This window comes from Micromonospora humi, assembly GCF_900090105.1.
GTDB lineage: Bacteria > Actinomycetota > Actinomycetes > Mycobacteriales > Micromonosporaceae > Micromonospora > Micromonospora humi.
The window spans coordinates 1-55,514 of the sequence record NZ_FMDM01000023.1; the positions used below are offsets into that span (position 1 = coordinate 1).

A 55,514-nucleotide genomic window follows, 5' to 3' on the forward strand; every position below is an offset into this window, starting at 1 on the left:
CGCTGTCGGACAACCGGGCCGGGAAGAACGGCGGCGGCCTGTTCAGCAGCGGCGGCTACGTCACCGTCTCCTTCACCCACATCACCGGCAACACCGCCTGCGAGAACGGCGGCGGCATCTACGCCGAGAACACCGACCTCGACCTCGACAAGGTCGTCGTCGCCGGCAACCACGCCGACGGCGACGGCGGCGGCGTCGTCACCACCGGCGGCAAGCACTGGGGCTACCCCAACACCAAGGACGACGCCAGCGCCACCATCTCCGACAGCGTCATCGTCGACAACACCGCCAACCGCTTCGGCGGCGGCATCTACAACGGCGAGTGGCTCGTCAAGATCGAAGACGGCTTCCTCACCCGCGACCACGACGAGGACGACAACGCCGCCCTCACCCTGCGCGACACCCTGATCAAGGGCAACACCGCCCTCAACGGCGGCGGCATCTTCAACAACAAGGCAAAGATCACCCTGACCAAGACCCACGTCACCAAGAACACCGCCACCGACGCCGCCAAACTCCACCGCGTCGCCGGCGGCGTCCTCAACAACGAGGGCCACGTCAAACTCGACGACGACTCCCTCATCAGCGACAACGACCCCACCAACTGCGCCAACACCGTCGAGGACTGCTTCAACTGACCTGACGGACCCGGGGTACGCACCGGCCCCCCTGCCAGCTGTGGCAGGGGGGCCGGTCGTCGTTCGTGGCGCGGTCAGCTCTGGACGAAGACCGCCACACTGCGCGCCGGGACGGTGAACGTGCCGCCCGCCCGGTCGAACGAGGCGGCCCGCACCGCCGGGTCGGCCGAGTTCCGCAGCACCGGGTGCAGCGCCACGTTCGCCCCGCGCAGGCCGGCGACCGTCTGCTTCGCCGTCTCCGGGGTGGCGTTGAAGACGACAGTCACCGACTTCCACTTCCCGTCCAGCCCGCGGGCGTCCAGGGTCATGGTGAGCACGCCCGGCGTCTCCTTCTCCCCGGACAGCGGGAACGCGACCCGCTTCTGCACCTGCTCGGCGGTGGGCAGCCCGAACACCGGCGAGGACCGCCGGATGCGCAGCAGCTCCGCGTAGCGGGCGTCGGTCAGGTCGATCGCCGTGCAGCCCGGAACCAGCTTCGGATCGGCCAGCAGCGGCTTCGCGTACGGCCACTTGTCCTTGTTGTCCTGCTCCGGCGGCAGGCCGGCGCCGAAGCCGTTGCCCTGGGCGCAGTCCCAGCGGATCTGGTTGAACCAGTCACCGGAGTTGAACGAGTTGCGGTCCAGCGACTTGGAGCGCAGCCGCTCCGAGCCGGCCGTCACGAACCCGGTGCCCTGCCCGAACGCGGTGGTCGCCAACGCGAGGACCTGCATCCGGGCCCGGTCCTGCGCCGAGGTGCCCTGCGGCAGCTTGTACGCCAGCGCGTCGTACAGGATCTCGTTGTCGTGCGCGTCGACGTAGGTGACCGCCTCGCCCGGCGCGGCGGTGTAGCCGGCCGGTGCGCCGTTGTAGTCGACCTGGCCGCCGGTGACCCGCTTGCCGGAGGTGTCGGTGAACCGGTAGTCGCGCAGGTTGCCGGTCAGCCCCACCTTGATCAGGTCGTGGGCGTGCAGCAGCCGGGCCTTCTGCTCGGCCGCCGAGCCGTTGACCTCGTCGCCGTTCGGGTCGGTGAACAGGCCGGAGGCGAAGCCCTGCACCCGCGGGTTGGCGTCGAACGGGCCGCCGCCACGCACCGCGTCGCGGAGCCGGTCGTTGAACGTGCCGATCCCGGTGCCGGCCATGTTGGCCTGGGTGGCCTGGACGAACCGGGCGTTGTCGGCGACCTCGCCGAAGTTCCAGCCCTCGCCGTACAGCATGATCTTCTTGCCGTCGACGCCGTCGCGGGCGGGCGTGAGCCTGTCCAGCGCGGCCCGCACGGCCAGGATGTTCGCCTTCGGGTGGTGGCCCATCAGGTCGAACCGGAAGCCGTCCACCTTGTACGCCTTGGCCCAGGTGACCAGCGAGTCCACCACGAGCTTGCCCATCATGGCGTGCTCCGGGGCGGTGTTGGCGCAGCAGGTCGAGTTGGCGACCGTGCCGTCCTCCAGCAGCCGGTGGTAGTAGCCGGGCACCACCTGGTCGAGCACCGACTTTCCGTCGGTGCCGGCGGCCGAGGTGTGGTTGTAGACCACGTCCATGACCACCCGCAGGCCGGCCTGGTTCACCCCGGCGACCATCTGCCGGAACTCGGTGGTGCGCTTCGCGCCGTTCGGGTCGACCGCGTAGCCGCCCTCCGGCACGGTGTAGTGCAGCGGGTCGTACCCCCAGTTGTAGCCGTCCTTCTCGGCCACCGCGGCGACGCACTTCTGCTGCTGGTCCGAGTCCGGCGGCAGCGCGGCCAGGTCGCAGGCCGGCTGGGCCTGGTCGGCCCGCTTCTCCGGAATGGTGGCGAAGTCGAACGCCGGCAGCAGGTGCAGGTAGTTGACCCCGGCGTCGCCGAGCGCCCGCAGGTGCTTCATCCCGGCGGTGTTCGGGTCGGTGAACGCGAGGTAGGTGCCCCGCCGCTCGGCCGGGACCGTGCTGTCGGCGATGGAGAAGTCGCGCACCGACAGCTCGGAGATCTGCGCCTTGGCCGCCGGCACGGGTGCCGGCTTGCGCAGCTTCGCCCAGCCGGCCGGCGCCAGGGCCGGGTCGGTCAGGTCGACGATCTGGCTGTGCGTGGAGTTCGGCGCGAGCGCCACCGAGTAGGGGTCGGTCACCGACGCGGTGACCACCTTCTGCGCCGCCGGCTGCCAGGCCTCGACCTGGTAGCGGTAGTAGCGCCCGGTCCACGCCTTCGTGCCGCGCACCGACCAGACGCCGGTGCGGTCGTTGCGGCTCATCGCCACCGTGCTCGGCTGCGCCGTGGGCGAGTCGAACAGCTGCAGCGACACCTTCCGCGCGGTCGGCGCCCACACGGCGAGGGTGGGCACCCGGCCGGCGAACGTCGGGCCGAGCTTCGCCGAGGTGGCGGCCGGGTAGACGTCGTCGAGCACGCCGGGGATCTGCACCCCGGTGGCACCGAGCAGCGCGCCCTCGGCGTCCCGCTCGGTCACCACGAGCTGCCCGCGCAGCGCCGCCGGCACCTTGGCCAGGTCGGCGCGGTCCAGCGAGAAGGCGTGATAGGCCCAGAGCTGGGGGTACGCCTGCCGTTGCGCCTCGGTCAGCCCGTTGCGCTGCGCCCGCAGCGGCAGCGTGGTGTACGTGCCGGTCAGCTCGCCGTCGGCGACGCCGATCCCGCCGGCCGGCGCGGCGACGAGCGCGTACTTCTTGCCGTCGGTCGGTCCGGTGGCCCAGGCGACGGTGGACCTGTCGATCCACTGCGCCTTCTGCTTGGCGAGGTCGACGTCCTTGGCGGTGCCGGTGGTGGCCGCCGGCAGCAGCCGACCCTTGACGCCGGCGAGCAGCCACACCTCGTGCCCGACGCCGGTCAGGTCGAGGCGCTGGTCGTCCGGCTGGTCCTTCTCATCCCCCTTGTGCAGGATGTAGCTCAGCCCGGTCGCGCCGGCGGCCAGGGGCACCCGGAACACCGCGCCGTAGGCGTCGATCTTCTCCGGCTTGAGCGGGGCGGCCCAGTCGGTCGGGTTGGCCGCGCCGTCCCACAGGTGCAGGCCCCAGCCGTCGTAGTTGCCGTCGGCCTTGCGCCAGTGGATGACCGCGGTGCCCTGGTCGACCGCCGGGTCGGGCTCGCCGGTGGCGGCCTGCCGGGTCGGGTAGAGCGTCGGGTCGCCCTGCTTCACCCAGACCTCGCCGGTCTGCGTGACGTCGATGGTGCGGTCGTTCGCCACGTCCTTGTTGCCGTCTTTGTCGACCACCAGGAACCCGACCGACTTCGCGCCGGGCTTGAGCTTCACCCAGGCGAAGCGACCGAACGAGTCCTCACCGGCGAACGGCTGCCCCTTGGGCCACTCGGTGACGTACGCCGGGTCGATGTCGCCCCAGGCGTAGAGCCCCCAGTCGTCGTACCCGCCGGCCGGGCGTTGGTAGTGCACGACCGCCCAGTCCCGCGACGCGCCCTGCGCCGGGGTGCCGACCGTGCCGGTGGTGCGGGCGGTGGCGGTCCGCCCCTTGCCGTCGCGGACCACCGCCTTGTACTCGACAGTCGTGCCACCGGCCAGGCCGGTCAGGTCGTGGTGGACCGTGTACGGCGCGCGGTCGGCGCTGCCCAGCAGCGTCCACTTCCCGCCGGGCACCTTCGCGGCGAACGTGACGGTGGCGAGCGGGTCGCCGGTGACCTGGGCGGTGATCGCGGTGGTGGTGGCGACCGGGGCGGCGCCCGGCTCGGTGAGCGTGACGGTCGGGGCGGCACCGGGCTGCGGGATCGCCCGGTCGGCCTTGAGCACCACCGCCGACATGGCCGGCACGGTGACGCTCAGCTTGCCGTCGGCGCCGGCCGTCGCGGTCGCCGAGCCGCCGTAGATGCCGGTGAAACGGGTGCCGGCCGACCAGGTGTCCACGGTGACAGTCTGCGGGGTGGCGGCGTTGTTCACCGCCGCGACGTGTTCCACCCGCTCGGTCTTCAGGATCCGGGAGAACGCGAACACGCCGGGCCCGTCCGCCGCGTACCGGGTGACCTGGACGCCGTCACGCAGCGCGGGGTGCGCCGCCCGGAGCTTGCCCAGCTCGGCGATGGTCCGGTAGAGCGGGTGCCGGGTGTCGTACTGGTCGGTGGCGTGGGTGCGGGTGGTGCCGATCAGGTCGTCGTCGAGGTAGTCGGCGGTGCGCGAGGCGAACATGTCCTGGCGGGCGTCCTTGTCCCCGCCCGGCCCGGTGAACCCCTGCTCGTCGCCGGAGTAGACCACCGGCTGGCCGCGGGTGAGGAACATCAGCTGGTGGGCGAGCTGGTCGCGGCGCAGCTGGGCGGCGTCGTCGCCGCCGGCCGCGGCGATGAACGAGCCGATCCGGCCCATGTCGTGGTTGCCGAGGAACGTGGTGAGCCGGTTCGCGTCGGTGTCCCGGGCGGAGTACAGGTCGTCCTTGGCGTACACGTCGGCGAGCGCCTTGGCCGAGCCGTCGGCGGCGGTGTAGCCGCGCGCCGCCTCCTGGAACGAGAAGTCGAGCGTGGCGGGCAGGCCGCCCTGTCGCACGTACGTCGACTCGATGGCCTGGTCGGCGCTGTAGACCTCGCCGAACATGAAGAAGTCCTTCTTGCCGGCCTTGGCCGCGTAGGCGTCGATGCCCCGGGTGAACTGCGGCCAGAAGTCGAGGTTGGCGTGCTTGACCGTGTCGAGGCGGAAGCCGTCGACGCCGGCCTTGCCGATCCACTGGCCGTAGATGTCGGTCATGCCCCGGACCACCTCGGGACGCTCGGTCCACAGATCGTCGAGGCCGTAGAAGTCCCCGTACTCGCTGTTCTCCCCGGCGAACGTGGAGTCACCGCGGTTGTGGTACATGGTCGGGTCGTTGAGCCACGCCGGGACCTTGGCCTTCGCGTCGGCCGGGCTGGCGAACGTCGGGGTGTACGGGAACGACGTCGCGTTCACCGCGGGGAACTTCCGGGTGCCGTCGGCGTAGTTGCGGTCCTCGAACGCCCGGCCCTGCGCGTCCTTGTACGGCGCGGTCTTCTTGTCCACGTAGCCGTACTTGTCCTCCGCGTAGCGGATGATGTCGGCGGTGTGGTTGACGATGATGTCCAGATAGACCTTGATCCCGCGCCGGTGCGCGAGGTCGACCAGCTTCTTCAGCTCGGCGTTGGTGCCGAAGTGCGGGTCGACCTGGGTGAAGTCGGTGATCCAGTAGCCGTGGTAACCGGCCGAGACGTCCGCCCCGGTGCCCTGCACGGGCCGGTTCTTGAAGATCGGGGCCAGCCAGATGGCGGTGGTGCCCATCCCCTGGATGTAGTCCATCTTGTCGATGACGCCCTTGAGGTCGCCGCCGTGGTAGAAGCCCTTGTCCTTGGGGTCGAGGCCGGTGGTGAGCCGGTCCCCGGTCAGCCCGCCGGTGTCGTTGCGCTTGTCGCCGTTGGCGAAGCGGTCCGGCAGCACGAAGTAGAACTGCTCCGCCTTCGCGGTGTTGGTCCCGGCCTTGAGCAGCGCCTCGGCGGACGGCTCCCGGTTCCACTGGGGGGCGTTGCCGGCGGCCAGGACGTCGGGGGTGACGGCGCGCTGGGCGCCTTCGGCGCCGAGTTGGTGGAGGGCCACCGGCACGCCGACGAGGGTGAGTACGAGGGAGGAGACCAGGGCGAGCAACGCCTTGGGGGATATCGGCGTCGGTTTCATCGACGGCCTTTCTCTGGTCGCTGATTCGCCCGCACGCTAGCTCTTGCCGAAACATTCTGCAATACCTTGCAAACGAAGTCGCAACACGGCAGTCATCTTGCAAAACGCGATGTCGTCGCCCTCGTCGTCGGGCGCGGTTACTCAGAGACCGGCGCAGGTCGCGCCGTCGACCGTGCAGGTGTCCGGCCGGGTGGTGCCGGTCCGCTCGAAGTGGAAGCGCACCGGCACCGACGCGCCGGCGGCCAGGTCGACTCCGCTGCGGTAGGTGAAGACCCGGCCGTCGAAGCCGAACGGGCCCTGCTCGGCGCCCTCCACCCAGGCGGTGACCAGTCGGCCCCGCGGGAACGTCAGTCGCACCGTCCAGCCCTGCGCCGACCGGCCGGTATTGACCAGCAGCACCTCGCCGATGAAGCCGCCGTCGAAGGTGTCGACCACCCCGTACCGCCCGGCCACCGCGGACGGCGGGGCCGGCGGCGGAGGCGGTGGCGGCGCGGGCGGAGCGGGTCGGACGTCGCCGCGTGGGCTGCCGGTCGGCGCGGCCGGCGTCGGCCGGGCGGGCAGCACGGTCGACCGGGGCGACAGCCCGGGCGCCACCGGGCGCGCCGCCGTGCCCGACGCCCCACCGGGCGCGGCGGGCGTGCTCGCCGGCGTGACCGGGAGGCCCGGCAACGACATGGCCGGATCCGTCGGCCCCTGCGCCGGGAACGTCCGCCGCCCCCGCACCGCACCGAGCGCCACCACCAGCAGTACCACCATCACGACCACCCCGGCGGCGACCAGGATCCAGGGGGACGAGGTGATGGCGGACCCGGGGGACGGGGCGGCACGACGCGTGCGGAACATGTTCCTCCTGTCGGCGGGCACGGATCGCCCGGCTGCCCTCCCCCGTTGGCGGACTGCGCCAGCCTAGCCAGCAACACCGCGTGCGGCGAGCGGTCCGTGCGGACCTGACCGGCGGCTCAGTGACCTGATACGTTGCACGCCGATCGATGACCACAATGGCTCGTGCAGCGGCAGGACGGTTGGCCAATGGCTCAGTGGCAGGGCAACATCCGGCGTGCGTCCACAGCGGACCACGCCGTCGTGACCGGAATTCTCGCCGAGGCGTTCATGCGGGACCCGGTGAGCGGCTGGATCTTCCCGGAGGACGACCATCGGGCGCAGGTCCACCCCGCGTTCTTCGGGCCGTTCGTCGCGTTGGCGCTGCGGACCGGCGAGGTCCACGTGGCCGGCGACGGGCTGGGCGCCACGCTCTGGCTCCCGGTCGGCGGTGACCACGACTCCGACGACGGCGAGGAGCTCGCCGAACTGGAGGCCGCGATCGGCCCGGAGGCGATGAAGCGGTTCGCCGTGCTCGACGAGATGATGGCCGCGAACCACCCCGGCGAGCCGCACTGGTACCTGCCGTTCATCGGGGTGCACCCCGACCACCACGGCAGCGGCGTCGGCTCGGCGCTGCTGCGCGACAAGCTGACCGAGTTGGATCAGTCAGGCACGGCCGGCTACCTGGAGGCCAGTACGCCCCGCAACGCGGCGCTCTACGAGCGGCTCGGCTTCCGACGCCGCCCGGTCACGCTGGACCTGCCGGGTGGGCCCAGCCTCTACCCGATGTGGCGCGACCCCGCCTGAGAGGGCGTTTCGTCCCGCCCCGGGTCCGCCGGGGCGGGACGCGGCCCGGCGGGCGTGCCGCGGCCGCCCGCGGCGGGCGCGTGGCGGGGCGTCAGCGGCGGACCGTGGTGGTGCTGACGTCGAGCGCGCCCACCACCGCGGCGAGCAACCCGTCGAGCTGCGCCGGAAGGAAGCGGCGGCAGTCCCGCATCCGGCCGCCGACCTGCGGGTCGAAGATGTGCGCGGCCAGCCCGACCGCCTCGCCGAGGCTCGCCAGCAGCAGCGTCCCCGGGTCCAGCTCGGCCGGGGACGAGTGCATCAGCATCGCGGTCAGCCGGACCCGCGGCGAGGCCGCCTGGTTCGGGTCGATCGCCGGCCAGCGCACCTGGCGGCCGATCAGCTTGCCCTGCTCCCGGCGGAGCACGCCGGCGGTGACCAGCCGGGTGCCGACCCGCTCGTTGATGTTCAACTGGGTCCGCAGGTAACGGATCCACAGCCGGGCGGGATGCGCGCCCTCGCGACGCAGGATCTCGGTGATCAGCAGGTCGGTCAGCGGCTCCTGCCAGAGCCGCGGGTCGACCGCGGCGATGCCGCCACCGTCGAGGGCGATCCGGCCCTCGAACATCAGCTCGGCGAGCGCGGCGCCGGCCAGCCCGCACTCCAGCCGGTCGACCGCGACATGCGGCTTACCGGTGAACTCGTCATGTCCGATGAGGAACAGCGCATCGGCGAGCCGGTACGTGGCTTGTGCCCCGGGGTAGGTCATGGTCCATCCTCGAACGGTGGCCGTGATCGTCGACACGGGACGGTACGGCATGACCACGCACAGCTCAATTCCGGTCGATCATGCGCGCCCTAATCGATATCGAAGTGGGCTTGTGACGATCCGTGATCACCAATACCCTGCTTCAGGCTGTTCCGAAGTAGACAACCCCCAACCCCTTCCCCTCCCCTGGAGAACCCTTGTCCTCCGATCCGTTCTTCTCCGACGGTGGGCTGCGCCGCGGCCGTCTCGGCACCGCCCACCTCGTCTTCTTCACCGTCGCCGCGTCGGCCCCGCTGACCGTTCTCGGCGGCGGCGTCACCACCATGTACGCCGTCAGCGGCAACATGGGCGCCGCACTGGGCTACGTGCTGCTCGCGGCCGTGCTCGCCGTCTTCGCCACCGGCTACGCCGCGATGAGCCGGTACGTCGCGAACGCGGGCGCGTTCTACGCGTACATCGCCAACGGCCTCGGCCGGGCCGGCGGGGTGGCCGGCTCGGCGGTCGCGCTGGCCGCGTACAACGCGATCCAGATCGGCCTCTACGGGCTGTTCGGCGCGATCATGAAGGACTTCATGACGGCGAAGGCCGGGCTCACCCTCGACTGGTGGGTGTGGGCGCTGCTGGCCTGGGTCTTCATCGCCGTGCTCGGCGTGCTGCGCATCGACCTGAACGCCAGCGTGCTCGCGGTGCTGCTCGTCCTCGAGTGCGTGGCGGTGCTGATCTTCGACCTGGTCGCGTTCGCCCACCCGGCCGGCGGCAGCGTCACCACCGGCGGCATCAGCCCCGGTCACCTGTTCGGGGCCGGGTTCGGCGCCGTGCTCGCGTTCACCATCGCCTCGTTCACCGGCTTCGAGAGCGGCGCGATCTACAGCGAGGAGGTCAAGGACCCGCGGCGCACCGTGGCCCGGGCCACCTACATCGCGGTCGCGTTCACCGGCCTGTTCTACGCCTTCTCCGCCTGGGCGCTCACCGTGCTGACCGGGCCGGAGAACGCGCAGCAGGCCAGCATCGACGCCGGTCCGGGCGTGATCTTCGGCGCGCTCGAGCAGTACTCCGGCGTGGTCGTCGCGGACATCGCGAACGTCCTGTTCATCACCAGCGTGCTGGCCGCCCTGCTGTCGTTCCACAACGGCGTGGCCCGCTACCTGTTCGCGCTCGGCCGGGAGAACGTGCTGCCCCGCTTCCTCGGTTCGACGTCCAGCCGTAGCGGCGCCCCGATCGCCGGCTCGCTGATCCAGAGCGTCCTGGCCGTGGTGGTCTTCCTGGCGTTCGCGATGACCGGCCGCGACCCGGTCATCGACCTGTTCACCTGGCTGTCCGGCTCGGCCGCGGTCGGCGTGGTGCTGCTCATGACGCTCACCTCGGCGGCCGTCGTCGGCTTCTTCCGGGGCCGCGGCGGCCCGGAGTCGGCCTGGCAGCGGGCCATCGCCCCGGCGCTCGGCACCGTGCTGCTCACCGCGGTGCTGCTGGTGCTGCTGTTCAACTTCGACGCGCTGCTCGCGCCGGACACCGCGGGCTACCTGAAGTGGCTGCTCCCGGCGATCCCGGTGGTGGCCGGCGTGCTGGGCCTGATCTGGGGCGGGGTGCTGCGGAGCAGCCGGCCGGACACCTACCGCCGGATCGGCCAGCTCGACGAGGAGGGTCTGCACGAGCCCGGCCTGCACTCGGCCCCCGAGGCCGACCGCTGGGCCGCCAGCCACCGCTGAGCAGGTGAGGCGGGGCCCCTTCTCAACCTTTTCGGTAGAGGAGGGGCCCCGCTCGACACCCGGGCAGCGGGTCAGGCGGTGCGGATGACGGTGCAGATGGCCGGGCCCTCGTCGGTGGTCCGCAGCAGATAGCGGTAACGCTCGCCGGGCACGGCGTGGCCCCGGCTGTCCAGGAACTCCCACCGCACCGCGACCTCGGTGAGCAGCGCCGAGACCTGCTGCACGTCCTCGATCTGCGCGTTCGCGGCGATCAGCTCCCGCTCCTGGTAATCCGGTGCGGCGCCGACGAAGCTCAGCGCCACCGCCGCCGGCGAGGTGAACGAGAAGCTGTAGGTGTCGGCGACCACCAGGCCCGGCAGGGCGTAGCAGGCCGCGATGGCCGCCACGTCGGCGCTGGTCAGCGCCACGCCGTAGCGGTCGAAGAAGTCGGAGAGCGTGTCGAGGTCGGTGGAAGCCGTCACGGGGCATCCTTTACCGGCCCACCACCTCGGCAAACCTGGTCAGCGGGGCGGGATGCGGACCTCGATCTCCGCGCCGAGCTGGGCGCCGCCGGTCAGCGCCAGGTCGTCGCCGCTCCAGAATCGCCCGGGGTCGTACCAGTTGGGTCGCCGGCCGGCCGGCAGCAGCCCCATCGCCTCGTAGGTCACCGCCACCACCTCGGCGCAGTACGCCGTCTCCAGCGCCCGGTCGCTCATCTGGCTCCCGCCGTCCCGGCCACGGCCGGCGTCCGGGGTGGGCCCGGCGTCCGAGATGGACCGGCGCCGACGCGGGTGCGGCACCCGGCCGCGCGCCCAGCGCCAGGCGAGCTGCGCGGTGGACGGGAACGGCGTGCCGTCCAGACGCGCCACGGTACGCAGCACCGCCTCCTCCATGGCGGCGTCGGCGGACGGCTCGAGCTGGCGCAGCCAACCACGCTGGCCGTACCGGTTGGCCCACACGCAGACCGCGTCGCGCAGGTCGTGCAACTGCACGCCACGCTGGCGGGTGCCGGTCCACATGTCCGTCAGCGAGCGACCCAGCTCGGCGTGCCACATCAGCGGCGGCATGTCGTCCAGCACCACCGCCATGCCCACGTGGTTGACCGGACTGTTGGTGGTGAACTGGATGGCGCGGTCGGGCACGCTGCGCCCGCGGAACACCCACAGGTCGCCGGTGCGGGTCAGCTCCACGGCCTCGTCCAGGCTGATGCTCATGGAGGACTACCCTAAGCCGATGCGGCAACGGATGCGGTGGTGGAAACTGCTCGGTCTGGCCGGTCTCGCCGGTGTGGCGGCGACGGGCGTGGTCGTGGCGCGGGCGGAACGGCAGCGCCGGGCGTACACCCCGGAGGAGATCCGGGACCGACTGCGGGAGCGGCACGCCAAGGCATCGTCCTCCTGATCGGCGACTTTCCGGGGCGGCGCACTGCGGCGAGCTGCCCTATCATCGTCCCGATGGGAAACAGTTTCTGGGAGACACAGTTTGTTCTCGATCCCCCGCCGGTGCCGGTGGAGCGGCACGGCGACGTCGACCTGCACCTGCCGCCCGGCGACGGCCAGCACCCGGCGGTCGTGGTGGTGCACGGCGTACCCGGGCCGCCGGAGGCACCCGACGCGCGGGACTGGCCGCTCTACCGCGGCTACGGCGCCCTGCTCGCCGAACGCGGCGTGGTGGCCGCGATCCCCCGACTCACCGTGACGCACCCCGACGACCTGACCACTGTCGCGGACCGCATCGCCGGCACGGCCGACCTGCTCCGCGCCGACCCGCGCGTCGACAGAGACCGACTGGCGCTCTGGTTCTTCTCCGGCGCCGGCCTGCTGCTCGGCGACTGGCTGCGCGACCCACCCCGCTGGCTGCGCGGGCTCGCCGCGACCTATCCACTGCTGGCGCCCCTGCCCGAGTGGCCACCTGTCGATCCGCGCTTCCACCCGATCGACGCCCTCGGCCCCACCGAAGCGCGAGCCACCAGTCCCCACCCGCTCGACTCCGCCAGCTCCCACCCGCTCGACTCCACGAGCCCTCACCCACTCGATTCCGCCAGCTCCCACCCGCTCGGCTCCACGGGTGACCAGCCCGGAGCCGGCCCCGACCCGATCGCTCGGGTCGACGCCGGACCCGGCGGCAGCGCGGCACCGCGGCCGGTCGACCCGAACCAGCCCCCGGCGGGCCATGGCGGCGGCGGTGTTGGCGAGCAGGGCATCACCCGAGGTGTGCCGGCCGGCGCGGCCCGGTCGGTGCCGCTCGTGCTGACCAGGGTCGGGCGGGACCGGCCCGCTGTCGCGTCCTCCATCGACACGTTCCTGGCCGCCGCCGCCCGGCACGGCACGCCCGTCCGGGTCGTCGACGTGCCGCACGGGCAGCACGGGTTCGACGCCCTGGACCACACGGATGAGTCGCGCGCCGCCGTGCGTACCGCCCGCGACGCGCTGCTCGACCTGCTCACCCACCCCTGATCCGACTCCGGTCCGCCAAGGGTGGCGGCAGGCGCCCCCTCCGGAAACAGCCGCGCCTGCCGCGACCCGTGGGCTCGACCGCTGCCACGGATGCCCGCACAGCCGTTGAGACACCCATGGCGTTCCCGTGACGCTCACCCCAGCAGGTGGGTGGAACGCCATGGGTGTCTGCGCGACCCCGAGACACCCATGGCCGTTCCAGTGACGCTCACTCCGGCGGGTGGGTGGAACAACATGGGTGTCTGACGGGTCGGCGGGCACCTGGCGGCATGTTCGCGGGCGGGTGGGCGGCTGCGGGCTGAGTGTCGTTTTTGTGGGGGTTTGGGGTGGTGGGGGTCACCGGCTCGGCGGAATCGTGGCCGGGAGCCGGGCGTTATAGCTGGCAGACCGCGCCCACCCCGGCTTCGCCGCCCGGCCACCCCGGCCGGAGCCGACCGGGAATGACCCCGGGCCGCCGGTCGTTACATCCCCGAGCCGCCGAGCAGGCCACCCCCGGCCGCACCGCGCAGGCTCCTGGCACCCCGAGCAGGCCACCCGCCGCCGGGCCCACCCCCAGACTTCCCCCGCACGCGGCACCCCCTTCGCCGCGTGTCCCCCAGCCCAGGGAGGCAACCATCATGGCTACCACTCTGCTGCGTAAGACCGTGCTGACCGCTGCCGGTATCGCCGCCACCGCCGGTGGCATCGCCGGCCCCGCCATCGCCGCCCAGGCCACCCCGGCCGAGCGCGCCGCCCAAGTCGTCGTGGACCGCAAGGGCCACGGCGAGCGGGAGCTCGACGTGCGCTACGAGGCGCAGCCCAACTTCTACTACTGCGGCCCCGCCGCGGCCCGCAACGCCCTGTCCGTACAGGGCAAGAACATCGACGTGGACACCATGGCCAAGGAGATGGGCACCACTGAGGACGGCACCAACAGCATCAACGACATCACCCCGGTGCTGAACAAGGAGACCGGCGCCAAGGACGCCTACCGCTCGGTCGAGATCCGCAGCCCGAAGGCCGACGACAAGCAGACCGACACGCTGCGCGCCGACATCGTCAAGACCGTCGACAACGGCCGCGCGGTCGTGGCCAACATCGCCGGCACCACCACCGACACCGACGGCACCACCCACTCCTTCGAAGGCGGCCACTACATCAGCGTCATCGGCTACCGCGACGACGGCCACACCGTCACCATCGCCGACAGCGCCAACCCGAACACCGCCTCCTACCGCATCACCGTCGACAACCTCGCCGACTGGATCGCCACCCGCGGCTACAGCACCAGCTGACACCCACACCCGAGAAGGGCCCGACCCCACCACCGGGGTCGGGCCCTTGTCAGCGTTCCGTCGCGCCGACCGGCTCGGCCCGGTCGGGCGCCTCGACCGGGGCCAGCCGCTTCGCGCGGCGGCGCAGCCACCAGGTGCTGACCAGGCCGGCGAGCACGGCGAGCACCAGCCCGGCCCAGGAGATGTCCTTGAGCCAGTGCTCGGCGGCGCGCCCGAGGTAGAACAGCAGGTAGGTGGTGCCGAACGCCCAGACCAGACCGCCGGCCGCGTTCGCCACCAGGAACCGGCGGTACGGCACGTGCAGCGCCCCGGCCAGCGGGCCGGCGAGGATGCGCAGCAGCGCGACGAACCGCCCGAAGAAGACCGCCCACACGCCGTGGCGGGCGAAGCTCTGCTCGGCGCGGGCCAGATGCGCCGGGCCGAGGTGCTTGGGGAAGCGCCGGCCCAGCCGTTCCAGCAACGGCCGGCCACCACGGCGACCCACCGCGTACCCGATGGAGTCGCCGACGATCGCGCCGGTCGCGGCGGCGGCGGCCACCCACTCGGGCTGGACCACCCCGGTGGCGGCGAGCAGGGCGGAGCTGACCAGCACGATCTCGCCGGGCAGCGGGACGCCCATGCTCTCGACGCCGATCACCCCGGCGACGATCAGGTAGATCACGCCCGGGGGTAGCGCGGAGAGCCAGTGCTGCACGTCGACCACGCCCCGACATTACCCGCGCCAGCCTCAACGCGCGGGCGCCAGGAACTCCAGCCGGTTGCCGTGCGGGTCGTACGTGTGGAACCGCCGCATGCCGGGAATCTCGTCGTCGCCCCAGGTCACCGCGTGTCCGGCGGCGTCGAGGCGGGCGGCGAGGTCGTCCAGGTCGGTGCGGACCAGCGCCGGGTGGGCCTTGCGGGCCGGGCGGAAGTCGTCCTCGACGCCGAGGTGCAGCTCGGCGTCGTACCCGGTGAACCAGCAACCACCGCGGGCGGCGAGGGCCGGGGGTTTGGGCTTCTCGGTGAGGCCGAGCAGGCCGACGTAGAAGGAGCGGGAGAGGTCCTCGGAGCCGCGCGGACAGGCCAGCAGGACGTGGTGGATCATGGTGGCACCTCCTCGTCCCGCAGCGTGGCACGAGGTTGCGCGAATAGCAAGACGGACGTACGGTTTTGTAGAGACCGACGCAGGTAAGTGTCGCCTAAGCACGGCGGCGCACCGGTCGGTGCGACAAACTGCTCAGGACTACTCACGGTCGCTGGTGTGAAGGAGTACGACGTGGCGAGCCTCGACACCTTCGGTGCGAAGACCCAGCTACGCGTCGGAGACGCGAGCTACGAGATTTTCAGGATCGGCCAGGTGGAGGGGCACGACCGACTGCCCTACAGCCTGAAGATCCTGCTGGAGAACCTGCTGCGGACCGAGGACGGCGCGAACATCACCGCCGACCACATCCGGCAGCTCGGCGCGTGGGACCCCACCGCCGACCCGAGCGTGGAGATCCAGTTCACCCCGGCCCGGGTGCTGATGCAGGACTTCACCGGCGTGCCCTGCGTCGTCGACCTGGCCACCATGCGCGAGGCCGTCCGCGACCTCGGCGGCGACGCCACCAAGGTGAACCCGCTCGCCCCGGCCGAGCTGGTCATCGACCACTCGGTCATCGCCGACCTGTTCGGCCGCGAGGACGCGTTCGAGCGCAACGTCGAGCTGGAGTACGAGCGCAACAAGGAGCGCTACCAGTTCCTGCGCTGGGGCCAGAGCGCCTTCAACGAGTTCAAGGTCGTCCCGCCGGGCACCGGCATCGTGCACCAGGTCAACATCGAGTACCTGGCCCGCACCATCATGGAGCGCAACGGCCAGGCCTACCCGGACACCGTCGTCGGCACCGACTCGCACACCACCATGGTCAACGGCCTGGGCGTGCTCGGCTGGGGCGTCGGCGGCATCGAGGCCGAGGCTGCGATGCTCGGCCAGCCGGTCAGCATGCTGATCCCCCGCGTCGTCGGCTTCAAGCTGTCCGGTGAGATGCCGGCCGGCACCACCGCCACCGACCTGGTGCTGACCATCACCGAGATGCTGCGCAAGCACGGGGTGGTCGGCAAGTTCGTCGAGTTCTACGGCCCGGGCGTGAGCGCGGTGCCGCTGGCGAACCGCGCCACCATCGGCAACATGTCCCCGGAGTACGGCTCCACCGTGGCGATCTTCCCGATCGACGGCGAGACCGTGCGCTACCTGGAGCTGACCGGGCGCGACCCGCAGCAGGTCGCGCTGGTCGAGGCGTACGCCAAGGAGCAGGGCCTCTGGCACGACCCGAACCACGAGCCGCAGTACTCGGAGCGCCTGGAGCTGGACCTCGGCACCATCGAGCCGTCGCTGGCCGGCCCGAAGCGCCCGCAGGACCGGGTGCCGCTGGGCAGCGCCAAGACGCTGTTCCGCTCGGCGCTGACCGACTACGTCGCGGCCGACGAGACCGGCGGCGACCCGGGCCGCAAGCCGGGCGTGCCGCAGCAGCAGAAGCCGTTCGGCACCGACGGCCCGGCCGACGAGGCCAGCGCCGAGTCCTTCCCGGCCAGCGACGCGCCGGCCAACGGGGTGAACGACCCGGCGGACGCGCCGCGCGACCTGGAGACCGCGGCCGTGGGCGCGGGCGGCCGGGCCACCAACCCGGTCCGGGTGACCGGCGCCGACGGCGTCGAGTACGAGCTGGACCACGGTGCCGTGGTGATCGCCGCGATCACCTCCTGCACCAACACCTCCAACCCGCAGGTGATGATCGGCGCGGCGCTGCTGGCCCGCAACGCGGTGGAGAAGGGCCTGGCCCGCAAGCCGTGGGTGAAGACCACCCTCGCCCCGGGCTCGAAGGTCGTCATGGACTACTACGACCGGTCCGGCCTCACGCCCTACCTGGAGAAGCTCGGCTTCAACCTGGTCGGCTACGGCTGCACCACCTGCATCGGCAACTCCGGCCCGCTGCCGGAGGAGGTCTCCGCCGCCGTCAACGAGGGCGACCTGGCCGTCGTCTCGGTGCTGTCGGGCAACCGCAACTTCGAGGGCCGGATCAACCCGGACGTCAAGATGAACTACCTGGCGTCCCCGCCGCTGGTGGTCGCGTACGCGCTCGCCGGCACCATGGACATCGACCTGGCGAACGAGCCGATCGGCGAGGACGCCCAGGGCAACCCGGTGTTCCTGCGGGAGATCTGGCCGAACACCGCGGAGATCCAGGACGTCATCGCCTCGGCGATCGGCGCCACCGGCTTCAGCGCCGCGTACGCCGACGTGTTCGCCGGCGACGAGCGTTGGCAGTCGCTGCCGACCCCGACCGGTGACACGTTCTCCTGGGCCGGCGACTCCACCTACGTGCGCAAGCCCCCGTACTTCGAGGGCATGCAGCAGGAGCCGACCCCGGTGCAGGACATCGCCGGCGCGCGGGTGCTGGCGAAGCTGGGCGACTCGGTGACCACCGACCACATCTCGCCGGCCGGTTCGATCAAGGCGGACTCCCCCGCCGGCACCTACCTGGCCGAGCACGGCGTGGCCCGGCACGAGTTCAACTCGTACGGCTCCCGCCGGGGCAACCACGAGGTGATGATCCGGGGCACGTTCGCCAACATCCGGCTGCGCAACCAGCTCGTCCCGGGTGTCGAGGGCGGCTTTACGGTCAACCACCTGACCGGCGAGCAGTCCTCGATCTACGACGCCTCGATGGCCTACCAGGAGGCGGGCGTCCCGCTGGTCATCCTGGCCGGCAAGGAGTACGGCTCGGGCTCGTCGCGCGACTGGGCGGCCAAGGGCACCATGCTGCTGGGCGTGAAGGCGGTCGTCGCCGAGTCGTACGAGCGGATCCACCGGTCGAACCTGATCGGCATGGGCGTCCTGCCGCTGCAGTTCCCGGTGGACACCACCGCGGAGTCGCTGGGGCTGACCGGCACGGAGACGTTCTCGATCAGCGGGGTGACCGCGCTGAACGACGGCGACACCCCGCGCACGGTGAAGGTCACCACCGACACCGGAGTGGAGTTCGACGCGGTGGTCCGCATCGACACCCCCGGTGAGGCGGACTACTACCGGCACGGCGGCATCCTCCAGTACGTGCTGCGCCGGATGATCGCCAGCTGAGGTTTTTGTTAGGCGGGGGCCCTTATTAACACACGTGTGTTAATAAGGGCCCCCGCCTTGCATCTCAGCGGAGGCGGAGGGCGACGGCGCGCGCCTCGGCGTCGGTGAGCGGCAGGAACCACAGGAACCGCCGCACGATCTCGACCGGGTCCGGGCCGTCGGGCCGCCCGCGCAGGTCGCGGTTGGCCTGCCGGGTGATCCGGGAGAACTCGGGGATCAGCGTGGCGCGGCGGGCCGCGTCGGTGGGCGTGGCCCGCAGCGTCGCCGCCGCGAGCCGGTCTGGTTCCGCCCGTGGGTCGACATCGAGCGCGAGGCGGTCGCGCTGCGCACGTTCGAGCTGGCCTGGGTGCCGGGCCTGTTGCAGACCGAGGCGTACGCCCGGGCCACGTTCCTCGGCCAGCCGCTCACCGACGAGGAGGTCACCGACCTGGTCACCGCCCGGCTGGACCGGCAGGGCATCCTGGACCGCCGCCGCGGGCCGCTGTTCGTCGCGGTGCTCGACGAGCAGGTGCTGCGCCGCGCCGCCGCCGGCGACCGGGCGCTGATGGCCGCGCAGGTGGCTCACCTCGTGGCCTCCGCCGAGCTGCCGAACGTGCAGCTCCACGTCGTCCCCGCCGACACGCCCACCTATCCAGGGCTGGACGGCGCGTTCGTCATCGCCGAGCTGCGCGACGGCACCCGGGGGGGCACATGTGGACAGTCAGGCGCAGGCGCAGATCATCGAGCAGCCCTCGGAAATTGCTACCTGGAGCGTCGGTGGGAACGCATCCGGGGCGAGGCACTGCCCCGCGCGCGAACCCTGGAACTGTTGAGGGAAGTTGCGGCGGCATGGACCTGAGCGGCGCCCGGTGGCACAAGAGCACCCGCAGCGGCGGCAACGGCGGCGACCGCGTCGAGGTCGCCGGCAACCGGCTCGGCGTGGCCGGCGTCCGCGACTCGAAGGACCCGGCCGGCCCGATGCTGACCTTCACGCCGGCCGCGTGGACCCGGTTCGTGGCGTCGACCCGACGCTGAACCGACGACGGCCGATCGCCCATCCGACATGGCATTTTGTCGACGCACATGATTCGTTGACTGCCCTCTTCACCGTCGATACGTTTCCGATATCGCGACGAGCAACGGGGCGCTCCAGTTTTCGATCCGGAAATCGAACGCTGGGAAGGAATTCATGAAAACGTCGATGAGACTTCTGGCTCTGCCGGCCCTGATCCTGCCGGTGATTCTCGCCGGCACTCCGGCGCAGGCCACAGACGGCACCACCACCGGCACGGCCGCACCGACCACGGTCACCTCGATCGAACGTCAAGCGGGGTCGTCCTCGCAGGCCAAGGCCTACTGGACGGCCGCCCGGATGGCGGCGGCGACGCCGGCCGACGAGGTGGAGAAGTCCGCCGGCCCGGTCACCCAGACGCCGGCGCCGGAGCGGGTGCGGCGCTTCGCGGAGGCGGTGGCGCCGAAGGACGGCAGCGGTTTCGGTGCGCAACTGAACGAGTCGATCACGGTGGGGAAGATCTTCTACACCAGTTCCACCGACGGCCTCGGTCACTACTGCTCCGCGAGCGTGGTGAACAGCCCGGCGCGCAACATGGTCTTCACGGCCGCGCACTGCGTGCACGACGGGCCGGGCCGGACGTGGCACACCGCGAACTGGATGTTCGTCCCGTCGTACCGCAACGGCGCCCAGCCGTACGGCACCTGGGACTGGTCCACGCTCGCGGTCCCGACCGGCTGGATCAACACCCGCGAGCGGCAGTACGACGTCGCTGTCGCGCTGGTCTACGGAAGCCGGTCGGTCGTGGACGCGGTGGGTGCCAACGGGCTGCTCACCGGCGGTGGCCGCGCGTACCACTACGACATCTTCGGCTACCCGAGCAACAAGGACAGCGGCGAGGTCCAGTGGGTCTGCTCGGGCACGTCGCGGGACGCGGGCAGCAACCGGATCGAGATGGACTGCGGCTTCGGCGGCGGGTCGAGCGGTGGTCCGTGGTATTACAGCTACGACAACACCAACAGGCGTGGTGACGTGCACGGGGTGATGAGCTACTCCAGCGGCTCGAACACGAACGGGTCTCCGTACTTCTCCGCCGCGGTGGTGGGGACGCTCTACAACACGTACGCGAACCAGACCTGGTGAACGACGGTCTGCCTGGTGTGCCCGTCGGCGCACCAGGCGGACCGGCACGCTACCCACCCGCTTCCGGGAGGCGACATGTCACACCCCGTACTGCTCGGCGCGGCGGCCGGCGCTGCGGTGCTGGCCGTGGCCGCGGCCGCGGCCGTCGTGATCATCGCGACGCGCGACACCGAATCGGCGCGTTCCGTGCCCGGCCCGGTGGTCGCGACGCACAATCCGAGCCCCGGCGCCACCGACCCGTCCGCCTACTGGACGAGGGAACGAATGCGGGACGCGATCGGCGACTGACCGGCCGTCGCGCCGGCGGGAGAGTCAGTCCGGGTAGGAGTCGTCGATGACCATCTCCCGGATCTCGATGATGCCGGGCCAGTACCGGGAGACCGGGTCGTCGCCGCGACGCAGCCACAGCGTCGTGCCGTCGGCGGCCGTCGCGGTCTCGATCACGTGGTCGGCGTCCGCCTCGATCCGGCCGGTCTCGACCGGGCCCAGGCCGAGCCTCTCCGCCTCCGCCCGCAGGTCGCCGCGGGCGAGGTACGACAGCGCGGCCCGGCCCGGATCCACGCCCACCGCCGCGGGCTCGACGCGGGCCAGCCACGGCGTCAACGCCTCCGCCGTCCCCACGATCGTGGCCGCCGGGACGACGACGAAGAGCCGGGCCACGACGTCGGCATCGGCCGGCGCGATCTCCAGGGCACGGTCGGGGGTGAGGCCGGTGCCGTGGGTCGCGCCCTCCCAGCCCATCTCCTGGTCCGCCCGGTCGACCACCAGGCGGGTGGCCGGCGGGTCGGACGGGGGGCCCAGGGTCTCCGCGTAGCGGACGTTCGGCGAGTAGCCAAGGTCCTGCTCCTGCCAGCCGAAGCGCCGCAGCAGCGGCTGCGCCAGGTCGCGCATGGCGCGTTCCTCGTTCACCGCGACCCGCCAGCCCGACAGCAGCAGATCGGCGCGTTCGACGTCGACGTCCATCCCGTCGGCGCCGACCTCGTCGGCGAGCGGAGCGTACCGGCGCAGCGTCTCGGCGGCGCTCGCGTCGCCACGCTCCAGCCTGAGCATCGACTGCATCAGGAACGGCTGCCTGTTCTTCCTTCCCACCGCCCTAGTCCGTCGACTCCAGCACGGCCTTCAGCCGGGCGAGGTCGCTCTCGACCAGCGCGGTGTCCCGTTCGAACTCCGCGTCGCTCATGCCGCGGGCCCGACGCAGGCTGAACACCACCTCGGTGCCGTCGCCGTCGGCGATGGCGCGCAGTGGCACGTACACCGTCTCGCCGGACGGTGTGCGCACCTCGTGGTCGAGCACGCCGTAGTCGTTGGGCGGCGCGAACGTCAGCCCGGCCCGACCCGCGGGCGTGTCCACGAACCAGGCGCCGCCCTCGCGCGTCACCGAGCCACCGAGGCCGGGCGCCCAGCGGGGCAGGTTGGCCGGGTCGGACGCGAACGCGTAGACCGCCGCGACCGGGCGGTCGATGTGCACGCTCAGATGCCGCGTCTCCGTACCCATGCCGCCGATGATCGCACGCCCGTCGGACCGCCGCGCCCGCGTGCCCGCGGCGTTCCGGCCGGTACCCGCCGGTAGCGTGAACCGGTGTGGGACTGGACGCGTACGTGTCCTGCCGGTGCTGGCAGGACGGCCTCGCCACGCCGTGCCCGGTCGGCCCGGTCGGCCACGACGAGGACGGCCACCTGACCCTGGTCCAGCCCGGCGAGTACGACGCGACGGCCGAGAACGCCTTCTACGCCTGGCTCGCCGGAGACGCCTGCCCGCACCCGCACATGGAGCTGGTGAGCGAGGGCGTGGCCAACTGGACCGGCGTACGGCTGTTCCAGCAGGCGCTGCGCGCGGCCGGCGAGGAACGGTTCCCGACGCTGGCCGCCGCCCTGCCGGACCGCAACGACGGCGGCTTCCCGGCCGAGCAGGCGGCGGCGGTGCTGGCCGAGCTGGACGCGTTCCGGGCGAGCGCGGTCGCGGACGAGGTGGCGCTCGTCGACGAGGCGACCGGGCAGGTGGTGATGCAGTACGTCGAGGCCTGCCGCGGGGTGTTCATGTACGGTCCGGGCTGGCACGCCGGCGTGGACCCGGACGGATTCTTCGTCGCCGGCGACGCCGACCCACCGGTGACGCTGTTCCGCGCCGCCCGGTTCACCCAGCGGACGCTGCCCGACGGCCGGGTCGAACTCGCCGCCGGCGGGACCCGGACCGTCGTGGCGATGAGACCGGTGGGCCAGCATCGGTCGCCGCCGCCCGAGCGGCTCGCGGTGCGTACCCGGAGCCGGTCGGCCGACGACTACGCCTACCTCGTCGAGCCGCTGCGCCGGCTCTGCGCCGCGTCGCTGGCCACCGGGAATCCGGTCGTGTGGTGCTGACCGGAAGCGGTCACCACGGCACCACGCCGGCGTCCTCGAAGAACCCGCCGGTCGGCCCGTCGTCGGGCAGCGTCGCCAGCCGGATCGCGATCGCCGCACCCTGCTGCGGCGTCCGCACCCCACGGAAGCCGTTCAGGTCGGTCGCGGTGAAGCCGGGGCAGCCGGCGTTGACCAGGATGTTCGTGTCGCCCAACGCCCGGGCGTACTGGATGGTCACCGCGTTGAGCATCGACTTCGACGGGGCGTAGGCCACCGACAGCGGCCCGGTCTGACCCTCGCCGGCGGAGGCGCTCTGCCGGGTGAGGGAGCCGACCCCGCTGGACATGTTGACGATCCGGGGCGCCGTCGAGCGGCGCAGCAGCGGCAGCATCGCCTCGATGAGGCGGACGACGCCGATCACGTTGACCTCGACCGCCGCCCGCACGGTCGCCACGTCGGCGCCGCCGGGCTGCTGCGGCATCCCGCCGGTGACGCCCGCGTTGTTCACCAGCACGTCGAGGCCGCCGGCCTGGTCGGCGAGCAGGCGGGCGGCGGCGGTCACGCTCGCGTCGTCGGTCACGTCCAGGGGTACGCCGAACGCGTCCACGCCGTCCGCGCGCAGCTTCGCCACGGCCGCCTCCCGGCGTTGCTCGTCCCGCGCGCCGACGCCCACCCGCCAGCCGAGCGCGCCGAGGCCGGCCGCGATCTCGTACCCGATTCCCTTGTTCGCGCCGGTCACCAGCGCGGTTCTGCGTTCGCTCATGCGGTCGATCGTGTCCGCGCCACCGGCGGCCGGCCAACACCGTCTCGGTAGCGGCCGATACCCGCCGGGTATCACCCGGGGTACGGTGGCCGGATGGAGACGCGGGAGCTGCGCTACTTCGTCGCGGTCGCCGAGGAGCTGCACTTCGGGCGCGCCGCGCGCCGCCTCGGCATCGCCCAGCCACCGCTGTCGCGGGCGATCCGGCAACTCGAACGGCGGCTGGGGGCGACGCTGCTGGACCGCGACAGCCGGTCCGTGACGTTGACCGCGGCGGGCGCGGTGCTGCTGCGGGAGGGTCGGGCCGCGCTGGACGCGGTGGCCGCCGCCGAGCGTCGCACCCGCCGCGCCGCGTCCGCCGGGAGCGGCGAGCCGGGCCTGGTGCTGGCCACCAAGGCCGGCGCGTCCAGCGAGCTGTTGCCGAAGCTGCTCGACGCGTACGCGGCCGAACCCGACGCGGTCGCCGTGGAGGTGCTGCTGTGCGGCATCGGGGAGCAGGAACGGCTGCTGCGCGACGGGCGGGCCGACGTGGCGCTGCTGCACCTGCCGTTCGACTCGACGGCCGGGCTCGACACCGAGGAACTGGTGACGGAGCAGCAGGTGGTGGTGCTGCCGGCAGGGCATCCGTTGGCCGCCCGGACGCACCTGAGCACGGCCGACGTCGAGTCGTTGCCCGATCTGCCGCTGCCGCGCTGGCCGCGCCCGGACGGCACGTACGCCGACGGGTCGGGCCCGGAGGTCCGCCAGCACGCCCAACTGTTCCAGCTCATCGCGCTCGGCCGGGCGGCGGCGGTGCTGCCCGAGTCGTGCCGGACGCTCCTGAGCCCAGGCCTGGTCGCGGTGCCGGTGCCGGACGCGCCGGCGGTGACCACGGTGATCGCGTGGCCGCCGCACAGCCGCTCCCGGGCCCTGGCCGGCTTGGTCCGCACCGCCACCCGCCTCTGACGACGCCGCCCGCCGCCCGGGTCGATGTGCTGGGCGAGCAGCCACGCCGGGCGACTCGGGCGTGTCGAGGCCGGAAGCATTCGTCCGTCTGGAGAGGTATGACTCAGAGGCACAAATATGTCTCTGAGTCATACCGCAGAAAGGTGGGTTACTTCCTGGCGCGGTAGCGCTCGGTCACCGCTCCTCGGCACCGCAGAACAACCTAGGGCAGCAGGTCCTTACGCATCTGCTGGGTGACCACCCGGTAGCCGGACGTGCGGTAGAGCGTCGCGGCCGCCTCGTTGGCACCGAACACGTTGAGTTCCAGCGCCCGGGCGCCCCGCTCCCTGGCCACCCGCTCCCCCGCCGCCAGCAGCGCCCGCCCCAGGCCCTGACCACGCCGGTCGGCGAGCACCTCGATGTCCTGGATGAAGGCACAGTCGGGCAGGCCGCGGGGATGGGTCAGGCTGATCCAGATCCGGCCGACCGGGGTGCCGTCGGGAAGCACGCCGACGAGGATGAGTTGACCGGGAGTGGCCATACCGTCGGGCAGCTGGGCGGCGATGGCCGCCCGCGCCCGTTCGACACCCTCCTCGGCGGTCCAGTTGCCCGCCGCGACATGTTCCCGCGCGTACTCGACGGCCAGCTCGTGCTGCCAACTGTCGAACTCCGCCGCGGACATCGCCCGGACCGTCAGGTCAGTCACCGGCGGCCCGTCGTCGCGCCTCACGCAGCTTCATGGCGTGCTCCAGCAGCGTGATCAGCACCTCCTTGGCGGACTCGCGCTGGCGCGCGTCGCAGAGCACCACCGGCACGCCCGGGTCCAGGTCGAGCGCCGCCTGCACCTCGTCGAGCCGGAACGTCCGGGCGCCCTCGAAGCAGTTCACCGCCACCACGAACGGCGTGCCCCGCCCCTCGAAGTAGTCGATCGACGGGAAGCAGTCGGCCAACCGGCGCGTGTCGGCCAGCACCACCGCGCCGAGCGCGCCGAGCGCCAGCTCGTCCCAGACGAACCAGAACCGGTCCTGCCCGGGCGTGCCGAACAGGTAGAGCACCAGGTCGTCGCTGATGGTGATCCGGCCGAAGTCCATCGCCACGGTGGTGGTCGACTTCTCCTCCACCCCGGACAGGTCGTCGATGCCGATCCCGGTCTCGGTCAGCACCTCCTCGGTGCGCAGCGGCCGGGTCTCGCTGACCGCGCCGACCATGGTGGTCTTGCCGACGCCGAAACCGCCGGCGATCAGGATCTTGATCGCGGTGGGCAGCGGCGCCGCTCCCGCCGGCCGCTCAGAGCGCCCGTAGTCCATTGATTACCGCCTCGAAAACGTGCTCGTCGGGAAGGCCGGCGGGGGTGGCGCGCGGCTCGCGTACCTGCACCAGGCTGCGGGCGGCCAGGTCTCCGAGGAGAACCCGGACGGTGCCCACGGGCAGGTCGAGATGGGCGGCGATCTCGGCCACGGACTGGATCCGCTGGCAGAGGCCGACGATCGCCACGTGCTCCGGGCCGAGCCCGGACTCCGACCCCACCTCGTTCCGCGTCGCGGTCACCAGGGAGATCAGGTCGAACGTGCCGGTCACCGGGCGCGCCCGGCCCCCGGTCACCGCGTACGGGCGAACCACCGGGCCCGCGTGGTCGTCCACCCACTCCTGCTCCGTGGGATCCCCCGGGCGGGTCATCGCGCCGCGTTCTCGCCGAGGGGCTGTTCCCGGGTCGGTGACGCGACGAACCGGCCGACCCGGGTGACGAGCATGGCCATCTCGTAGGCGATCAGGCCGACGTCCGCCTCCTCCGACGCCAGCACCGCCAGGCAGGCGTTGCGGCCGGCCGCGGTGACGAAGAGGAACGAGGACTGCATCTCGATGATGGTCTGCTGCACCTGACCACCGCCGAACCGCTTGCCGGCGCCGCGGGCGAGGCTCTGGATGCCCGCCGCCATCGCCGCCAGGTGCTCGCCGTCGTCCCGGCTCAATCCGCGGGACGAGGCCATCAGCAGTCCGTCGGTGGAGAGCGCCACGGCGTGTTCCGCCTGCTTGACCCGGCCGACCAGGTCATCCAGCAGCCACGCAAGATCCGCGCTCGAAGCCGTCTTCTGCGCCACTCGTCGTCCTCTTCTCCCCGGCTGGTGTGCCGTTCTCGTCCCGGTTCCGTCGGCGTCGACGCCCGGTCAGGTGGCCTGCTCGTTCTCGTCGTCCGGCCCGCCGCCGGCCCCGTGCGCCCCGCCGAGCAACCGTGCCGCGTCGGTGCGGCCGCGTCGGGTTCCGCTCTGGTAGGAGCTCATCATCCGGCGCACCTGCTCCGGCGCGCGCGCCGCGTCCTCCGCCCCGTCGGTGTCCGCATCGGACTGCTCGTGCCGCAGCTCCGGGTTCAGACTGGCCTGGCGCACCCGGACCGGCAACCCCGAGTCGGTCACCGGCGGGGTCGCGTCGGTCGCCGCCGGTGCGGCGCGGGTCTCGACCATGGCCAGCTCCGCGGTCGGCCCGGCCACCGCCGGCTGCCGTTTGCGGGTACGCGCCGGCAGCCCGGACGGGGTCAGCCGGGGCGCCACCGGCTCCGGCTCGACCTCCGGCGTACCGGAGTCGGCCGGGACGGGCGCGGCGGTGTCGCCGTCCTCGACCGGCCCGAGCGCGGCGGTCTCGTCCCCGGAGCGGGCCGGCGGCTCCGCCGGCTCGCCGACCGGCGCCGGCGCGGCGGTCACCTCGCGGGTGCCGCCGACGCCACCGGCGTCCTCGCTGATCAGCTCGCGCGGGATCAGCACCACCGCCGTGGTCCCGCCGTACGCGGACTCCCGGAGCTGCACCTTCACGCCGTGCCGCTCGGTGAGCCGGCTGACCACGAACAGGCCGAGGCGGGCCGCGTCGGCGAGGTTCAGCTCGGACCGGTCGACGATGCGCGCGTTCGCGGCTGCCAGCTCGTCGCCGCTCATGCCGAGGCCCCGGTCCTCGATCTCGATGGCGAAGCCGTTGGCGACGAGCTGCCCGCGCACCTCCACGGTGGTCTGCGGCGGCGAGAAGGACAGGCCGTTCTCGATCAGCTCGGCCAGCAGGTGGATCACGTCGCCGACGGCGCGCCCGGTCAACGACACCGCGCCCAGCGGCCGGACGGTCACCCGGGTGTAGTCCTCCACCTCGGCGACCGCGCCGCGCACCACGTCGACCATCGGCACGCTGCGCCGCCAGGCGCGGCCCGGGGTCGAGCCGGAGAGCACGATCAGGTTCTCCGCGTTGCGCCGCATCCGGGTGGCCAGGTGGTCGACCCGGAACAGGTCCTCCAGCTCCTCGGCGTCGTGCTCCCGGCGTTCCATCGCGTCGAGCAGGGTCAGCTGGCGGTGCACCAGGGCCTGGGTGCGCCGGGCCAGGCTGAGGAACACGTCGCGGACGCTGCGTCGCAGCTCGGCCTGCTCGACGGCGGTGCGGACGGCGGTCTCCTGCACCACGTTGAAGGCCTTGCCGACCTGGCCGATCTCGTCGTCGCCGAACTGCAGCGGCGGCGCCTCCCGGCCGACGTCCACCTCCTCGCCCCGGCCGAGCCGCTCCACCACGCTGGGCAGTCGCTCGTTGGCCAGCCGGAACGCCGCTTCGCGCAGCCGCTCCAACTGCCGGACCAGCGCCCGGGCCGTGGTGATCGAGACGATCACGGACGCGACGACCGCGATCAGGCCGAGGCCGGCGGCGAGCACCAGCCGGACGATGACGCCGACGGCGACCGGGGTGGCCCGGGACACGATGTCCTCACCACCGGCGAGGATCACCCCACGCAGGTCGGCCATCGCCCGGTCGGCGGCGGCCCGCCAGGCGTCGGCGGTGAGTGGCGGGCGCACGTCCTCGCCCTTGGCCGCGAGCACCCGGTCCTGCAGGGTGCGCAGCTGCCCGAACGCCTCCCCCTCGACCATCTGCTGGTAGCGGGCCCGGTCGGTCGGGGCCAGCTCACGGGCGGTGCGGTCGGCGAGGAACCACTGCGCGCCGACCAGCCGGGCGAACGCGGTCTGCTCGGCGACGGTCAGCCGGTTGGCCGCGACCGCGCCGGTGAGCAGGGCGTCCTGTTGGGACAGCAGCTCACGGGAGCGGTTCAGGTCGATCAGCGCGGCGGTGTCCCGGGCGATCTGGTCGTCGTCGAGGCCGCCGAGGGCGTCGAAGACCGCGAAGATCCCGTCGACCGCCTCGTCGTAGGCGGCCAGCGTGGCGGTGCGGTCGATGGTCTTCCGGCCGACCTCGTCACGGACCTGGGTGAGCTGGCCGAGTTCGGTCTTCAGCTCGGCGAGCCGCTGCTCCAGCTCGTCGCTGGCCGGGACCTCGGTGCGCCAGTCCTGCACCGAGTCCCAGAGCGTGGTGGCCGCGGAGTCGGTGCGCCCGCGCTGGGCCTGCAACTCCTGCAACTGCGCCGGGTCGGACTCGCCCAGGTAGCGCAGCGAGAGGCGACGTTCGTTCTGCAGCTCCAGCAGCAGCGGGTCGCTCGGCTCGAAGACCCGCGCGTTGAGCGCCTGCACGCCGAGCAGGTTGAACCCGTCGCGCACGGTCACCCAGGCGGCGAAGCCCCAGAGCGCGATCAGCGACGCCAGCAGGGCGATGATCTTCGTACGGAGATTCGTACTGCGGGAACCCATCACACCGTCCTGGCCCGGTCTTCGGTCGGCTCGAAATCCGATCGACTCCGGCGCACGCTAGCAGCCGTCGTGAACTCCATTCAAGCGATCCTGATCATGGTGGGTGCCGGGTACGTCGATGCCCGGCCGGCCCGGCCCGAGGCGGCCAGCACCGCCGCGCGCACGATCAGCGTCGGTCGGTAGAGGTCCTTGTCGTGCCAGAGCGCCGGGCCGTCGTCGCCTCCGTCCAGCTCGGACAGGCGAGCGCGCCCCCGGGCGAGTGCCGCGGCGATCCGCGCGTCCCCCGCGCGGCCGGCGCCGGCCAGGGCGAGCACCGCGTACGCGGTCTCCTCGGCGGTGCCCTGCCAGCGCCCCCAGGAGCCGTCCGGTCGCTGCGTGTCCAACAGCCAGCCGACGCCCCGCTCCACGGCGGCCCGGGCCGCGCCGTCGGGCGCGTGGTCGGCCAGGGCGAGCAGCACCGCGTACGTCGCGTAGTAGGCCGAGGCGTGCCAGCGGTCGTCCCACCGCCCGTCCGGCTCCTGCCGGGCGACCAGCCACTCGGTCACCCGCCGCCGGGCCGCCGTGACGCCCGGGCGGCTGGGGTGCTCCCCGAGCGCGTCGAGCACGTGCGCGTTGGTGGTCAGCGACGCCCCGTCCTCCCCCGGCCAGGTGCAGAAGTGCCGCCCGGTGTCGTACCCGGCGAGCGGGCCGACGCCGAGCGACCGGCCCAGCCGGGCCAGCACGTAGAGCGTGACCGCCGTGGTGTCGGCGTCGGCCGGCAGGCCGGGCGCGGTGGCCGCGCCGGACGCGCCGACCGCGGCGCGCAGCCCGGTCAGCACCGCCTCGGGCACCCGCACCGGCACGCCGGCCCGGATCAGCACGGCGAGCACCCAGGCCCGCTCGAAGACGGTGATCGGGGTGGCGCAGGGCACCGGGCCGGAACGGGCGACGGCGCGCAGGTAGTCCAGGGCGGCGCCGGGTTCGGGCCGGCCGAGCCAGGCGGCCGTGGCGGCCGGTGAGGCGCCCACCGACCCGATCGCCGAGGGACGCACACCCGCCGCCCGGTGGGCCAGCTCGCCGGTCACCTCCAGCGCGTGCGCCAGCTTCTCCGGGACGGGGCGGCCGGCGGCCAGCAGGCCGCGTACCCGGGTCAGCCGGGCCGGGTCGAGACCGGCCGGCAGCGGCAGGCGGGGCCGGTCCGCCCACCCGGCCGGCCCGGGCGGCGGACCCCCCGGCCCGGTGAGGTGCCGGTCGACGGCGGTGAGCAGCGCCGGCACGATCAGGTCGGTGGCCGGCAGGTCGGGTGGCGGGTCGCCACGCAGCGCGCCGGCCAGGAACGCCAGGCCCCGGTGCGCGGCGGCGGCCGGCGCCGCGGCCGGCCCGTCCCGGTGCAGCACGGCCAGCAGGGCCTCGACGGCGCTCAGCGTCGGCACCAGCGCGTAGCCACCGGGACCGCCCCAGCCGCCGTCCGCGCGCTGCCGGTCGAGCAGCCAGGCCAGGCGCGCGTCGTGGCCGGGCAGCCACGGCGCCAGCGTGACCAACCGGCCGGTCTCGTAGACCGACGGGGAACTCTGCCCGGCCGGGTCGTGGGCGAGCCCGTCGACCAGCTCGCGCGCCGGTCCGGTCCGGATCACGGGCTGCGCGGTGAGACTCACCGGACGCCCCAGAAGTCGGTGTGCCGGTAGAACCCGGTGGTGTAGCCGAGTTGCCGGGACAGGAAGTCGGCCTCCCGGGGTACCTCGCCGGCCAGCTCCGCCAGCAGCACCCGGCAACTGTCGACCTGCTCCGCGAACCGCTGCTCGATCTCCGCCGGGTCGTCCACCAGCAGCAACGCGTTGAGGTCGCCCGACTCCACGTCCCGGCGGTGGGTGCCGAGGTCGTTGACCAACCGCAGGGCCCGCTGCACCTCGTCGCCGACCTCGATCAGCCGGTCCAGCGTGGCGACGTCACGCACCGATCCGGTGTGGATCCAGTGGGCCACGTTGACCACGGTGGCGGCGAGGTTGTCCGCGTTGGCGAGGTATTCGGCGAGCGTCGGGCGCCCGGTGCCGCGCCACGTCCACTCGCGGGCCATCGCGTCCAGCGTGCGTGCCATCGTGGCCCGCCACTGCCCGCGCAACGCGTGGTAGCCGGGGGCCGCCGCGACGTCGTCGCGCAGCTCGACGAGGAACCGGCCCAGCGGGTCGTCGGCGCCGGCGCCGTCGAGCACGTCCAGGCAGGTGCCGGCGATCCGGTCGACCTCGGCCCGACTGGTCGCCTGGTGGTCGACCAGCCAGTCGACCGCGAAGCCCCACAGCACCGCCCGGTTGGTGACGGCCAGCTCCGCGGCCGTGTGCCAGGGGGCGCTGAACGCCATGGCCGAGGCGATGCTGCTGAACAGCGTCGCGTCGAACGGCTCGCCGGGGAACAGCTCCGGGTGGGCCGCGGCGGCCTTCCGCAGGGCCCGCTGGCCGTGCGCGGCGAGCGCGCAGACGCGGCCCTGTTCCGCGGCCGCGGCGATCGGGTCCGCCGGGGGTACGCCGGTCACGCCGACTCCGCCCGGCCGGCGGCGAGCAGCGTCAGCTCGACGCGTTCGCGTGGCCGCAGCGCCGCGGCCAGGCGCAGCCCGGGCACGTCGGTGCGGCGCAGCCGGAAGCGGTAGCGACCGAGCATGGTGGCGAGGATGAGCTGGGCCTCCAGATAGAACAGATTCATGCCGAGGCACTGGTGCGGGCCACCGCCGAACGGGAAGTGGGCGTACCGGTGGCGGGCCCGGACCCGCTCGGGCCGGAACCGCTCCGGGTCGAACTCGTCGGGGCGGTCCCAGAACTGACCCATCCGCTGGGTGATCAGCGGGCTGACCGCCATGGTGGCCCCGGGCTCGATCGGCACGCCGTCGATGACGTCCTCGGCGACCGCGCGGCGCGGGATGATCCAGCCGATCGGGTAGAGCCGCAGCAGTTCGTCGAGGACCATCCGGGTGTAGGTGAGCCGACCGAGGTGCTCACGGCGGACCGGCTCGCCGCCCACCACCTCGTCGATCTCGGCGTAGAGCCGCTCGGCGACCTCCGGGTGCTGGTGCAGGTGCGGCCAGGCCCAGGTGAGCACGTTGATGGTGGTCTCGGTGGTGGCGGCGAACATGGCCACGGTGTCGTTGCGGACCTGCCGCTCGTCGAGCTGCCGGCCGTCGTCGGTGCGGGCCCGCCAGAGGGTGGAGATGACGTCGTCGCCGGAGTCGGCGTCGTCGCGGGTCTGCCGGACGATCGGCACCAGCACGTCGTCCACGACGCGTACCGCGCGGCGGAACGTGCGGTCGCCCGGCATGGGCAGCGACAGCGGCGCGAACGGCACCACGATCCGCGGGATGACGGCGGTGGCGATGCGGTCCTGGGCGTCGATCACGCGCATCGCGTCCGGCACCGAGATCCGGTCGGCGAAGAGCACCTTCATGATCGCCCGGCTGACGATGCGGGCCTGTTCGACGCCGATGTCGACCGGCCGGCCGGCGCGATACGGCTCGTCCAGCTCGTCGACGGCGTCGGAGATGGCGACGGCCATGCCGTCGACGAGCGCCTCGACCCGCTTGGCGGTGAACATCGGCTGGAGCATCCGGCGGCTGGCCGACCAGATCTGCCCCTCGCCGAGGATCCCCTCGCCGAACAGCCGCTTGACCGGACGCCAGAACAACCCGTCGCCGGCGCGCTCGTAGTTGTCCGCCCGGTCGCGCAGCACGTGCTGCACGTGCCGGGGGTGGGTGACCAGGTACGGGCGGAACGAGCCGAGGTTGAGCCGGACGAGGTCGCCACCGGTGCGGTTGCCGATGTCGATCAGCGCGCGGGCCGGGTCGCGCAGGACGGCCGGTAGGACCTGTCGCAGCGGCACGGTGCGCGGCCGCCCCGTGGTTCGGGACGGGCCGGACGAATCGACCACCTGAACGCTCCCTCGGGTTGACTGAGGGTCGTTACCCCGTCTCGACCCGTGAACGTTGCTCGCGAGCATGCCATCCTGAGCGGTGAATCAAAAGACGGCTCGGAGGATATTTCACTTAACAACAATCTCTTTGTCGAGAATGGAGCCGGTGGGATATGCGTCACGCCGCAAGCCTTCCGGCGCAAGGCGGGGCCCCCGCTTAACGCTTTCGGTATAGGCGGGGCCCCCTGTTAACACGCGCCTCGCGGGCGTGGGAACGCGGGCGCGGGGACGTCCGCTGTGCCAAGCTTCGGGCATGGACGACAAGACCATCCTGAGCCGGATCTCGGAACTCGTCGACGAGGAGCACCGGCTGCGCGCCGGCGCCCAGGAGCACGAGGCCGGCACCGACGACGAGGCGCGTGAGCGGCTGCGGCACCTGGAGGAGTCCCTGGACCAGTGCTGGGACCTGCTCCGCCGCCGACGGGCGGCCCGGCAGGCGCACGGCGACCCGGATGCCCAGGGCGAGCGCCCGGTGCCGGAGGTCGAGCGCTACCTCCAGTGACCCGGCGGCCGGGCGGCGCGACCGACCCGCCCGGCCGGCTCGGCACCAGCGCGGCCCCCGACCACGCTGGCCGGCGGGCCCGACACCGGGCCGCCTGGCAGGCCCGACACCGGCGCGGCAGCGGCACCCCCGCGTCCCGGGCGGGACCGCTCCCGCCCGGGACGGCCGCGGTTCAGCGGATCCCCGCCTCCCGCGCCAGCGTCTCGGTCAGCGCCACCGGATCGGTGGCGGAGGCCGGCAGCCCTCGGGCGGTGAACCAGGCGGCCACCACCCGCACGTCGCGGGCCAGGAACTCGCCGCCCTGCGGGTTGGCCACCACGTCCACCACCTGCGGCAGGTCGATCATGACCAGCCGGCCGGCGTGCACCAGGAGGTTGTACGGGGACAGATCGCCGTGGGCGTACCCGGCGCGGGCCAGCACCACCAGCGCGTCGACCATCTGCTCCCACAGGTCGCGCAGTTCGGCGTCGCTGGGCCGGACCTGGGCCAGCCGGGGCGCGGCCTCGCCCGCGTCGGCGTCGCCGACGAACTCCAGCATCAGCTCGGTGCCGAGCAGCTGCACGGGATAGGGCACGGAGATCCGCCCGGAGGCGGCCCCGATCTCCCAGAGCCGGGACAGCGCGGCGAACTCGGCCGCCGCCCACTGCCCGGCGATCATCTGCCGGCCGAACGCGGTGCGGCCGGTCATCGCCCGCATCTCCCGCGAGCGGCGGACGCGGCGGCCCTCCAGGTAGCCGGCGTCGCGGTGGAAGAGCCGGTGGTCGGCGTCCCGGTACCGCTTGGCCGCGAGCAGGCAGCGGCGGTCGGTGTCCGGCACGGCGCGGCGGACCAGGTGGACGTCCGCCTCCTTGCCGGTCTTCAGCACGCCCAGCTCGGTGTCCCGGGCGGCCAGCTCGGTGACCAGCCAGTCCGGGTGCGGCTCGGGGCCGTGGACGGCCTGGTCCCAGGAGGACCAGCGGTCCTCCGTGTCGGGTTCGGCGTCCGGGTCGGGGAGGGTCGGCCGGGGCCGCCCCCGCTTCAGGAAGTGGGGTTGATCGTCGTCGAAGCGGCTCTTGCCGCGGCCACGGCGCTGCGGCGCCGGGAGGTCGTGATCGCGCACGGGTGGATCTGTCCTTCGATCGAGGCTGGTGGAGGCAGGCGGAACGACCCTGCAAAGACGGCCATGACCGACCTCCTCTCCTCGACCGGGCGACCCCCGGCTGCGCCCTCGCGCGGCACCATGCTGGCCGGGCCGGACCGGGCGGGTCAACCGGTTTTCCCCGCTCAGCCCGCCAGCACGGCGGCCACGGCCGGGATCACCCCGTCCTCGACCCGGGTCGGCGCGAACCGGGGGTCCGACCAGCGGCGTCCCCGGTGCAGCCAGACGCTGGGCAGGCCGACCGCGGTGGCGCCGCCGATGTCCGCCTCCGGGCTGTCGCCGACCACCCACGCGCCGCGCAGCGGCATCCGGGCCCGTTGGGCGGCGAGCGCGAAGATCCGCGGGTTGGGCTTGCTGACCCCGGCCTCCTCGGAGATCACCCAGTCGGCGACGTACCGGTCCAGGCCGGTGCTGCGGATCTTGGTGTCCTGCTGGCGCGCGGCGCCGTTGGTGACCACGACCGGCACCCAGCCGGCGTCGGCGGCGATCCGCAGCGCGCACGCCACCAACGGGTCGAGCCGCATGTGCGCCACCACGCCGTCGTGCAGCTCGTCGACCAGGTCGATCGAGGGGATGCGCAGGCCGTAGCGGTCGCGGATGGCGTCGGCCACGTCCCAGCGATTGGTCAGCCCGTCGGCGTCGACGGAGACGAGCCAGTCGAGGTCGCCCGCGGGCGCGCCGACGCTCTCCAGGAAGCGTGCTCCCCAGGCGCGAAACGGCCCGTCGCGGTCCAGGAGGGTGTCGTCCAGAGCGAGCAGGAGCAACGGCACCTGAGCACCCTACGGGAACGGCCGGAGCACCGGCAGGGCCGAGGGTCCCACAGTCACGCTCAGGCGACCAGCGTGGCGCGGGCGGACCCGGCGTCCGGCAGCCGGTCGAGCAGCATGGTGTGCGCCGCGCGGGTGTCCGCCAGGACATCCGGGTGCAGCGTCGCCACCAGCACGTCCTCGCCGGTGTCCGCGCCCCGCGCGAGGGGCCGGCCCTCCGGGTCGTAGACCGCCGCGCCACCGTTGAACCGCCACGGGTCCGCTCCGCCGACCGCGTTGGCGAAGACCACGAACATCGTGTTGTCCAGCGCGCGGGCCGCGTAGTAGAGGTCGCGGCGGTGCGCCGAGCCGGCCAGGTAGCCGCTGGGGCAGAGGTAGCCGTGCGCGCCGTCGGCCGCCGCGGCCCGGCCGTGCTCGGGGAAGCAGCCGTCGTAGCAGATGCCGAGGCCGAACCGCCACGTGTCGACCACCAGCGTGGCACCCCGCCGGCCGGCGTCGAACAGCTCGCGCTCGCCGCTCCAGAGCTGCTGCTTGTCGTACCCGGCGGTGATCGTGCCGGCCGGGTCCACGACCAGCGACGAGATGGTGCGTCGCCGGTCGGGGTGGCGGACCGCCGCGCCGATCAGCACGGCAGCTCCGGTGTCCCGGGCGGCGGCGCGCAGCGGGTCGAGTCTCGGGTCGTCGACCCGCCCGTCCGGGTCGGCGGCGACGTCCGTCCCGCCGGGGTCGGCGCCCAGCGTCGGCGGGTGGTACGCCGGCAGGAACAGCTCGGGCAGCACCACCACGCGGGCGCCGGCGGCGCGGCCGACCAGGCGGGCGGCGGCGGAGGCGTTGCCGGCGACGTCGCCGGGCGTCGGGCAGGCCTGGACGGCGGCGACGGTCAGCGGGGCGGTGGGGAGGGACACGACCGGGATCGTAGCGAACGGTTCTCGCAAGCCGTACGTACGGTTTGCATCGGCCCTGCTCACCTGCGACGATCGTGCCGTGCCCAGAGTAAGTCAGGACCAGCTCGACGCGCGCCGGCAGGAGATCCTCACCGCGGCCCGGGCGTGTTTCGCCCGGCACGGCTACGAGGGCGCCACCGTGCGACGGCTGGAGGAGGCCACCGGCCTCTCCCGGGGCGCGATCTTCCACCACTTCCGCGACAAGGACTCGCTCTTCCTCGCGGTGGCCGAGGACGACGCCGCCGCCATGGTGGAGACCGTCGCCCGCAACGGCCTCGTCCAGGTGATGCGGGACCTGCTGGCCCGCGCCGTCTCGCCGGACACCACCGGCTGGCTCGGCAGCCAGCTCGAGGTCTCCCGCCGGCTGCGCACCGACCCGGCGTTCGCCAAGCGCTGGTCCGAGCGTTCGGCGGCCATCGCCGAGGCGACCCGGGAACGCCTGCTCCGCCAGCGCGAGGCCGGGGTGCTCCGCGACGACGTGCCGATCGACGTGCTCGCCCAGTTCCTGGAACTGGCCTACGACGGGCTGGTGCTGCACCTGGCGATGGGCCGGCCCGCCGGTGACCTCGCCCGCGTGCTCGACCTGGTCGAGGAGGCCGTCCGCCGGCACTGAGTCTCGGTCCGGTAACTGCCCCCGCCGAGGAGATCAACGCTGGCGCACCTGCTCCACAATGGGCCGCGACCCCCTCGCGACAGGAGCAGACCATGACCGTCCTCGCGGCCGACACCTGGGGCGTACCCGGCCCCGTCTTCCTGCGCTGGTACCTCGTCGCGGCCGTCGTCCTGGTCGTCGGCACGGCCGTCCACCGGTTCCGCGCCCTGGCCGGCACCGCCGTGACCGATCACGGCGCGCTCGGGCCACAGCAGGTCGCGTACCTCAACGGGGGTGACCAGCTCGCGGTCTGGACCTCGCTCGGCGGGCTGCGCCGGGCCGGCGCGGTCGGCGCGCACCCGGACCGGCGGCTGGCCCCCGGCGGGCCGTTGCCGGCCGGCGTCACCCCGCTCGACCAGGCCGTCCACCACGCCGCCAACCGTGGCCTGCGCACCCGCGAGCTGGCCGGCGACGAGTGGGTCCGACGGGCGCTGGACGAGCTGCGCGACGGGCTGGTCCGCCGGGGCCTGGCCCTGGACCCGGAACGCCGTCGCACGCTGCGGCGCGGGGCCACACTGCTCGGCCTGCTGCTGGCGCTCGGCGTCGTGCGCGCCTTCGTCGGCCTGACCAACGGCCGGCCCGCCGGCTTCCTGCTCCTCGCCCTGTTCCCGCTCTTCGTCGCGTTCATCCTGCTCAACCGCGTGCCGTGGCGCACCCGGGCGGCCACCGCCGCGCTGCGCGACCTGCGCCGCCGGCACGCCTGGCTGCGCCCCACCGCCGCCCCCGCGTACGCCACCTACGGCCCGTCGGACGCGGCCCTGGGCGTGGCGCTGTTCGGCACCGCCACGCTCTGGACCATGGACCCGGGTTTCGCGGAGCAGGCCGAGATCCAGCGCCAGGCGATGGGCACCGCCGGCAGCTCGGGCACCTCGTGCGGTGGTGGCGGCAGCTCCTGCTCCGGGGGCGGTTCCTCCTGCGGCGGCGGCAGCTCCTGCGGCGGTGGCGGCGGGTGCGGGGGTGGCGGCGGGTGCGGCGGATGAGCGGCCCGTCCGGCGTCGGCATCGGCTGGCGCCCCGAGATCGCCGGCTTCGTGGCCGGGCTGCCGGGGCTGCGCTTCGTCGAGGTGGTCGCGGAAGGGGTGAACCCGGCCGGGCCGCTGCCCGACGGCCTGGCCGAGCTGCGCGAACGCGGCGTCACCGTCGTACCCCACGGGGTGCGGCTCTCGCTCGGCGGCGCGGAACCGGTCGACCCGCACCGGGTGGCGCACCTGGCCGGGGTGGCCGAGGCGCTGGCGGCGCCGCTGGTCAGCGAGCACATCGCGTTCGTGCGGGCCGGCGGGCTGGAGGCCGGTCACCTGCTGCCGCTGCCGCGCAGCCGGGAGGCGGTGGCCACGGTGGTCGCCAACGTGCGGCGGGCGCAGGCGGAGCTACCGGTGCCGCTGGCGCTGGAGCCGATCGCGGCGCTCTTCGACTGGCCCGACGACGAGCTGGACGAGGCCGACTTCCTCACCGAGATCCTCGACGCCACCGGGGCGCGGCTGCTGCTCGACGTCGCGAACGTGCACGCCAACGCCCGCAACCGGGGTGGCGATGCCACCGCGCTGCTGGACCGGCTCCCGCTGGAGCGGATCGCCTACGTCCACGTGGCCGGCGGCGCCGAGGCCGGCGGGTTCTACCACGACACGCACACCGACCCGGTCCCCACCGAGGTGCTCGACCTGGTCCGGGAGCTGTGCGCCCGGCGGCGACCGCCGGCGCTGCTGCTGGAACGCGACGGCCACTACCCGCCCGCCGCCGAGCTGCGCGGCGAGCTGGACGCGCTGTCCGCCGCCTCCGGCCATCCGGTGGTCACGTGAGCGGCGACCTGGCTGCCCGGCAGGCCGAGCTGGTCGCGGCGCTGGTGGCCGGCGGTCCGCTGCCGCCCGGCTTCGCCCCGGCGCCGGTCGACGCGGCCCGCCGGGCGCTGCTGCGCAAGCGGGCCGGCGACGTGGCCCGGCACTGGCCGCTACTCGCCGCCGGCCTCGGCGCCGACTGGCCGACGGTGTTCACCGACTGGGCGGACGGTCGCCCCACCAACGGATCGCTGCGTGACGGCTGGGACCTGGCCCGTGAGCTGCGCACCCGGGACATGTTGCCGCCGCTGGGCGCGGAGGAGCTGGCCGTGCGCGAGGCCGCGAGCCGCTACGACGGCCGCGCCGCGCCCCGGCCACGCCGCCTGCCGGCGCTCGCCCGCACCGGCGGCGCCGTCGCGGTCCAGCTCGCCGGCCGGGTACGCCTGCTTCGGCCCGCCCCGCGCTGACAGCAACCCCTCGGGTACGGCAGGATCGGGCGCATGGATCTCGGACTCGCCGACCGGGTGTACGTGCTCACCGGCGCCTCCGGCGGCCTCGGCTTCGCCACCGCCGAGCAGCTCGTCGCCGACGGCGCCCGGGTGGTGATCGCCGCCCGGGCCCCGGAACGGGTGGCCGCCGCCGTCGAGGCGCTCGGCGACCCGGCGCGGGCCATCGGGCTGACCGCCGACCTCGCCGACCCCGGCACCCCGGCCCGCCTCGTCGCCGCGGCGCGTGAGCACTTCGGCCGCCTCGACGGCGCGCTGATCTCGGTCGGCGGCCCGCCCCGCGGCACCGCCGCCGAGATCACCGACGAGCAGTGGCGGGAGTCGTTCGAGACGGTCTTCCTGGGCAGCGTCCGGGTCGCCCGCACGGTGGCCGGCGCGCTCACCGACGGCGGCGCGATCGGCCTGGTGCTGTCCACCTCGGCGCGCGCCCCGCTGGCCGGCCTCGGCATCTCCAACGGCCTACGCCCGGGCCTGGCCGGCGTGGCGAAGGACCTGGCCGACGAGTACGGCCCGCGTGGCGTGCGGGTGCTGAGCCTGCTCCCCGGGCGGATCATGACCGACCGCAACCGGGACCTGCTGGCCGCCACCGGTGACGCCGACCGCGCCCGCGCCGAGGCGGAGGCGGCCATCCCGCTGGGTCGCATCGGCGACCCGGCCGAGTTCGGCCGGGTGGCGGCGTTCCTGCTCTCCCCCGCCGCCGGCTACGTCACCGGGGTGACCGTGCCGGTCGACGGCGGCGCGCTGCGCGGCCTGTGACGGCCGCCGTGGTGTGCTCTCGGCCGCCGACGACCACCCGGCCCGCTGCGGGGTCGCGGTGAACGACCGACGCCGGCCCGCGGGCGGGCGACCCGAGACGGCCACCGGTCCGGGCGTGCCGGCCCGCCGTCATCCCCGACCCAGCCGGGAGCAGCTCGCCGCCGCGGCCGACCGCCTGCTGCCCGACGTGATCGCGCCCGGGCTGGACGTGCTCTTCGTCGGCATCAACCCGGGCCTGTGGTCGGCGGCCACCGGCTGGCACTTCGCCCGCCCCGGCAACCGGTTCTGGCCGGCGCTGCACCGGGGCGGGTTCACCCCGCGCCTGCTGCACCCCAGCGAACAGGACGAACTGCCCGCGCTCGGGCTGGGCATCACCAACATGGTGGCCCGGGCCAGCGCCCGCGCCGACGAGCTGACCGCCGAGGAACTGGTCGACGGCGCCCGGGTGCTGACCGGGAAGGTGGCGCAGCACCGGCCGCGGTGGGTGGCGGTGGTCGGGGTGACCGCCTACCGGATCGGGTTCGCCCGGCCGAAGGCCGGCTTCGGGCCGCAGCCGGAGACGCTCGGGCCGGCCCGGCTGTGGGTGCTGCCCAACCCGAGCGGGCTCAACGCGCACTTCACCCCGGAGACGCTCGGTGCCGCCTTCGGTGAGCTGCGCGCCGCCGTCGTCGCCGGTTGACCCGGGCCTCCCGCCGCTCCTAGTTGGCGGCGGCCGGGGGCATGGCCTCCTGGGCGACGTAGGTGCCCATCGGCACCGTGGTCACCACCGGCTCGGGCTGCTCCGGCCCGGCGTAGGGCGCCGGGGAGTCGGCCACCGCGAACTGCGTGCGGTAGAGCTCGGCGTAGAGACCGCCGACCGCCACAAGCTCCTCGTGCCGGCCGCGCTCGACGATCCGCCCCTCGTCGAGCACGAGGATCTGGTCGGCGTCGCGCACGGTGGAGAGCCGGTGCGCGATCACCAGCGCGGTACGCCCGGTCAGTGCCACCGACAACGCCCGCTGCACGGCCGCCTCGCTCTCCGAGTCGAGGTGCGCGGTGGCCTCGTCGAGGATCACGATCGACGGGGCCTTGAGCAGCAGCCGGGCGATGGCGATGCGTTGCTTCTCCCCGCCGGAGAAGCGGTAGCCGCGCTCCCCCACCGTGGTGTCGAGCCCGTCGGGCGTGGCCCGGACCAGGTCGGCGACCTGAGCGCCGGCCAGCGCGGCCCAGATCTCGTCGTCGGTGGCGTCGGGCTTGGCGTAGCGGAGGTTCTCCCGGATCGTCTCGTGGAACAGGTGCGAATCCTGGGTGACCACGCCGATCTCGTCGCGCAGCGAGGCGAGCGTCGCGTCGCGCACGTCGACGCCACCGACCAGCACCTGGCCGTCGCTGACGTCGTAGATCCGGGAGACCAGCATGGACAGCGTCGACTTGCCGGCGCCGGACGGGCCGACCAGGGCCACCATCTGGCCCGGCTCGACGGCGAACGAGACGCCCTTGAGCACCGGCTCGTTGACCGTGCGGTCGAGCGTAGCGACCTCTTCCAGCGATGCCAGCGACACCTCGGCGGCGCTCGGGTAGCGGAAGCGCACGTCGCGGAACTCGACCCGGCCGTTGCCCCGGGGCACCGGCACGGCGTCGGGCTTCTCCTCGATGCCGGGGCGCAGGTCGAGCACCTCGAAGACCCGGTCGAAGGAGACCAGCGCGCTCATCACGTCGACCCGGACGTTGGAGAGCGCGGTGAGCGGACCGTAGAGCCGGGTGAGCAGCAGCGCGAGCTTCACCACGGTGCCCGCGCTGACGGCGCCGGCGACGGCGAGCCAGCCGCCCAGCCCGTAGGTGAGCGCCTGGGCGAGCGAGGCCACCAGCAGCATCGCCACGAAGAAGGTGCGGGAGTACATGGCGGACTGGATGCCGATGTCGCGGACCCGTTCGGCCCGGGCGGCGAACCGGGTGGCCTCCACGTCCGGCTTGCCGAAGAGCTTGACCAGCAACGCGCCCGAGACGTTGAACCGCTCGGTCATGGTGGCGTTCATCTTGGCGTCGAGGTTGTAGGACTCGCGGGTGATCTCGGCGAGCCGCTTGCCCACCCGGCGGGCCGGGATGATGAAGATCGGCAGCAGCACCAGCGCCAGCACGGTGATCTGCCAGGAGAGCACCAGCATCGCCCCGGCGGTGAGCACGAGCTGGATGACGTTGCTGACCACCCCGGACAGCGTCGAGGTGAACGCCCGCTGGGCGCCGAGCACGTCGTTGTTGAGCCGGCTGACCAACGCGCCGGTCTGGGTGCGGGTGAAGAACTGCAGCGGCATCCGCTGGACGTGGTCGTAGACCCGGGTGCGCAGGTCGAGGATGATGCCCTCGCCGATGCGCGCCGAATACCACCGCTGGGCCAGCGAGAAGAGCGCGTCGGCCACGGCCAGCACCGCGATGATCACCGCGAGCCGGACCACGGTCTGGCGGGCCTCGGACCCACCGCCGGCGATCGCGTCGATCACGTCACCGGCGAGCAGCGGGGTGGCCACCCCGATCACCGCGGCCACGATCACGGTGACCAGGAAGACGACGATGTCGCGCCGGTAGGGCTGGGCGAAGGCGACGATCCGCCGGGCGGTGCCGCGCTTGAGCTGGTGCGCGGAGACCTCGTCGCGGTTGCGCAGGGACCGGAGCATGCTCCAGCCGCCCATGCCGCCGCCGGCCATGTGGTTGGACATCCGTCACCTCCGGGTCGTCGGGCAGCATGAACCGTCGGGTTCGATTCTCCCGACGCCTGTGACAACCTCGCGAGTAACCCGGATCTTCCCGAACGGTCCTTACTGCTATTCGCCCCGTCCGGCCAGGTCCCGGATTCGCCTCGTCTGCGCCTCGCGCTCGGCCCGCTGCTGCTCGGCGTGCGAGCGGCCGGCCGCGCCGGCGAGCAGCGCCTTGATCTCCACGATCGCGTCCCGGTTGTTGGCGAGCAGCCCGGCCGACAGGTCACCCACGGCGGCGTCCAGCTGGTCGTTCGGCACCACCAGGGTGGCCAGGCCGATCCGGTCGGCCTCGGCGGCGTCCATCCGGCGGCCGGTGGCGCAGATCTCCAGGGCCCGGGAGTAGCCGACCAGCTCGACCAGGCGGCGGGTGCCGGCCAGGTCGGGGACCAGGCCGAGGGTCACCTCGGCCATCGAGAGCTTGGCGTCCGCGGCGAGCACACGCATGTCGCAGGCGAGGGCGAGCTGGAAGCCGGCGCCGATGGCGTGCCCCTGCACCGCCGCGATCGAGATGACGTCCGGCCGGTGCAACCAGGTGAAGCCGTCCTGGTAGCCGGCGATCCGGTCGGCGCACTCGGCCTCCGGCAACGTGGCCAGCTCGGCGAAGGAGCCCGGCCCGGAGGCGCCGGCGACCGCCAGGTCCAGGCCGGCGGAGAAGGAGCGACCCTCGCCGCGCACGACGACGACCCGAACGTCACCGGGCAGGTCCCGGGAGAAGTCGCTCATGGCGCGCCACATGGCCGGGGTCTGGGCGTTGAGCACGTCGGGCCGGCACAACGTCACCGTCGCGACCGGCCCGTCGCAGTCGAGTCGTACTCCGGTCGTCTCGGCGGTCACCGGACCACCCGGAGCGCGACGCTGATGGACGACGCTGGGGGGCGGGTCACGCCTTCTTGCGGCGCCGGGCGCCGCCGCGCTGCCGCAGCTGCACCCCGGACTCGGTGAGCACCCGGTGGATGAATCCGTAGGAACGGCCCGTCGAGGCCGCCAGCGCACGGATGCTCTCACCCCCGGTGTACCGCTTTACCAGGTCTTTGGCGAGCGTCTGACGCTCGGCCCCGACGATCCGGCGACCCTTCTCAGTGCTGGTGGCTGTGCCGGTGGCTGCCATGCTGATTCCTCACGTCCCAGACTGTGCGGTTCGGATACGGTCCCACCTATTAGACCGCCTCGGACGATCATGCGCCAGATATCAACTATTCGCCAACCGACACGCTACGCAAAGTCAACTTCCCGATAGAGTGATCCTTCCGACCGTCTGATCCGTACCGGTCGGGTCGTATCGTGCCCCCGGTGACCGATCTGATCGCCGCCGCGGCCGGTGCCGCCGGCGTGTTCACCGCCACCAACCTCGACGACATCGTCGTGCTCACCGTGCTGTTCGTGGCGGCCCGGCGCAGCGGCCGGCCCCGGCCCTGGCAGATCGTCACCGGCCAGTACGCGGGCATCGGCGCGCTGGTCGCCGTCGCGGTGGTGGCCGCCGCCGGCCTGCTGGTGGTGCCCGACCCGTGGCCCGGCCTGCTCGGGCTGCTGCCGATCGCGCTCGGCGTCCGGGCGCTGCGGCGCCGGGACGCCGACGACGACGAACCGCCGGTGGTGGTCGGCACCCTGCTCGGCGTCGCCGGGGTGACGGTGGCCAACGGCGCCGACAACATCGCCGTCTACGTGCCGGTCTTCCGCACGCTCGACCCGGCCACCGGCCTGGTCTGGCTGCTGGTCTTCGCCGCCCTGGTGGCCGTCTGGTGCGTGGTCGCCGCCGCGCTCGGCGGCCACCCCCGGGTGGTGGCGCTGGTCGGCCGCGTCGGCCACTGGCTGGTGCCGGCCATCTTCATCGCCATCGGCGCGACAATCGTCCTCACCTCCGGCGTCCTCCCCCGCCTCGCCGCCCTCCTCCCCTGACGCCCCAACCCGGGCGAACCCCGTCGATCATGAGGTTGGCGGCGTAGTGGATCTCGCAAACTGCCGCCAACTTCATGATCGACGGGGCGGGGGCGCGGGGACGGGTCAGGCCAGCTCCACCAGTTCCAGGAGGTCGTCGGACCAGGCGTCCTCGTCGCCGTCGGGCAGCAGGATGGCGCGGTCCGGCTTGAGCGCGGTGACCGCGCCCGGGTCGTGGGTGACCAGCACGATCGCGCCCGGGTAGCGGGCGATCGCGTCGAGCACCTGCTCCCGGCTGACCGGGTCGAGGTTGTTCGTCGGCTCGTCCAGCAGCAGCACGTTGGCCCCCGAGCAGACCAGGGTGGCCAGCGCCAGCCGGGTCTTCTCGCCACCGGAGAGCACGCCGGCCGGCTTGTCCACGTCCTCGCCGGAGAAGAGGAACGCACCCAGGATCTTGCGCAGGTCGGTGTCGGTCTGGTCCGACGCGGCGCTGCGCATGTGATCCAGGATGGTCCGGTCCACGTCCAGCGTCTCGTGCTCCTGGGCGTAGTAGCCGAGCCGCAGGCCGTGCCCGGGGCGCACCTCGCCGGTGTCCGGCTCCAGCAGGCCGCCGAGCATCCGCAGCAGGGTGGTCTTGCCGGCGCCGTTGAGGCCGAGGATGGCCACCCGGGAGCCGCGGTCCACCGCGACGTTCACGTCGGTGAAGATCTCCAGCGACCCGTACGACTTGGAGAGGCCGGCCGCGGTCAGCGGCGTCTTGCCGCACGGTGCCGGGTTGGGGAAGCGGACCTTGGCCACCCGGTCGGCGACCCGGACCTCGTCGAGCCCGGAGAGCAGCCGCTCGGCACGGCGGGCCATGTTCTGCGCGGCGACGGTCTTGGTGGCCTTGGCCCGCATCTTGTCGGCCTGGGCCATCAGCGCGCCGGCCTTCTTCTCGGCGTTGGCCCGCTCCCGGCGGCGGCGGCGCTCGTCGGTCTCCCGCGCCTCCAGGTACGCCTTCCAGCCGAGGTTGTAGGTGTCGACCACGGACCGGGTGGCGTCCAGGAACCACACCTTGTTGACCACGGCCTCCAGCAGCGACGCGTCGTGGGAGATCACGATCAGGCCGCCCTTGTGGTTGCCGAGGAAGCCGCGCAGCCAGGTGATCGAGTCCGCGTCGAGGTGGTTGGTGGGCTCGTCGAGCAGCAGGATGCCGCCGCCGTTCTCGCCCGCGTCTCGGAACAGGATCCGGGCCAGCTCGATGCGCCGGCGCTGACCGCCGGAGAGCGTGCCGATGGTCTGCGCCAGAGCGCGGTCGGGCAGGCCGAGGTTGGCGCAGATCCGGGCCGCCTCGGCCTCCGCCGCGTAGCCGCCGAGCGAGGCGAACTGGTCCTCCAACGCGCCGTAGCGGCGGACCAGCCGCTCGTCGTCGGCGCCCTCGGCGAGCTTGTTCTCCAACTCCGTCATCTGGGCCATGAGCACGTCGAGGCCGCGCGCGGAGAGCACCCGGTCCCGCCCGGTGACCTCCAGGTCGCCGGTACGTGGATCCTGCGGCAGGTAGCCGATGGCGCTGCGTCGGTCGATCTGCCCGGCGTACGGCTGGCCCTCCCCGGCGAGCACCTTGAGGGTGGTGGTCTTGCCGGCGCCGTTGCGCCCGACCAGACCGATCCGGTCTCCCGGCTGCACCCGCAGGGTGGTGTCGGACAGCAGGATCCGGGAACCGGCGCGCAGTTCCAGGCCGGTGGCAGTGATCATTTCGGAGTACTCGCTCTCGGGTCCGGAAGGGCTGACTCAGGGCACGCGAAAGCGCCGGCGGGTCGTCTTCTCCCGTCGGCGCGGGGCCGTTCAGCCTTCGCAGCGCAGCACGGGTCAAGTGTACCGGGCGTGCCGTACCGCTCCCGCCGGATTACCGGACAAGATCATCGGGTACCGAATGCGCCGTCCGGACCCGGTCCGGTACCGCAACCACCACACACGGACATCTCGGCGATCGGGGTCAATATGGAGCTGAACGAGAACGCGCGGGTCGACACCAGCCAGGTGGACGACCGGCGAGGGTCCGGCGGAGGAGGAGGTGGGATGGGCATCCCCATCCCGGGCGGCGGCGGTGGCCGGGGCGGGCTCGTGAGCATCATCATCGCCGTGCTCGTCGCCCTGGTCGGCGGCGGATTCGGCCTCAACGCGGCCACCAACGGCGGCGGCGGGTCCGAGCAGGGCGACAACACCTCGCTGGAGCAGAAGTGCTCCGCGGAGGACGCGCTGAAGCAGCTCGACTGCCGCAACACGCTCTACGTCAACTCGATCCAGGCCTACTGGCGCACCGCCATGCCGGAGGTGTTCGGCGAGCAGTACCAGCCGTCCAAGACGGTGTTCTTCAGCCAGAACGTCACCACCGGCTGCGGCGCTGCCGACTCCGGGGTCGGCCCGTTCTACTGCCCGGCCGACGACCTGGTCTACATCGACCTCACGTTCTACAAGCTGCTGGCCGACCAGCTCGGCGCCGAGGGTGAGTTCGCCCAGCCGTACGTGCTGGCCCACGAGTACGGCCACCACGTGCAGGACCTGCTCGGCACCGAGGCGGAGATGCGCCGACAGCAGCAGCGCGACCCGCAGAACGCCAACGCGCTCTCGGTGAAGCTGGAGCTGCAGGCCGACTGCTACGCCGGCGCCTGGGCCAAGAACGCCACCGGCACCGCCGACGACAAGGGCCAGAAGATCTTCAAGAGCATCACCGACCAGGACATCCAGCAGGCCATCGACACCGCCGAGAAGATCGGCGACGACGCCATCCAGCAGCGGTCCGGCCGGCCGGTGAACCCGGACGAGTTCACCCACGGCAGCTCCGAGCAGCGCAAGCAGTGGTTCACCAAGGGCTTCTCCACCGGCGACCCGAAGGCCTGCGACACCTTCGGCGCCGGCAAGTAGGGCGCGGCGGCCTCCCGGGCCGCCGGCCGCGCCGCTGGGACGTCCAGCGACGCGGCCGGCGGCCCGATCGCGTCAGGGCAGGATCACCTGGGCCGGGGTGGGCCGCTGGACGGTGGTGCCGTCACCCAACTGCCCGCCGCTGTTGTCGCCCCAGCACCACAGGCCGCCGTCGGTCCGGATCCCGCAGCCGTGATCGGCCACGGCGAGACCACCGGTCCAGGTGGTGGCCGTGCCGACCTGGACCGGCGCGGACCGGTGGGTGGTGGTGCCGTCGCCCACCTGTCCGGACGCGTTCTTGCCCCAGCACCACAGGCTGCCGTCGGTACGCGACGCACACGACGCGTCACCGCTCGCGGCCACCCGGCTCCAGGTGGTGGCGGTGCCGACCTGGACCGGCGTGGTCCGGTAGCTGCCGCTCACAGCGAGCTGCCCGTAGCCGTTCTCCCCCCAGCACCACAGCGCGCCGGAGCGGATGCCGCAGGTGTGCGCGTACCCGGCCGTGACGGCGGACCAGTCGGCTGCGGTGCCGACCTGCGCCGGCGTCGTCTGCGACCCCAGGGTGCCGAGGCCGAGCTGCCCGTCCGAGCTGAGACCCCAGCACCACAGCGTGCCGTCGGTGCGCACCGCGCAGGTGTGCGCGAAGCCGGTCGAGACGCTCGCCCAGTTGCTCGCCGTGCCGACCCGCAGCGGGGTGGTCGCGACGTACGGGTCGTCGCCGACGCCCAACTGTGCGGTCCGGTTGAACCCCCAGCACCAGAGCGTGCCGTCGGTGCGCACGGCACAGGTGTGCGCGGGCCCGGCGCTGACCCTGGCCCAGGTGGTGGCGGCGCCGACCTGCACCGGCACGCTCCGGCTGGTGGTGGTGCCGTCGCCGAGCTGGCCCCGGAAGTTCGAGCCCCAGCACCACAGCGTGCCGTCGGTCCGGACCCCGCAGGTGTGCCCGGAGCCGCCGTCGACGGCGGTCCAGGTGGCGGCGCCGATCCGCGCCGGGGTGCTCCGGTTCGTGGTGGTGCCGTCGCCGAGCTGGCCGCCGTAGTTGGAGCCCCAACACCACAGTCCCCCGTCGGCGCTGATCGCGCACGTGTGCGCGCCGCCGGTGGTGACGCTGGTGACGGCCGGGGCCGCGAGCGCGACGCGCTGCGCCGGGCCGACCCCAGCGGTCGCCGGTCCCGCCGTCAGCGCGGCGGTGAGCACGACGCTTCCGGTGCACAGCGCCGCCGCGGCGGCGAGAAGCCTCGTCGCACGGCGCCACCGGGTTCGCAGCCGTCCGTCCTGATGTCCGCTCATGGAATTGTTCTCTCCCAACGATGTCGGTGCCTGGGTGGCGGAGGCGAAGCTGCCCCGGTGGGTCGCCCGGAGACCCACCGCTTCACCGCACCGACCCTATGCATCGATTCGATTCGATGCACCTCCGACGAGGGGGAATGACCGGCTTCAGGTGATCTTTTCCCGTTCAGCGGACCAGGATGTGGACCGCGCGGGCGGCGGCGACGGCCGCGACCAGCACGGCGTGCCGGGGTTCCGGCACGTCCAGCAGGCGCTCCGCGCGCACCGCCGCGAGCGGCGCCAGCCGCCGGTCGGCCAGCACCGTGTCCACCGCCCGCCGGTCACCGCCGCAGACCAGCGCCGCGAGCGTGCCGGCCGCCGGCAACAGCAGGCGTACGGCGAGATCGGCGGCATCACCCAGGGCCGCCCTCGCCTGGTTGTCGCGCCGCCGGGCGAACCGCTGCTGGGACCAGCCGCCCGCGGCGGTGCGCCCCTGCACGTACCGGGTGTCCACCTTGGAGGTCACCAGCTCGGTGCCGTCGACCACGCCGACCGCCACCGCGCCCTTACGGGCCAACAGCAGGCCGAGCCGGCGGGGCGCGGCCACGGCGCCGGCGAACGCCGGCAGGTCCGGCGCGGGGCGCGCGCCGGGCGGCGTGTGCAACTCGGCGGTGGCGCCGTCCGGGGCGGTGAGCAGCAACCCGTACCCCAGGGCGGTGGTGGTGGGCGGGCCGTGCCGGTCGGCGAAGCCCTCCACCCAGCGGGTGACGCGGGCCGGGTCGACCTCGACCCACCGGCCGCCCCCGGCTGCGGGTCGGCTACTCATGGCACGACGGTACGCGGTTCAGCCGGACAGCAGGGTGGCGGCCGCGAGGCCGGCGATCAACCCGCTCGACACCAGGCCGGTCACCAGGCGCCCGCGCGGGCCGGCCAGCACCCGGCCCACCACCGAACCGCCGCCGGCCACCAGCAGCTGCCAGCTCGCCGAGGCCAGGAACGCGCCGGTCACGAACCACGCGGCGGTGGCCGGATCCGGGTCGGCGGCGTCGCGGCGGCCGAGCACCAGCGCGGCGAAGTAGAGCACCGTCGCCGGGTTGAGCAGGGTCAACCCGAGCAACGCGGCGTACGCCCGGCCCGGGGTGTGCCGGCCGCGACCGCCCGGCGCCTCGGCGACCCGCCCGACCCGACGGCCGGACCAGGCACGCCACAGGCCGTGCGCGGCGATGCCGAGCAGCACCAGCGCGGCGACCACCCGCAGCGGCCCGGAGACCGGGGCGAGGACGCGGGCCAGCCCGGCGCCGCCCAGCGCGGCGACCGTGGCGTAGAGCCCGTCGGCGGTGGCCACGGCGAGCGCCGCGGCCGCACCGACCCGGAATCCGTTGCGTGCGCTGAGCCCGAGGATGAGGACCGCGATCGCGCCGACCGGGATCGCGACGCCGTAGCCGGCGACCAGCCCGGCCAGGAACGCGCCGGTCACGACGGCGGGCGGCGGGTCGAGGCGGCCGGCAGCGCGCGCTGTCGACGCGCGGCGGTGGCCGCACGGACAGGAACCTGCTTGGGGTACGCCTCGATCACCCGCCCATCCTGCGCGCCGCCCCACTCCCCCGCCACCCGATTTCCCCGCTCCCGCCCCCGCACCGCCCGCGCCCGGCCCGCTCCCCCCGCCGCTCGGCTCGCTGTCGCCCGCCGCGCCCGCTCCGCGTCGGCGGTCCGCCGGCTGCTGGACGGTGGGCGTGTCGCGCCTGGTGTTCTTCCGCCGCACGACACGGAGAGTGATCGACAACGCGTCGGGCGCGCCACCCCGGAGGGGGTGACGCGCCCGCGACGGCGACCGGGAGATCGTCAGACGTTGAAGCCGAGCGAGCGGAGCTGGTCGCGCCCCTCGTCGGTGATCTTGTCGGGGCCCCACGGCGGCAGCCAGACCCAGTTGATCCGGATGTCGTTCACCAGGCCGCCGCCCGGCCCGGTGGTCAGCGCCTGCCGGGCCTGGTCCTCGATCACGTCGGTCAGCGGGCAGGCCGCCGAGGTCAGCGTCATGTCCAGCGTGGCGACGTTCTCGTCGTCCACGTGCACCCCGTACACCAGACCGAGGTCGACCACGTTGATGCCCAGCTCGGGGTCGACGACGTCCTTCATCGCCTCCTCGATGTCGCCGACGGCGGCCTTGCCGCCGGCCGGCGTGGCCGGGCTGTCCGTCGCCACCGCGCCGGCCTCCGGCGTCGTGGTGGTCTCGTCCTCGCTCATGCCGCCCCCTCGCTCGCTCATGCCTTCACCTCGGGGCTCACGCCCACACCGGCGCGTGCCGCGGCGTCCTTGAACGCCATCCACGACAACAGCGCGCACTTGACCCGGGCCGGGTAGCGCGCGACACCCGCGAACGCCACCCCGTCTCCGAGTACGTCCTCGTCCGGCGTGACCTGGCCACGCCCGGACATCAACTCGACGAACGCCTCATGCACCACCGCGGCGTCACCCGCGGCCCGGCCGCGCAGCAGCTCGTGCAGGATGCTCGCCGACGCCTGGCTGATCGAGCAGCCCATCCCGTCGTACGAGATGTCGGTGAACACCGTGCCGTCGGTCGCCACCCGCACGGTGATCTCGTCGCCGCAGGTCGGGTTGACGTGGTGCGCCTCGCCGACCCGGGCCGCCGGGTCCGTCGCGTCCCGCAGGCCGCGTCCGTGCGGGTGCCGGTAGTGGTCCAGGATGATCTCCTGGTAAAGAGAATCAGGATGCATCACGCGAACACCTTCCGCACCTGGTCCAGGCCCGCCACCAGGGCGTCGATCTCCGCCGTGGTGGTGTAGAGGTAGAACGACGCCCGCGTCATCGCCGGCACCCCGAAGCGGGCGCACACCGGCTTGGCGCAGTGGTGCCCCACCCGCACCTGCACGCCGAGCGAGTCGAGCACCTGCCCGACGTCGTGCGGGTGCACGTCGCCGAGGGCGAACGAGATCGTCCCGCCCCGGCCGACCGGCACGGACGGGCCGAAGATCCGCAACCCTGGCACGGTGGCGAGGGCGTCCAGCGCGTACGCCGTCAGCTCCTTCTCGTGCCACTGGATCGCCCGCATCCCGACCCCGGTGAGGTAGTCCACCGCCGCGCCGAGCGCGACCGCCTCGGCGATCGGCGGCGTGCCCGCCTCGAACCGGGCCGGCGGCGCGGCGAACGTGGTGCGCGCCATCGTCACCGTCTCGATCATCGAGCCGCCGCCCATCACCGGCGGCATCGCGGCGAGCAGCTCACCCCGGCCCCAGAGCACGCCGATGCCGGTCGGACCGCACATCTTGTGCCCGGTGAAGACGATGAAGTCGGCGTCCAGGTCGACCACGTCGATCGGCTGGTGCGGCACCGACTGGGAGCAGTCGAGCAGCAGCAGCGCACCGACCTGGCGGACCCGCTCGGTGATCCGCGCGGTGGCGTTGACCGTGCCGAGGATGTTCGACGTGTGCACCAGCGAAACGATCTTGGTGCGCTCGGTGACCAGGTCGTCCAGGCCCGACTCGTCCAACCGGCCGCCGTCGGTGACCGGGAACCAGCGCAGCGTCGCGCCGGTGCGCTCGGCGAGCAGCTGCCACGGGACGATGTTCGAGTGGTGCTCCATCTCGGAGATCACGATCTCGTCGCCGGGCCCGAGCCGGAACCGCTCGTCGGCGTCCGCGCGCAGCGAGGCGTTGGAGAACGCGTACGCCACCACGTTGATCGCCTCGGTGGAGTTCTTGGTGAACACCACCTCGTCCACGCTCGGCGCGTTGAGGAACGCGGCGATCTTCGCCCGCGCGCCCTCGTACGCCTCGGTCGCCTCGGTGCCCAGCGTGTGCACCGAGCGCGACACGTTGGCGTTGTGCCGCGCGTAGTGCTCGGTGAGCACGTCGAGCACCTGCCGCGGCTTGTGCGAGGTGTTGGCGCTGTCCAGGTAGACCAGCGGGTGACCGTTGACCTCCCGGTCCAGGATCGGGAAGTCGGCCCGCACCGCCGCCACGTCGAAGCGCGGCACGTCGTCGTACTGCGGCATGCCCGCCGGGATCGCGATGGAGGAGGAGGTCATGTCGAGTCTCAGGCCCGCGCCGCGCCGGCCCCGGCGACGTACCGCTCGTAGCCCTCTTCCTCGAGCTTGTCGGCCAGCTCGCGGCCGCCCTGCTCGACGATCCGCCCGGCCACGAAGACGTGCACGAAGTCCGGCTTGATGTAGCGCAGGATCCGGGTGTAGTGGGTGATCAGCAGCATCCCGGTGTCGCCGGTGTCGCGGACCCGGTTCACGCCCTCGCTGACCACGCGCAGCGCGTCCACGTCGAGGCCGGAGTCGGTCTCGTCGAGGATGGCGATCTTCGGCTTGAGCAGCTCCAGCTGCACGATCTCGTGCCGCTTCTTCTCGCCGCCGGAGAAGCCCTCGTTGACGTTGCGCTGGGCGAACGCCGGGTCCATCTGGAGCTTCTCCATGGCCCCGCGCAGCTCGCCGGCCCAGGTGCGCAGCTTCGGCGCCTCACCGTCGATGGCGGTCTTGGCGGTACGCAGGAAGTTGGCCACCGACACGCCGGGGACCTCGACCGGGTACTGCATGGCCAGGAAGAGACCGGCGCGGGCGCGCTCGTCGACGGACATGGAGAGCACGTCCTCGCCGTCGAGGGTCACCTCGCCGCCGGTGATCTCGTACTTGGGGTGGCCGGCGATCGAGTAGGCCAGCGTGGACTTGCCGGAGCCGTTCGGGCCCATGATCGCGTGCGTCTCACCGGAGCGCACGGTCAGGTCGACCCCGTGCAGGATCGGCTTGAGCTCACCCTCGGGCAGCTTGACCGACACCTTCAGGTCGCGGATCTCCAGGGTGCTCATTATCGCGTCACTCCATTGCTCGGCGTCATGCTGACGTAGATCTCGCCGTCGCGGACTTCGACGGGGTAGACGGGTACGGGTTCGGTCGCGGGCAGCCCGGTCGGCTCACCGGTACGCAGGTCGAAACGGGATCCGTGCAGCCAACATTCCAGCGTGCAGCCCTCGACCTCGCCCTCGGAGAGCGCCACGGCGGCGTGCGAGCACTCGTCGCGGACGGCGTAGAACGCGTCGTCCTCGCCGTGCACGATCGCCACCTGCACGCCGTCCACGTCGGCGCTGATCGCGGCGCCCTTCGGCACGTCCTCGGTCGAACAGATCCTGATCATCAGGCGCCGGCCTTGGTGAGGCGCGCCTCGATCGCGTCGCCGAGCCGCTCGCGCAGGTCCTCGACCGGGATCTTGTTGATCAGCTCGGCGAAGAAGCCCCGCACCACCAGGCGTCGGGCCTCGCCCTCCGGGATCCCCCGGGCCATCAGGTAGAACAACTGCTCGTCGTCGAACCGGCCGGTGGCGCTGGCGTGCCCGGCGCCGGCGATCTCGCCGGTCTCGATCTCCAGGTTCGGCACCGAGTCGGCCCGGGCGCCGTCGCTGAGCAGCAGGTTCCGGTTGATCTCGTACGTGTCGGTGCCGGTCGCCTCGGCCCCGATCAGCACGTCGCCGACCCAGACCGTGTGCGCGTCGTCGCCCTGCAGCGCGCCGCGGTAGCCGACGTTGCTGCGGCAGTCCGGCACCGTGTGGTCGACCAGCTGCCGGTGCTCCAGGTGCTGGCCGGAGTCGGCGAAGTAGAGGCCGTACAGCTCGGCCTCGCCGCCGCGCTGGGTGTATTCCACCGTGGTGTGCTGCCGGACCAGGTCGCCGCCGAGGCTCACCTGCACGTGGATGATCTTGGCGTCCCGACCCAGCTTCACCTTCAGGTGCTGCGCCTGCACCGCGTCGTCGGCCCAGTCGGCGACCGTGACCAGGGTCAGCTTCGCGCCGTCCGCCACCGCCACCTCGACGTTGTCGGCGAGCGTGGCCGAGCCGACGTGCTCCAGCACCACCGTCACCTCGGCGAACCGGCCCACCTCGACGAACGTGTGGCCGAACGCCAGCGCCCCGGCGTCCTCGCCGACCGCCCGCAGGCGCACCGGCGCGTCCACCACGGCGTCGCGGGCGACCTGCACCAGCAGCGCGCCGTCGGCGCCGCCGTAGGCCAGCGCGCTGACCCGGTCGAACGGGGTGAGCACGCTGCCCACCCGGGGGTCGTCGCGGCCGATCCGGCCGACGGTGACGCCCTCCGGCACGTCGGCGTACTCGTGCCGGACCGTGCCGCGCGACGTCCCGGAGCCGTCACCGGTCAGGCCACGGAGGCGCTTGAGCGGGGTGAACCGCCACTCCTCCTCCAGCCCGGTCAGGGCCGGGAAGTCGGCGACGTCGTACGAGCGGAGCGCCTGCGACTTGGTCGTGGGCGGCGCGGAAGCCTGGGTAGTCATCTCTTCCTTGGTCTGTCTGGTCCGTGACGACGTGGTCTTGCTGACGCGGCGGGCCAGGGTTCCGGCCCGCCGCGCGGGAACGGCGGCGTCAGCCGACCGCGCCCTCCATCTGCAGCTCGATCAGGCGGTTGAGCTCCAGCGCGTATTCCATCGGGAGCTCCTTGGCGATCGGCTCGATGAAGCCGCGCACGATCATCGCCATCGCCTCGTCCTCGCTCAGGCCCCGGCTCATCAGGTAGAAGAGCTGGTCGTCACTGACCTTGGAGACGGTCGCCTCGTGCCCCATCGACACGTCGTCCTCGCGGATGTCGACGTACGGGTAGGTGTCGGAGCGGGAGATGGTGTCGACCAGCAGCGCGTCGCACTTGACCGTGCTGCGGCTGCTGTGCGAACCCTCCAGCACCTGCACCAGACCGCGGTAGGACGTGCGGCCGCCGCCCCGGGCGATCGACTTCGACACGATGGTCGAGGAGGTGTGCGGCGCCGCGTGCACCATCTTGGCGCCGGCGTCCTGGTGCTGGCCCTCGCCGGCCATGGCCACCGAGAGCACCTCGCCCTTGGCGTGCTCGCCGGTCATGTAGACCGCCGGGTACTTCATGGTGACCTTGGAGCCGATGTTGC

The 55,514-nt window shown here is 73.1% G+C and carries 56 protein-coding genes and 1 pseudogene (1 of these 57 running past the window's edge); 22 read left to right on the forward strand and 35 right to left on the reverse strand.

What is annotated here, in order from left to right:
• Positions 1–638, forward strand: a pseudogene (locus tag GA0070213_RS29210) (hypothetical protein); the annotation flags it as partial.
• Positions 639–712: 74 nt separating this feature from the next.
• Here the strand turns inward: GA0070213_RS29210 and pulA are convergent.
• Positions 713–6,211, reverse strand: a complete 5,499-nt coding sequence (gene pulA / locus GA0070213_RS29215; protein WP_091071756.1) for a pullulanase-type alpha-1,6-glucosidase — start codon at positions 6,209–6,211, stop codon at positions 713–715.
• Positions 6,212–6,352: 141 nt separating this feature from the next.
• Positions 6,353–7,054, reverse strand: coding sequence for a cellulose binding domain-containing protein (locus GA0070213_RS29220; protein WP_091071758.1), 702 nt, complete (start codon positions 7,052–7,054; stop codon positions 6,353–6,355).
• 240 nt (positions 7,055–7,294) lie between these two features.
• On the opposite strand from GA0070213_RS29220, the gene GA0070213_RS29225 reads away from it, so the two are divergent.
• A complete protein-coding gene (locus GA0070213_RS29225; protein ID WP_245716607.1) occupies positions 7,295–7,840 on the forward strand; it encodes a GNAT family N-acetyltransferase in 546 nt (181 codons plus the stop codon).
• A 91-nt stretch (positions 7,841–7,931) separates the two neighbouring features.
• Here GA0070213_RS29225 and GA0070213_RS29230 read toward each other — a convergent pair whose 3' ends face one another.
• Positions 7,932–8,585 (reverse strand): GOLPH3/VPS74 family protein, encoded by a 654-nt coding sequence (locus GA0070213_RS29230; protein ID WP_091071763.1) that lies wholly within the window; start codon positions 8,583–8,585, stop codon positions 7,932–7,934.
• A 197-nt stretch (positions 8,586–8,782) separates the two neighbouring features.
• On the opposite strand from GA0070213_RS29230, the gene GA0070213_RS29235 reads away from it, so the two are divergent.
• The gene (locus GA0070213_RS29235; protein ID WP_091071765.1) at positions 8,783–10,291 is read left to right on the forward strand and encodes an APC family permease; all 1,509 of its coding nucleotides are present in this window, start codon (positions 8,783–8,785) and stop codon (positions 10,289–10,291) included.
• Between the two features lie 71 nt (positions 10,292–10,362).
• On the opposite strand, the gene GA0070213_RS29240 is transcribed toward GA0070213_RS29235, so the two are convergent.
• Positions 10,363–10,752, reverse strand: a complete 390-nt coding sequence (locus tag GA0070213_RS29240) for a hypothetical protein (protein WP_091071768.1) — start codon at positions 10,750–10,752, stop codon at positions 10,363–10,365.
• 39 nt (positions 10,753–10,791) lie between these two features.
• Positions 10,792–11,484: a hypothetical protein gene (locus GA0070213_RS29245; RefSeq protein WP_091071770.1), complete on the reverse strand. Its 693-nt coding sequence runs from the start codon at positions 11,482–11,484 to the stop codon at positions 10,792–10,794.
• Here GA0070213_RS29245 and GA0070213_RS31275 point away from each other — a divergent pair.
• The 3 genes from GA0070213_RS31275 to GA0070213_RS29260 all read left to right on the forward strand — a co-directional run bounded on the left by GA0070213_RS31275 (position 11,483) and on the right by GA0070213_RS29260 (position 14,000).
• A complete protein-coding gene (locus GA0070213_RS31275) occupies positions 11,483–11,671 on the forward strand; it encodes a hypothetical protein (protein ID WP_139128748.1) in 189 nt (62 codons plus the stop codon). The two genes, GA0070213_RS29245 and GA0070213_RS31275, sit on opposite strands and share 2 nt — an antisense overlap.
• Positions 11,672–11,724: 53 nt before the next feature.
• Positions 11,725–12,726, forward strand: coding sequence for a hypothetical protein (locus tag GA0070213_RS32385; RefSeq protein WP_245716608.1), 1,002 nt, complete (start codon positions 11,725–11,727; stop codon positions 12,724–12,726).
• A gap of 617 nt (positions 12,727–13,343) precedes the next feature.
• A complete protein-coding gene (locus tag GA0070213_RS29260; RefSeq protein WP_091071773.1) occupies positions 13,344–14,000 on the forward strand; it encodes a C39 family peptidase in 657 nt (218 codons plus the stop codon).
• Positions 14,001–14,049: 49 nt separating this feature from the next.
• Here GA0070213_RS29260 and GA0070213_RS29265 read toward each other — a convergent pair whose 3' ends face one another.
• Together GA0070213_RS29265 and GA0070213_RS29270 are read right to left on the reverse strand one after the other, a co-directional pair.
• Positions 14,050–14,703 (reverse strand): DedA family protein, encoded by a 654-nt coding sequence (locus tag GA0070213_RS29265; RefSeq protein ID WP_091071775.1) that lies wholly within the window; start codon positions 14,701–14,703, stop codon positions 14,050–14,052.
• Positions 14,704–14,727: 24 nt separating this feature from the next.
• Positions 14,728–15,084 (reverse strand): VOC family protein, encoded by a 357-nt coding sequence (locus GA0070213_RS29270; RefSeq protein ID WP_091071776.1) that lies wholly within the window; start codon positions 15,082–15,084, stop codon positions 14,728–14,730.
• A 156-nt stretch (positions 15,085–15,240) separates the two neighbouring features.
• Here GA0070213_RS29270 and GA0070213_RS29275 point away from each other — a divergent pair, with 156 nt between their 5' ends.
• From GA0070213_RS29275 to GA0070213_RS29300, 5 genes are all read left to right on the forward strand, one after another.
• On the forward strand, positions 15,241–18,096 hold the full coding sequence (locus tag GA0070213_RS29275; protein WP_091071780.1) for an aconitate hydratase: 2,856 nt from the start codon (positions 15,241–15,243) through the stop codon (positions 18,094–18,096).
• A 346-nt stretch (positions 18,097–18,442) separates the two neighbouring features.
• On the forward strand, positions 18,443–18,934 hold the full coding sequence (locus GA0070213_RS32390) for a DUF5753 domain-containing protein (protein WP_425412875.1): 492 nt from the start codon (positions 18,443–18,445) through the stop codon (positions 18,932–18,934).
• Positions 18,925–19,110, forward strand: a complete 186-nt coding sequence (locus GA0070213_RS29290) for a DUF397 domain-containing protein (protein ID WP_091071783.1) — start codon at positions 18,925–18,927, stop codon at positions 19,108–19,110. Before GA0070213_RS32390 ends, GA0070213_RS29290 begins: the two co-directional genes overlap by 10 nt.
• Positions 19,111–19,276: 166 nt before the next feature.
• Entirely contained in the window at positions 19,277–20,230 is a 954-nt protein-coding gene (locus tag GA0070213_RS29295; RefSeq protein WP_245716609.1) for a trypsin-like serine peptidase, read from the forward strand.
• A gap of 75 nt (positions 20,231–20,305) precedes the next feature.
• Positions 20,306–20,518, forward strand: coding sequence for a hypothetical protein (locus GA0070213_RS29300; protein ID WP_091071789.1), 213 nt, complete (start codon positions 20,306–20,308; stop codon positions 20,516–20,518).
• 24 nt (positions 20,519–20,542) lie between these two features.
• Here GA0070213_RS29300 and GA0070213_RS29305 read toward each other — a convergent pair whose 3' ends face one another.
• Positions 20,543–21,289 carry a hypothetical protein gene (locus tag GA0070213_RS29305; protein WP_091071791.1) on the reverse strand — a complete coding sequence of 249 codons (747 nt, stop codon included), beginning with the start codon at positions 21,287–21,289 and terminating at the stop codon, positions 20,543–20,545.
• A 34-nt stretch (positions 21,290–21,323) separates the two neighbouring features.
• A complete protein-coding gene (locus GA0070213_RS29310) occupies positions 21,324–21,725 on the reverse strand; it encodes an SRPBCC family protein (protein WP_091071795.1) in 402 nt (133 codons plus the stop codon).
• 86 nt (positions 21,726–21,811) lie between these two features.
• Between GA0070213_RS29310 and GA0070213_RS29315 the strand changes: the two genes are divergently transcribed.
• Positions 21,812–22,588, forward strand: a complete 777-nt coding sequence (locus tag GA0070213_RS29315; protein ID WP_091071799.1) for a hypothetical protein — start codon at positions 21,812–21,814, stop codon at positions 22,586–22,588.
• 10 nt (positions 22,589–22,598) lie between these two features.
• Here GA0070213_RS29315 and GA0070213_RS29320 read toward each other — a convergent pair whose 3' ends face one another.
• Complete coding sequence (locus GA0070213_RS29320; RefSeq protein ID WP_091071802.1) at positions 22,599–23,330, reverse strand: SDR family oxidoreductase; 732 nt, start codon at positions 23,328–23,330, stop codon at positions 22,599–22,601.
• A 93-nt stretch (positions 23,331–23,423) separates the two neighbouring features.
• Here GA0070213_RS29320 and GA0070213_RS29325 point away from each other — a divergent pair, with 93 nt between their 5' ends.
• The gene (locus tag GA0070213_RS29325; protein WP_091071805.1) at positions 23,424–24,272 is read left to right on the forward strand and encodes a LysR family transcriptional regulator; all 849 of its coding nucleotides are present in this window, start codon (positions 23,424–23,426) and stop codon (positions 24,270–24,272) included.
• A 202-nt stretch (positions 24,273–24,474) separates the two neighbouring features.
• On the opposite strand, the gene GA0070213_RS29330 is transcribed toward GA0070213_RS29325, so the two are convergent.
• The 8 genes from GA0070213_RS29330 to GA0070213_RS29365 form a co-directional block, all read right to left on the reverse strand.
• Positions 24,475–24,957: a GNAT family N-acetyltransferase gene (locus tag GA0070213_RS29330; protein ID WP_091071930.1), complete on the reverse strand. Its 483-nt coding sequence runs from the start codon at positions 24,955–24,957 to the stop codon at positions 24,475–24,477.
• Positions 24,950–25,558 carry a GTP-binding protein gene (locus GA0070213_RS29335; RefSeq protein ID WP_091071806.1) on the reverse strand — a complete coding sequence of 203 codons (609 nt, stop codon included), beginning with the start codon at positions 25,556–25,558 and terminating at the stop codon, positions 24,950–24,952. Before GA0070213_RS29335 ends, GA0070213_RS29330 begins: the two co-directional genes overlap by 8 nt.
• A complete protein-coding gene (locus GA0070213_RS29340; protein ID WP_091071809.1) occupies positions 25,539–25,928 on the reverse strand; it encodes a DUF742 domain-containing protein in 390 nt (129 codons plus the stop codon). Before GA0070213_RS29340 ends, GA0070213_RS29335 begins: the two co-directional genes overlap by 20 nt.
• Positions 25,925–26,350 carry a roadblock/LC7 domain-containing protein gene (locus GA0070213_RS29345; RefSeq protein ID WP_091071811.1) on the reverse strand — a complete coding sequence of 142 codons (426 nt, stop codon included), beginning with the start codon at positions 26,348–26,350 and terminating at the stop codon, positions 25,925–25,927. The genes GA0070213_RS29340 and GA0070213_RS29345 overlap by 4 nt, the downstream gene beginning before the upstream one ends.
• 66 nt (positions 26,351–26,416) lie before the next feature.
• Positions 26,417–28,852, reverse strand: coding sequence for a sensor histidine kinase (locus GA0070213_RS29350; protein ID WP_091071813.1), 2,436 nt, complete (start codon positions 28,850–28,852; stop codon positions 26,417–26,419).
• A gap of 80 nt (positions 28,853–28,932) precedes the next feature.
• The gene (locus tag GA0070213_RS29355) at positions 28,933–30,486 is read right to left on the reverse strand and encodes a prenyltransferase/squalene oxidase repeat-containing protein (RefSeq protein WP_091071816.1); all 1,554 of its coding nucleotides are present in this window, start codon (positions 30,484–30,486) and stop codon (positions 28,933–28,935) included.
• Positions 30,483–31,358, reverse strand: coding sequence for a terpene synthase family protein (locus tag GA0070213_RS29360; protein WP_091071818.1), 876 nt, complete (start codon positions 31,356–31,358; stop codon positions 30,483–30,485). Before GA0070213_RS29360 ends, GA0070213_RS29355 begins: the two co-directional genes overlap by 4 nt.
• Positions 31,355–32,692, reverse strand: coding sequence for a cytochrome P450 (locus GA0070213_RS29365; protein ID WP_175441554.1), 1,338 nt, complete (start codon positions 32,690–32,692; stop codon positions 31,355–31,357). Before GA0070213_RS29365 ends, GA0070213_RS29360 begins: the two co-directional genes overlap by 4 nt.
• Positions 32,693–33,035: 343 nt before the next feature.
• Between GA0070213_RS29365 and GA0070213_RS29370 the strand changes: the two genes are divergently transcribed.
• Entirely contained in the window at positions 33,036–33,284 is a 249-nt protein-coding gene (locus GA0070213_RS29370) for a DUF2630 family protein (protein ID WP_091071822.1), read from the forward strand.
• Between the two features lie 172 nt (positions 33,285–33,456).
• On the opposite strand, the gene GA0070213_RS29375 is transcribed toward GA0070213_RS29370, so the two are convergent.
• The 3 genes from GA0070213_RS29375 to GA0070213_RS29385 form a co-directional block, all read right to left on the reverse strand.
• Entirely contained in the window at positions 33,457–34,383 is a 927-nt protein-coding gene (locus tag GA0070213_RS29375) for a serine protein kinase RIO (protein WP_091071824.1), read from the reverse strand.
• A 164-nt stretch (positions 34,384–34,547) separates the two neighbouring features.
• Positions 34,548–35,192 carry an HAD family hydrolase gene (locus tag GA0070213_RS29380; protein WP_091071826.1) on the reverse strand — a complete coding sequence of 215 codons (645 nt, stop codon included), beginning with the start codon at positions 35,190–35,192 and terminating at the stop codon, positions 34,548–34,550.
• 59 nt (positions 35,193–35,251) lie between these two features.
• Positions 35,252–36,094: a carbon-nitrogen hydrolase family protein gene (locus GA0070213_RS29385; protein ID WP_091071829.1), complete on the reverse strand. Its 843-nt coding sequence runs from the start codon at positions 36,092–36,094 to the stop codon at positions 35,252–35,254.
• Positions 36,095–36,173: 79 nt separating this feature from the next.
• On the opposite strand from GA0070213_RS29385, the gene GA0070213_RS29390 reads away from it, so the two are divergent.
• The 6 genes from GA0070213_RS29390 (at position 36,174) to mug (ending at position 40,497) form a co-directional block, all read left to right on the forward strand.
• On the forward strand, positions 36,174–36,746 hold the full coding sequence (locus GA0070213_RS29390; RefSeq protein WP_091071831.1) for a TetR/AcrR family transcriptional regulator: 573 nt from the start codon (positions 36,174–36,176) through the stop codon (positions 36,744–36,746).
• A gap of 92 nt (positions 36,747–36,838) precedes the next feature.
• A complete protein-coding gene (locus GA0070213_RS29395; RefSeq protein WP_091071834.1) occupies positions 36,839–37,765 on the forward strand; it encodes a TIGR04222 domain-containing membrane protein in 927 nt (308 codons plus the stop codon).
• The gene (locus tag GA0070213_RS29400; protein ID WP_091071933.1) at positions 37,762–38,580 is read left to right on the forward strand and encodes an MbnB/TglH/ChrH family RiPP precursor modification enzyme; all 819 of its coding nucleotides are present in this window, start codon (positions 37,762–37,764) and stop codon (positions 38,578–38,580) included. The genes GA0070213_RS29395 and GA0070213_RS29400 overlap by 4 nt, the downstream gene beginning before the upstream one ends.
• Complete coding sequence (locus GA0070213_RS29405; RefSeq protein WP_091071837.1) at positions 38,577–39,023, forward strand: SCO6045 C-terminal-like domain-containing protein; 447 nt, start codon at positions 38,577–38,579, stop codon at positions 39,021–39,023. The genes GA0070213_RS29400 and GA0070213_RS29405 overlap by 4 nt, the downstream gene beginning before the upstream one ends.
• Before the next feature lie 33 nt (positions 39,024–39,056).
• Positions 39,057–39,818, forward strand: coding sequence for an SDR family oxidoreductase (locus GA0070213_RS29410; protein WP_091071840.1), 762 nt, complete (start codon positions 39,057–39,059; stop codon positions 39,816–39,818).
• A gap of 58 nt (positions 39,819–39,876) precedes the next feature.
• A complete protein-coding gene (gene mug / locus GA0070213_RS29415; RefSeq protein ID WP_091071935.1) occupies positions 39,877–40,497 on the forward strand; it encodes a G/U mismatch-specific DNA glycosylase in 621 nt (206 codons plus the stop codon).
• A gap of 19 nt (positions 40,498–40,516) precedes the next feature.
• Here mug and GA0070213_RS29420 read toward each other — a convergent pair whose 3' ends face one another.
• The 3 genes from GA0070213_RS29420 to GA0070213_RS29430 form a co-directional block, all read right to left on the reverse strand.
• Complete coding sequence (locus GA0070213_RS29420; protein ID WP_175441556.1) at positions 40,517–42,499, reverse strand: ABC transporter ATP-binding protein; 1,983 nt, start codon at positions 42,497–42,499, stop codon at positions 40,517–40,519.
• Positions 42,500–42,616: 117 nt separating this feature from the next.
• Positions 42,617–43,384: an enoyl-CoA hydratase/isomerase family protein gene (locus GA0070213_RS29425; protein WP_091071844.1), complete on the reverse strand. Its 768-nt coding sequence runs from the start codon at positions 43,382–43,384 to the stop codon at positions 42,617–42,619.
• Positions 43,385–43,430: 46 nt separating this feature from the next.
• Complete coding sequence (locus tag GA0070213_RS29430; protein WP_007072022.1) at positions 43,431–43,658, reverse strand: helix-turn-helix domain-containing protein; 228 nt, start codon at positions 43,656–43,658, stop codon at positions 43,431–43,433.
• Between the two features lie 182 nt (positions 43,659–43,840).
• On the opposite strand from GA0070213_RS29430, the gene GA0070213_RS29435 reads away from it, so the two are divergent.
• Positions 43,841–44,446, forward strand: a complete 606-nt coding sequence (locus GA0070213_RS29435) for a cadmium resistance transporter (protein ID WP_245716611.1) — start codon at positions 43,841–43,843, stop codon at positions 44,444–44,446.
• A 105-nt stretch (positions 44,447–44,551) separates the two neighbouring features.
• On the opposite strand, the gene GA0070213_RS29440 is transcribed toward GA0070213_RS29435, so the two are convergent.
• The gene (locus tag GA0070213_RS29440; RefSeq protein WP_091071849.1) at positions 44,552–46,159 is read right to left on the reverse strand and encodes an ABC-F family ATP-binding cassette domain-containing protein; all 1,608 of its coding nucleotides are present in this window, start codon (positions 46,157–46,159) and stop codon (positions 44,552–44,554) included.
• 246 nt (positions 46,160–46,405) lie between these two features.
• On the opposite strand from GA0070213_RS29440, the gene ypfJ reads away from it, so the two are divergent.
• Positions 46,406–47,329 (forward strand): KPN_02809 family neutral zinc metallopeptidase, encoded by a 924-nt coding sequence (ypfJ, locus tag GA0070213_RS29445; protein ID WP_091071852.1) that lies wholly within the window; start codon positions 46,406–46,408, stop codon positions 47,327–47,329.
• A 72-nt stretch (positions 47,330–47,401) separates the two neighbouring features.
• On the opposite strand, the gene GA0070213_RS29450 is transcribed toward ypfJ, so the two are convergent.
• The 10 genes from GA0070213_RS29450 to sufB form a co-directional block, all read right to left on the reverse strand.
• Positions 47,402–48,616 carry an RCC1 domain-containing protein gene (locus GA0070213_RS29450; protein ID WP_091071855.1) on the reverse strand — a complete coding sequence of 405 codons (1,215 nt, stop codon included), beginning with the start codon at positions 48,614–48,616 and terminating at the stop codon, positions 47,402–47,404.
• A 166-nt stretch (positions 48,617–48,782) separates the two neighbouring features.
• On the reverse strand, positions 48,783–49,421 hold the full coding sequence (locus GA0070213_RS29455) for an acVLRF1 family peptidyl-tRNA hydrolase (RefSeq protein ID WP_091071857.1): 639 nt from the start codon (positions 49,419–49,421) through the stop codon (positions 48,783–48,785).
• A gap of 18 nt (positions 49,422–49,439) precedes the next feature.
• Entirely contained in the window at positions 49,440–50,072 is a 633-nt protein-coding gene (locus tag GA0070213_RS29460; RefSeq protein ID WP_091071859.1) for a LysE family transporter, read from the reverse strand.
• A 365-nt stretch (positions 50,073–50,437) separates the two neighbouring features.
• A complete protein-coding gene (locus tag GA0070213_RS29465; protein WP_091071861.1) occupies positions 50,438–50,839 on the reverse strand; it encodes a metal-sulfur cluster assembly factor in 402 nt (133 codons plus the stop codon).
• 17 nt (positions 50,840–50,856) lie between these two features.
• A complete protein-coding gene (sufU, locus tag GA0070213_RS29470; protein ID WP_091071864.1) occupies positions 50,857–51,330 on the reverse strand; it encodes a Fe-S cluster assembly sulfur transfer protein SufU in 474 nt (157 codons plus the stop codon).
• Complete coding sequence (locus GA0070213_RS29475) at positions 51,330–52,640, reverse strand: cysteine desulfurase (RefSeq protein WP_091071866.1); 1,311 nt, start codon at positions 52,638–52,640, stop codon at positions 51,330–51,332. Before GA0070213_RS29475 ends, sufU begins: the two co-directional genes overlap by 1 nt.
• 8 nt (positions 52,641–52,648) lie before the next feature.
• Positions 52,649–53,422, reverse strand: coding sequence for a Fe-S cluster assembly ATPase SufC (gene sufC, locus GA0070213_RS29480; RefSeq protein WP_091071869.1), 774 nt, complete (start codon positions 53,420–53,422; stop codon positions 52,649–52,651).
• Entirely contained in the window at positions 53,422–53,748 is a 327-nt protein-coding gene (locus GA0070213_RS29485; RefSeq protein WP_091071871.1) for a non-heme iron oxygenase ferredoxin subunit, read from the reverse strand. The genes sufC and GA0070213_RS29485 overlap by 1 nt, the downstream gene beginning before the upstream one ends.
• Positions 53,748–54,893, reverse strand: a complete 1,146-nt coding sequence (sufD, locus tag GA0070213_RS29490) for a Fe-S cluster assembly protein SufD (RefSeq protein ID WP_091071873.1) — start codon at positions 54,891–54,893, stop codon at positions 53,748–53,750. Before sufD ends, GA0070213_RS29485 begins: the two co-directional genes overlap by 1 nt.
• Positions 54,894–54,981: 88 nt before the next feature.
• Positions 54,982–55,514, reverse strand: the 3' portion of a protein-coding gene (sufB, locus tag GA0070213_RS29495; RefSeq protein ID WP_091071876.1) for a Fe-S cluster assembly protein SufB. Its footprint extends 898 nt past the window's final position; only the last 533 of its 1,431 coding nucleotides appear in the window; its start codon lies off the right edge, out of view; it ends in the stop codon at positions 54,982–54,984.

Bases quoted from the DNA above. Each gene is read 5' to 3' on its own strand.
- pulA (WP_091071756.1), bottom strand. From the start codon at position 6,211: ATGAAACCGACGCCGATATCCCCCAAGGCGTTGCTCGCCCTGGTCTCC.
- GA0070213_RS29220 (WP_091071758.1), bottom strand. From the start codon at position 7,054: ATGTTCCGCACGCGTCGTGCCGCCCCGTCCCCCGGGTCCGCCATCACC.
- GA0070213_RS29230 (WP_091071763.1), bottom strand. From the start codon at position 8,585: ATGACCTACCCCGGGGCACAAGCCACGTACCGGCTCGCCGATGCGCTG.
- GA0070213_RS31275 (WP_139128748.1), top strand. From the start codon at position 11,483: ATGGAGGACTACCCTAAGCCGATGCGGCAACGGATGCGGTGGTGGAAA.
- GA0070213_RS29245 (WP_091071770.1), bottom strand. From the start codon at position 11,484: ATGAGCATCAGCCTGGACGAGGCCGTGGAGCTGACCCGCACCGGCGAC.
- GA0070213_RS32385 (WP_245716608.1), top strand. From the start codon at position 11,725: ATGGGAAACAGTTTCTGGGAGACACAGTTTGTTCTCGATCCCCCGCCG.
- GA0070213_RS29260 (WP_091071773.1), top strand. From the start codon at position 13,344: ATGGCTACCACTCTGCTGCGTAAGACCGTGCTGACCGCTGCCGGTATC.
- GA0070213_RS29270 (WP_091071776.1), bottom strand. From the start codon at position 15,084: ATGATCCACCACGTCCTGCTGGCCTGTCCGCGCGGCTCCGAGGACCTC.
- GA0070213_RS29290 (WP_091071783.1), top strand. From the start codon at position 18,925: ATGGACCTGAGCGGCGCCCGGTGGCACAAGAGCACCCGCAGCGGCGGC.
- GA0070213_RS29295 (WP_245716609.1), top strand. From the start codon at position 19,277: ATGAGACTTCTGGCTCTGCCGGCCCTGATCCTGCCGGTGATTCTCGCC.
- GA0070213_RS29300 (WP_091071789.1), top strand. From the start codon at position 20,306: ATGTCACACCCCGTACTGCTCGGCGCGGCGGCCGGCGCTGCGGTGCTG.
- GA0070213_RS29305 (WP_091071791.1), bottom strand. From the start codon at position 21,289: ATGCAGTCGATGCTCAGGCTGGAGCGTGGCGACGCGAGCGCCGCCGAG.
- GA0070213_RS29310 (WP_091071795.1), bottom strand. From the start codon at position 21,725: ATGGGTACGGAGACGCGGCATCTGAGCGTGCACATCGACCGCCCGGTC.
- GA0070213_RS29320 (WP_091071802.1), bottom strand. From the start codon at position 23,330: ATGAGCGAACGCAGAACCGCGCTGGTGACCGGCGCGAACAAGGGAATC.
- GA0070213_RS29325 (WP_091071805.1), top strand. From the start codon at position 23,424: ATGGAGACGCGGGAGCTGCGCTACTTCGTCGCGGTCGCCGAGGAGCTG.
- GA0070213_RS29335 (WP_091071806.1), bottom strand. From the start codon at position 25,558: ATGGACTACGGGCGCTCTGAGCGGCCGGCGGGAGCGGCGCCGCTGCCC.
- GA0070213_RS29340 (WP_091071809.1), bottom strand. From the start codon at position 25,928: ATGACCCGCCCGGGGGATCCCACGGAGCAGGAGTGGGTGGACGACCAC.
- GA0070213_RS29350 (WP_091071813.1), bottom strand. From the start codon at position 28,852: ATGGGTTCCCGCAGTACGAATCTCCGTACGAAGATCATCGCCCTGCTG.
- GA0070213_RS29370 (WP_091071822.1), top strand. From the start codon at position 33,036: ATGGACGACAAGACCATCCTGAGCCGGATCTCGGAACTCGTCGACGAG.
- GA0070213_RS29395 (WP_091071834.1), top strand. From the start codon at position 36,839: ATGACCGTCCTCGCGGCCGACACCTGGGGCGTACCCGGCCCCGTCTTC.
- GA0070213_RS29400 (WP_091071933.1), top strand. From the start codon at position 37,762: ATGAGCGGCCCGTCCGGCGTCGGCATCGGCTGGCGCCCCGAGATCGCC.
- GA0070213_RS29410 (WP_091071840.1), top strand. From the start codon at position 39,057: ATGGATCTCGGACTCGCCGACCGGGTGTACGTGCTCACCGGCGCCTCC.
- GA0070213_RS29420 (WP_175441556.1), bottom strand. From the start codon at position 42,499: ATGGCCGGCGGCGGCATGGGCGGCTGGAGCATGCTCCGGTCCCTGCGC.
- GA0070213_RS29430 (WP_007072022.1), bottom strand. From the start codon at position 43,658: ATGGCAGCCACCGGCACAGCCACCAGCACTGAGAAGGGTCGCCGGATC.
- GA0070213_RS29440 (WP_091071849.1), bottom strand. From the start codon at position 46,159: ATGATCACTGCCACCGGCCTGGAACTGCGCGCCGGTTCCCGGATCCTG.
- ypfJ (WP_091071852.1), top strand. From the start codon at position 46,406: ATGGAGCTGAACGAGAACGCGCGGGTCGACACCAGCCAGGTGGACGAC.
- GA0070213_RS29450 (WP_091071855.1), bottom strand. From the start codon at position 48,616: ATGAGCGGACATCAGGACGGACGGCTGCGAACCCGGTGGCGCCGTGCG.
- GA0070213_RS29455 (WP_091071857.1), bottom strand. From the start codon at position 49,421: ATGAGTAGCCGACCCGCAGCCGGGGGCGGCCGGTGGGTCGAGGTCGAC.
- GA0070213_RS29465 (WP_091071861.1), bottom strand. From the start codon at position 50,839: ATGAGCGAGGACGAGACCACCACGACGCCGGAGGCCGGCGCGGTGGCG.
- sufU (WP_091071864.1), bottom strand. From the start codon at position 51,330: ATGCATCCTGATTCTCTTTACCAGGAGATCATCCTGGACCACTACCGG.
- GA0070213_RS29475 (WP_091071866.1), bottom strand. From the start codon at position 52,640: ATGACCTCCTCCTCCATCGCGATCCCGGCGGGCATGCCGCAGTACGAC.
- sufC (WP_091071869.1), bottom strand. From the start codon at position 53,422: ATGAGCACCCTGGAGATCCGCGACCTGAAGGTGTCGGTCAAGCTGCCC.
- GA0070213_RS29485 (WP_091071871.1), bottom strand. From the start codon at position 53,748: ATGATCAGGATCTGTTCGACCGAGGACGTGCCGAAGGGCGCCGCGATC.
- sufD (WP_091071873.1), bottom strand. From the start codon at position 54,893: ATGACTACCCAGGCTTCCGCGCCGCCCACGACCAAGTCGCAGGCGCTC.